At 70.5% G+C, this 55,468-nt stretch carries 54 protein-coding genes and 1 pseudogene (1 of these 55 running past the window's edge); 24 read left to right on the forward strand and 31 right to left on the reverse strand.

Annotated elements, in window-relative coordinates:
- Positions 1-34 precede the first annotated feature (34 nt).
- The 4 genes from ACBI99_RS18820 to ACBI99_RS18835 form a co-directional block, all read right to left on the reverse strand.
- Positions 35-1,684: a carboxylesterase/lipase family protein gene (locus tag ACBI99_RS18820; RefSeq protein ID WP_375072887.1), complete on the reverse strand. Its 1,650-nt coding sequence runs from the start codon at positions 1,682-1,684 to the stop codon at positions 35-37.
- A gap of 75 nt (positions 1,685-1,759) precedes the next feature.
- Positions 1,760-2,905, reverse strand: a complete 1,146-nt coding sequence (locus ACBI99_RS18825; RefSeq protein ID WP_375072888.1) for a methyltransferase — start codon at positions 2,903-2,905, stop codon at positions 1,760-1,762.
- A gap of 311 nt (positions 2,906-3,216) precedes the next feature.
- Positions 3,217-3,522, reverse strand: a complete 306-nt coding sequence (locus tag ACBI99_RS18830) for a hypothetical protein (RefSeq protein WP_375072889.1) — start codon at positions 3,520-3,522, stop codon at positions 3,217-3,219.
- Positions 3,523-3,774: 252 nt separating this feature from the next.
- Positions 3,775-4,509, reverse strand: a complete 735-nt coding sequence (locus ACBI99_RS18835; protein WP_219508602.1) for a TetR/AcrR family transcriptional regulator — start codon at positions 4,507-4,509, stop codon at positions 3,775-3,777.
- Positions 4,510-4,606: 97 nt separating this feature from the next.
- Between ACBI99_RS18835 and ACBI99_RS18840 the strand changes: the two genes are divergently transcribed.
- Entirely contained in the window at positions 4,607-5,299 is a 693-nt protein-coding gene (locus tag ACBI99_RS18840) for a GNAT family N-acetyltransferase (RefSeq protein WP_375072890.1), read from the forward strand.
- 40 nt (positions 5,300-5,339) lie between these two features.
- On the opposite strand, the gene ACBI99_RS18845 is transcribed toward ACBI99_RS18840, so the two are convergent.
- From ACBI99_RS18845 to ACBI99_RS18855, 3 genes are all read right to left on the reverse strand, one after another.
- Complete coding sequence (locus tag ACBI99_RS18845; RefSeq protein ID WP_375072891.1) at positions 5,340-9,548, reverse strand: caspase family protein; 4,209 nt, start codon at positions 9,546-9,548, stop codon at positions 5,340-5,342.
- Positions 9,541-9,963 carry a hypothetical protein gene (locus ACBI99_RS18850; protein WP_219508599.1) on the reverse strand — a complete coding sequence of 141 codons (423 nt, stop codon included), beginning with the start codon at positions 9,961-9,963 and terminating at the stop codon, positions 9,541-9,543. Before ACBI99_RS18850 ends, ACBI99_RS18845 begins: the two co-directional genes overlap by 8 nt.
- A 262-nt stretch (positions 9,964-10,225) precedes the next feature.
- Complete coding sequence (locus ACBI99_RS18855; protein WP_219508598.1) at positions 10,226-10,798, reverse strand: hypothetical protein; 573 nt, start codon at positions 10,796-10,798, stop codon at positions 10,226-10,228.
- Between the two features lie 203 nt (positions 10,799-11,001).
- Between ACBI99_RS18855 and ACBI99_RS18860 the strand changes: the two genes are divergently transcribed.
- Positions 11,002-11,238, forward strand: coding sequence for an SCO4226 family nickel-binding protein (locus ACBI99_RS18860; RefSeq protein ID WP_246645752.1), 237 nt, complete (start codon positions 11,002-11,004; stop codon positions 11,236-11,238).
- 167 nt (positions 11,239-11,405) lie between these two features.
- Here ACBI99_RS18860 and ACBI99_RS18865 read toward each other — a convergent pair whose 3' ends face one another.
- The 4 genes from ACBI99_RS18865 to ACBI99_RS18880 form a co-directional block, all read right to left on the reverse strand.
- Entirely contained in the window at positions 11,406-12,401 is a 996-nt protein-coding gene (locus tag ACBI99_RS18865; protein ID WP_375072892.1) for a sigma-70 family RNA polymerase sigma factor, read from the reverse strand.
- A 90-nt stretch (positions 12,402-12,491) separates the two neighbouring features.
- Positions 12,492-12,872 (reverse strand): nuclear transport factor 2 family protein, encoded by a 381-nt coding sequence (locus tag ACBI99_RS18870; protein WP_375072893.1) that lies wholly within the window; start codon positions 12,870-12,872, stop codon positions 12,492-12,494.
- A gap of 114 nt (positions 12,873-12,986) precedes the next feature.
- The gene (locus ACBI99_RS18875) at positions 12,987-13,301 is read right to left on the reverse strand and encodes a hypothetical protein (RefSeq protein ID WP_375072894.1); all 315 of its coding nucleotides are present in this window, start codon (positions 13,299-13,301) and stop codon (positions 12,987-12,989) included.
- Positions 13,302-13,582: 281 nt separating this feature from the next.
- A complete protein-coding gene (locus ACBI99_RS18880) occupies positions 13,583-15,856 on the reverse strand; it encodes a hypothetical protein (RefSeq protein WP_375072895.1) in 2,274 nt (757 codons plus the stop codon).
- Between the two features lie 197 nt (positions 15,857-16,053).
- Between ACBI99_RS18880 and ACBI99_RS18885 the strand changes: the two genes are divergently transcribed.
- A complete protein-coding gene (locus ACBI99_RS18885) occupies positions 16,054-17,277 on the forward strand; it encodes a cytochrome P450 (protein ID WP_375072896.1) in 1,224 nt (407 codons plus the stop codon).
- Here the strand turns inward: ACBI99_RS18885 and ACBI99_RS18890 are convergent.
- Both ACBI99_RS18890 and ACBI99_RS18895 read right to left on the reverse strand, forming a co-directional pair.
- Positions 17,258-17,473, reverse strand: coding sequence for a hypothetical protein (locus tag ACBI99_RS18890; protein ID WP_375072897.1), 216 nt, complete (start codon positions 17,471-17,473; stop codon positions 17,258-17,260). The two genes, ACBI99_RS18885 and ACBI99_RS18890, sit on opposite strands and share 20 nt — an antisense overlap.
- Positions 17,470-17,634 carry a nitroreductase/quinone reductase family protein gene (locus ACBI99_RS18895; RefSeq protein ID WP_372455386.1) on the reverse strand — a complete coding sequence of 55 codons (165 nt, stop codon included), beginning with the start codon at positions 17,632-17,634 and terminating at the stop codon, positions 17,470-17,472. Before ACBI99_RS18895 ends, ACBI99_RS18890 begins: the two co-directional genes overlap by 4 nt.
- Positions 17,635-18,668: 1,034 nt before the next feature.
- Here ACBI99_RS18895 and ACBI99_RS18900 point away from each other — a divergent pair.
- Positions 18,669-19,691: a Gfo/Idh/MocA family protein gene (locus ACBI99_RS18900; RefSeq protein WP_375072898.1), complete on the forward strand. Its 1,023-nt coding sequence runs from the start codon at positions 18,669-18,671 to the stop codon at positions 19,689-19,691.
- A 181-nt stretch (positions 19,692-19,872) separates the two neighbouring features.
- Positions 19,873-20,025 carry a hypothetical protein gene (locus ACBI99_RS18905; protein ID WP_375072899.1) on the forward strand — a complete coding sequence of 51 codons (153 nt, stop codon included), beginning with the start codon at positions 19,873-19,875 and terminating at the stop codon, positions 20,023-20,025.
- Between the two features lie 603 nt (positions 20,026-20,628).
- Here ACBI99_RS18905 and ACBI99_RS18910 read toward each other — a convergent pair.
- Positions 20,629-20,784: a hypothetical protein gene (locus ACBI99_RS18910; RefSeq protein WP_375072900.1), complete on the reverse strand. Its 156-nt coding sequence runs from the start codon at positions 20,782-20,784 to the stop codon at positions 20,629-20,631.
- A gap of 284 nt (positions 20,785-21,068) precedes the next feature.
- On the opposite strand from ACBI99_RS18910, the gene ACBI99_RS18915 reads away from it, so the two are divergent.
- From ACBI99_RS18915 to nuoH, 5 genes are all read left to right on the forward strand, one after another.
- Positions 21,069-21,800 (forward strand): hypothetical protein, encoded by a 732-nt coding sequence (locus ACBI99_RS18915; protein ID WP_219508584.1) that lies wholly within the window; start codon positions 21,069-21,071, stop codon positions 21,798-21,800.
- Positions 21,801-22,007: 207 nt separating this feature from the next.
- A complete protein-coding gene (locus ACBI99_RS18920) occupies positions 22,008-22,286 on the forward strand; it encodes a hypothetical protein (RefSeq protein WP_375072901.1) in 279 nt (92 codons plus the stop codon).
- Between the two features lie 178 nt (positions 22,287-22,464).
- Positions 22,465-23,115 carry a GNAT family N-acetyltransferase gene (locus ACBI99_RS18925; RefSeq protein WP_375072935.1) on the forward strand — a complete coding sequence of 217 codons (651 nt, stop codon included), beginning with the start codon at positions 22,465-22,467 and terminating at the stop codon, positions 23,113-23,115.
- Between the two features lie 51 nt (positions 23,116-23,166).
- Entirely contained in the window at positions 23,167-23,943 is a 777-nt protein-coding gene (locus ACBI99_RS18930; RefSeq protein WP_375072902.1) for a helix-turn-helix domain-containing protein, read from the forward strand.
- 55 nt (positions 23,944-23,998) lie between these two features.
- Positions 23,999-25,246 (forward strand): NADH-quinone oxidoreductase subunit NuoH, encoded by a 1,248-nt coding sequence (nuoH, locus tag ACBI99_RS18935; protein ID WP_375072903.1) that lies wholly within the window; start codon positions 23,999-24,001, stop codon positions 25,244-25,246.
- Here nuoH and ACBI99_RS18940 read toward each other — a convergent pair.
- Both ACBI99_RS18940 and ACBI99_RS18945 read right to left on the reverse strand, forming a co-directional pair.
- Complete coding sequence (locus ACBI99_RS18940; protein WP_375072904.1) at positions 25,234-25,482, reverse strand: hypothetical protein; 249 nt, start codon at positions 25,480-25,482, stop codon at positions 25,234-25,236. The genes nuoH and ACBI99_RS18940 overlap by 13 nt on opposite strands.
- A gap of 212 nt (positions 25,483-25,694) precedes the next feature.
- Positions 25,695-26,594, reverse strand: coding sequence for an Ig domain-containing protein (locus ACBI99_RS18945; protein WP_375072905.1), 900 nt, complete (start codon positions 26,592-26,594; stop codon positions 25,695-25,697).
- 38 nt (positions 26,595-26,632) lie between these two features.
- Here ACBI99_RS18945 and ACBI99_RS18950 point away from each other — a divergent pair, with 38 nt between their 5' ends.
- Together ACBI99_RS18950 and ACBI99_RS18955 are read left to right on the forward strand one after the other, a co-directional pair.
- Complete coding sequence (locus ACBI99_RS18950) at positions 26,633-26,839, forward strand: hypothetical protein (protein WP_375072906.1); 207 nt, start codon at positions 26,633-26,635, stop codon at positions 26,837-26,839.
- Positions 26,840-27,278: 439 nt separating this feature from the next.
- A complete protein-coding gene (locus ACBI99_RS18955) occupies positions 27,279-27,908 on the forward strand; it encodes an RICIN domain-containing protein (protein ID WP_375072907.1) in 630 nt (209 codons plus the stop codon).
- Between the two features lie 156 nt (positions 27,909-28,064).
- On the opposite strand, the gene ACBI99_RS18960 is transcribed toward ACBI99_RS18955, so the two are convergent.
- From ACBI99_RS18960 to ACBI99_RS18985, 6 genes are all read right to left on the reverse strand, one after another.
- Positions 28,065-28,475 carry a hypothetical protein gene (locus ACBI99_RS18960; protein WP_375072908.1) on the reverse strand — a complete coding sequence of 137 codons (411 nt, stop codon included), beginning with the start codon at positions 28,473-28,475 and terminating at the stop codon, positions 28,065-28,067.
- Between the two features lie 136 nt (positions 28,476-28,611).
- Positions 28,612-29,025 (reverse strand): hypothetical protein, encoded by a 414-nt coding sequence (locus ACBI99_RS18965; protein WP_375072909.1) that lies wholly within the window; start codon positions 29,023-29,025, stop codon positions 28,612-28,614.
- 193 nt (positions 29,026-29,218) lie between these two features.
- On the reverse strand, positions 29,219-29,365 hold the full coding sequence (locus ACBI99_RS18970) for an IPT/TIG domain-containing protein (protein WP_375072910.1): 147 nt from the start codon (positions 29,363-29,365) through the stop codon (positions 29,219-29,221).
- Positions 29,366-30,509: 1,144 nt separating this feature from the next.
- The gene (locus tag ACBI99_RS18975) at positions 30,510-33,524 is read right to left on the reverse strand and encodes a S8 family serine peptidase (RefSeq protein ID WP_375072911.1); all 3,015 of its coding nucleotides are present in this window, start codon (positions 33,522-33,524) and stop codon (positions 30,510-30,512) included.
- 734 nt (positions 33,525-34,258) lie between these two features.
- On the reverse strand, positions 34,259-35,710 hold the full coding sequence (locus tag ACBI99_RS18980) for an MFS transporter (RefSeq protein WP_375072912.1): 1,452 nt from the start codon (positions 35,708-35,710) through the stop codon (positions 34,259-34,261).
- Positions 35,711-36,002: 292 nt separating this feature from the next.
- Complete coding sequence (locus ACBI99_RS18985; RefSeq protein ID WP_219508571.1) at positions 36,003-36,392, reverse strand: RidA family protein; 390 nt, start codon at positions 36,390-36,392, stop codon at positions 36,003-36,005.
- 69 nt (positions 36,393-36,461) lie between these two features.
- Between ACBI99_RS18985 and ACBI99_RS18990 the strand changes: the two genes are divergently transcribed.
- Together ACBI99_RS18990 and ACBI99_RS18995 are read left to right on the forward strand one after the other, a co-directional pair.
- Entirely contained in the window at positions 36,462-37,064 is a 603-nt protein-coding gene (locus ACBI99_RS18990) for a CGNR zinc finger domain-containing protein (protein ID WP_375072913.1), read from the forward strand.
- 93 nt (positions 37,065-37,157) lie between these two features.
- Positions 37,158-37,319 (forward strand): annotated as a pseudogene (locus tag ACBI99_RS18995) (Tn3 family transposase); the annotation flags it as partial.
- Between the two features lie 36 nt (positions 37,320-37,355).
- Here the strand turns inward: ACBI99_RS18995 and ACBI99_RS19000 are convergent.
- On the reverse strand, positions 37,356-39,998 hold the full coding sequence (locus tag ACBI99_RS19000; protein WP_375072914.1) for a LuxR C-terminal-related transcriptional regulator: 2,643 nt from the start codon (positions 39,996-39,998) through the stop codon (positions 37,356-37,358).
- Between the two features lie 263 nt (positions 39,999-40,261).
- Here ACBI99_RS19000 and ACBI99_RS19005 point away from each other — a divergent pair, with 263 nt between their 5' ends.
- Together ACBI99_RS19005 and ACBI99_RS19010 are read left to right on the forward strand one after the other, a co-directional pair.
- Positions 40,262-40,768 (forward strand): pyridoxamine 5'-phosphate oxidase family protein, encoded by a 507-nt coding sequence (locus ACBI99_RS19005; protein ID WP_375072915.1) that lies wholly within the window; start codon positions 40,262-40,264, stop codon positions 40,766-40,768.
- A gap of 291 nt (positions 40,769-41,059) precedes the next feature.
- Positions 41,060-41,869: an MBL fold metallo-hydrolase gene (locus tag ACBI99_RS19010; RefSeq protein WP_375072916.1), complete on the forward strand. Its 810-nt coding sequence runs from the start codon at positions 41,060-41,062 to the stop codon at positions 41,867-41,869.
- A 329-nt stretch (positions 41,870-42,198) separates the two neighbouring features.
- Here ACBI99_RS19010 and ACBI99_RS19015 read toward each other — a convergent pair whose 3' ends face one another.
- Positions 42,199-43,383 carry an MFS transporter gene (locus tag ACBI99_RS19015; protein ID WP_375072917.1) on the reverse strand — a complete coding sequence of 395 codons (1,185 nt, stop codon included), beginning with the start codon at positions 43,381-43,383 and terminating at the stop codon, positions 42,199-42,201.
- A gap of 78 nt (positions 43,384-43,461) precedes the next feature.
- Here ACBI99_RS19015 and ACBI99_RS19020 point away from each other — a divergent pair, with 78 nt between their 5' ends.
- Positions 43,462-43,851, forward strand: coding sequence for a MerR family transcriptional regulator (locus ACBI99_RS19020; RefSeq protein ID WP_219508565.1), 390 nt, complete (start codon positions 43,462-43,464; stop codon positions 43,849-43,851).
- Positions 43,852-44,131: 280 nt separating this feature from the next.
- On the opposite strand, the gene ACBI99_RS19025 is transcribed toward ACBI99_RS19020, so the two are convergent.
- Entirely contained in the window at positions 44,132-45,166 is a 1,035-nt protein-coding gene (locus ACBI99_RS19025; protein ID WP_219508564.1) for a kelch repeat-containing protein, read from the reverse strand.
- Positions 45,167-45,325: 159 nt separating this feature from the next.
- On the opposite strand from ACBI99_RS19025, the gene ACBI99_RS19030 reads away from it, so the two are divergent.
- Both ACBI99_RS19030 and ACBI99_RS19035 read left to right on the forward strand, forming a co-directional pair.
- Complete coding sequence (locus ACBI99_RS19030; protein WP_375072918.1) at positions 45,326-45,649, forward strand: hypothetical protein; 324 nt, start codon at positions 45,326-45,328, stop codon at positions 45,647-45,649.
- Positions 45,649-46,566: an NADP-dependent oxidoreductase gene (locus tag ACBI99_RS19035; protein WP_375072919.1), complete on the forward strand. Its 918-nt coding sequence runs from the start codon at positions 45,649-45,651 to the stop codon at positions 46,564-46,566. Before ACBI99_RS19030 ends, ACBI99_RS19035 begins: the two co-directional genes overlap by 1 nt.
- On the opposite strand, the gene ACBI99_RS19040 is transcribed toward ACBI99_RS19035, so the two are convergent.
- The 3 genes from ACBI99_RS19040 to ACBI99_RS19050 are packed head-to-tail and all read right to left on the reverse strand — an operon-like array spanning position 46,553 to position 48,850.
- Positions 46,553-47,404: a helix-turn-helix transcriptional regulator gene (locus ACBI99_RS19040; protein WP_219508561.1), complete on the reverse strand. Its 852-nt coding sequence runs from the start codon at positions 47,402-47,404 to the stop codon at positions 46,553-46,555. The genes ACBI99_RS19035 and ACBI99_RS19040 overlap by 14 nt on opposite strands.
- Positions 47,391-48,410 (reverse strand): NAD(P)H-binding protein, encoded by a 1,020-nt coding sequence (locus ACBI99_RS19045; protein ID WP_375072920.1) that lies wholly within the window; start codon positions 48,408-48,410, stop codon positions 47,391-47,393. The genes ACBI99_RS19040 and ACBI99_RS19045 overlap by 14 nt, the downstream gene beginning before the upstream one ends.
- Positions 48,407-48,850 (reverse strand): nuclear transport factor 2 family protein, encoded by a 444-nt coding sequence (locus tag ACBI99_RS19050; protein WP_375072921.1) that lies wholly within the window; start codon positions 48,848-48,850, stop codon positions 48,407-48,409. The genes ACBI99_RS19045 and ACBI99_RS19050 overlap by 4 nt, the downstream gene beginning before the upstream one ends.
- A 133-nt stretch (positions 48,851-48,983) precedes the next feature.
- Between ACBI99_RS19050 and ACBI99_RS19055 the strand changes: the two genes are divergently transcribed.
- Positions 48,984-49,823 (forward strand): helix-turn-helix transcriptional regulator, encoded by an 840-nt coding sequence (locus tag ACBI99_RS19055; RefSeq protein ID WP_375072922.1) that lies wholly within the window; start codon positions 48,984-48,986, stop codon positions 49,821-49,823.
- A 268-nt stretch (positions 49,824-50,091) separates the two neighbouring features.
- On the opposite strand, the gene ACBI99_RS19060 is transcribed toward ACBI99_RS19055, so the two are convergent.
- Positions 50,092-50,748 carry a TetR/AcrR family transcriptional regulator gene (locus tag ACBI99_RS19060; protein WP_375072923.1) on the reverse strand — a complete coding sequence of 219 codons (657 nt, stop codon included), beginning with the start codon at positions 50,746-50,748 and terminating at the stop codon, positions 50,092-50,094.
- 116 nt (positions 50,749-50,864) lie between these two features.
- Between ACBI99_RS19060 and ACBI99_RS19065 the strand changes: the two genes are divergently transcribed.
- On the forward strand, positions 50,865-51,599 hold the full coding sequence (locus ACBI99_RS19065; RefSeq protein ID WP_364183269.1) for an SDR family oxidoreductase: 735 nt from the start codon (positions 50,865-50,867) through the stop codon (positions 51,597-51,599).
- A gap of 502 nt (positions 51,600-52,101) precedes the next feature.
- On the opposite strand, the gene erm is transcribed toward ACBI99_RS19065, so the two are convergent.
- Positions 52,102-52,923, reverse strand: a complete 822-nt coding sequence (erm, locus tag ACBI99_RS19070; protein WP_375072924.1) for an ErmE/ErmH/ErmO/ErmR family 23S rRNA (adenine(2058)-N(6))-methyltransferase — start codon at positions 52,921-52,923, stop codon at positions 52,102-52,104.
- A gap of 68 nt (positions 52,924-52,991) precedes the next feature.
- Positions 52,992-53,807, reverse strand: a complete 816-nt coding sequence (locus ACBI99_RS19075) for an SDR family NAD(P)-dependent oxidoreductase (protein WP_219508555.1) — start codon at positions 53,805-53,807, stop codon at positions 52,992-52,994.
- A gap of 115 nt (positions 53,808-53,922) precedes the next feature.
- On the opposite strand from ACBI99_RS19075, the gene ACBI99_RS19080 reads away from it, so the two are divergent.
- The 3 genes from ACBI99_RS19080 to ACBI99_RS19090 form a co-directional block, all read left to right on the forward strand.
- Positions 53,923-54,537 carry a TetR/AcrR family transcriptional regulator gene (locus tag ACBI99_RS19080; RefSeq protein WP_219508554.1) on the forward strand — a complete coding sequence of 205 codons (615 nt, stop codon included), beginning with the start codon at positions 53,923-53,925 and terminating at the stop codon, positions 54,535-54,537.
- Between the two features lie 223 nt (positions 54,538-54,760).
- A complete protein-coding gene (locus ACBI99_RS19085) occupies positions 54,761-55,243 on the forward strand; it encodes a class I SAM-dependent methyltransferase (RefSeq protein WP_375072925.1) in 483 nt (160 codons plus the stop codon).
- Positions 55,158-55,468 carry the 5' portion of a GNAT family N-acetyltransferase gene (locus ACBI99_RS19090; protein ID WP_219508552.1) on the forward strand. Its footprint extends 241 nt past the window's final position, so 311 of the gene's 552 nt are visible here — the first part of the coding sequence; the start codon lies at positions 55,158-55,160; the stop codon falls past the right edge of the window. Before ACBI99_RS19085 ends, ACBI99_RS19090 begins: the two co-directional genes overlap by 86 nt.

Here is a 55,468-nt window from a genome sequence, read left to right on the forward strand (position 1 = left end):
CGGGGGGGCCGGGCCCGGGCCCCCACGGCGGTGATCAGTCGGTAAGTCCGCGCCAGAAGGCGCACCGGTGCTCGTCGCCGAGGTCGACCGGGCCGATGCCGCCCTGGCTCGCGGGTTTCAGGCTGAGCACGGTCTGGCCGGACGGGGTGAAGGCGTGCCAGGCGGGTGCGCCGGCGGCCTGGGGCTTGCCGCTGTGGGCGAAGGACGTCCAGTAGCCGATCATCTGCTGCGCCAGCCGCCACTGCTCGGAGGTGAGCCCGTCCCAGGACTCGCCGTCCAGGTCGAACAGGTAGGGCAGGTCACTGGCGTGCTGAGCGCCCAGCGGGAAGCCGGAGGGAATGCCGGCGATGTTCGGGGCCTGGGCGTCGGCGAACTCATAGGCGTACACCGTGGTGCGGGCGGCCAGCGCCTGGTTGCCTTCCAGGGTCGGGCAGGCCCATGCGCGGTCGCTGCTCACCGTCGCCCAGGCCAGGCCGGGCGAGGAGAAGGCCGTCAGCGGGTATTCCCGCATCACCGTGCCGGCCTGATCGCCGAACGCGCTCTTCATCAGAGCGGGGTAGTTCTCGGCGGTCACCGGGATGCCGGCCTGTGCAGCGCCGGCGACGAAGCCGTTGCTCTCGCTCCTGGTGGCGCCGGAGATCACCGGCACGCGCAGGAACCTGCCCGTGCGCAGCGCCTGCGCCGGGTCCAGCGGCAGCAGCGGCGTGCCGTGGGCGAGGGCGCTGCCGAACCGTTCGTTGATCTTCATCAGCTCGGAGACCGGCTTGGAGCGCAGGCACTCCAGCTCCTTGCCCGCCGCGCAGCCGAGCTGCTTGGCCGCGGCCAGACCGATGTCCCGGCTGGTCTTCAGCGAAGCGTATGGCGTGAACGGCGGCATGTCCGGAACGGGGACGTAGGTGCCGGACGGCCAGTTGAGTGTGCACGTCCCCGACTGCATGACGGCCTTGTCGACCAGGCCGCGCGTGGCCGGGGAGGTCAGCAGCGCGCAGGTGCTCATCCCGCCGGCGGACTGGCCGATCAGCGTCACGTTGCCGGGGTCGCCGCCGAAGGCCGCAGCGTTGCGCTGCACCCATCGCAGGGCTTCGAGCTGGTCGGCCAGCCCGAAGGTGCCCGAGCCCGGCAGCCCCGGCAGCGCGAGGTAGCCGAACGCGCCGAGCCGGTAGTTCGGCGTCACCACGATCACCTCGCCCTGGCCGGCCATCCGCCGGGCGTCGTACATGCTGCCGGAGCCTTCGACGAAGCCGCCGCCGTGCAGCCACACCATCACCGGCAGCGGCTTTCGAGACGCCTTGGCCGGTGCGGTCACGTCGAGGAACAGGCAGTCCTCCTCGCCGAGCTGCTTACCCCTGTCCGCCTGCGGGCATGGCCGGCCGGGCTTGGTGGCGTCGGCCACCCCCCGCCACGGGGCAACCCGCACCGGCTCCTTCCACCGCAGCCTGCCCAGCGGCGGCTGCGCGAAGCGGATCCCCGAGTACGTCCTGACGGCACCGTCGTCCACTCCCCGTATCCGGCCCGAGTCCAGCTTCATGATCGACGGGCGTGGCTTGGGCGCCGTGGATGGCTGCGCCGCGGCCTGTGTGACGCACGCGGTCAGGGCAAGGCAGCCGCCGGTGACCAGAGCGAGTAGCCGCCGGATCGGCGGGCTCGCCATTGACGTGGCAAAACGCGATCTTTTTGCGCTCATGCGGGCCAGTCTCGCGCTGGGCCGGGGGTTGCCGTGAGGTGCGGACGTTGCGGCTTGGCGATCGGTTGTTGCGAATCAGCGCGACCAAGGACCCAGCGGCCGGGTGGCGGCGCCGGTGAGACGCCAGAGCGAGGTGACTTCCGCAGCGCGGGCGGCATGGAGGAAGTCAGCGGTGTCCCGCGCTCGTGGATGCTGCGGCCTGGTGTCGATTTTGTCCAGCACGTGCAGGCCGGCTGCCTTGATGTCGGCCAGCAGTTCACTCCGCGTCCTGAGCCCGAGGTGCTCGGCCAGGTCCGACAGGATGAGCCATCCTTCACCTCCCGGTTCGAGGTGTGCGGTCAGCCCGTACAGGAAGGCGCGGAGCATGCTGCTGCCCGGGTCGTAGACGCCTTGCTCGACAGCGGAGGTGGGCCGGGCTGGGATCCAGGGCGGGTTGCAGACCACGAGGTGCGCGTTTCCGTCCGGAAAGAGGCCGGGGCCCACGATGTCGACACGTCCGGTGAGGCGCAGCCGGCGGATGTTCTCGCGGGCGCAGGCCAGGGCGCGGGGGCTGATGTCGCTGGCCACGACGTGGTCGATTCCCCGTCGGGCCAGGACGATGGCGAGCACTCCCGTTCCCGTTCCGAGGTCGAACGCGGTGCGGCGCCCCGCGGGGAGCGGCGCATGTGCGACGAGGTCGACGTATTCGCCCCTGACCGGGGAGAACACGCCGTAGTGTGGGTGAATGCGGGCGTCGAGGGCCGGTACTTCCACGCCCTTCGTACGCCACTGGTGCGCTCCGATCACGCCCAGTAGTTCTGTGAGCGAGACGGCCATCGGCCCGGACGGCGGCCCGTACGCCTCGGTGCATGCCTGGCGCACGTCGGGGGCTCTGCGCAGGTTCAGGCTGTAGTCGTCTTCCAGCAGAACGAGGAGCCTGCCGAGCACGCGGGCCCGGTGGGCGCGGGCTCTGCGGTGCAGGTGGAAGGACTCTGCCGGGCTGCCGCCCTGCCGGGAAGGTTTCCGGTCGATGCGGCGGCCCATCGCCTGCAGGAGTTGACGTGCGTTGTGGAAGTCGCCCTGCCACAGCAAGGCGGTTCCTTCGCAGGCCAGACGGTGAGCAGTGTCGGCTTTCACACGGTCGTCCGCGCCGACGACCCGGCTGGGAGGCGGTGTCGCACTCTCGGAATGCCAGTGCGCGGAACGGAGGATGCCTGTCTCGGTCCAGTGAATGGTGGACACCACGTACTCCTCGTGAATCGAACGTGCAGGGGCACGAAGAGCACTTCGACGAGGAGCAGGGCGGACGGCCCGTGCTGCTGCAGCACGGGCGCGCGTGTCAGGGCAGGTAGGGCTACCGCTCCCGCGTCGAAGCGCGAGAGGAGAGATCGCCGAGAACCATGCCTAGCGTCACGACCAGCCCTTTCGGAGAGATGACACAAGAGGCTCGCACAGCCGCCCCTCCGCAGTCAAACCAGGAGAGCCGGTCGCGGCTCCGGTGACCGGGGCACAGCCGATGTTGCAGCAGTGCGCGGCCAGTAACGTGGAGTCCTTCAGCCCCTGTCGTTGCAGGTGCGCAGCTCATGGCGTGCCTGGTGGCGGCTCCGGCGCCGGTCCTCGCGGCGGATGTGACTCCACTCCCGGCCGCCGCCGAGAATGCCGCATTCGAACAGGTAGTGGTCAGTGGCGCCCCAGTAGCAGCCGCTTCTTCCGCGGCGGTTCATGAACGCGCTGTCGGCGGTGATCTCCTCCGGCAGCGTGCACGGCCCGAACCGATGATCGTGCACGGGACGGCAGTTCGCCATCGGCGCTTCAGCCATGCCCACCCACCAGGGCCGGGTCTTGTCGGTCTTGCTCATACGGTCACCTTTCGGCTCCGCGACGCCCCGGGATGGGGCTGTCACAAGACCGGATGCACCGTGATCACCTCCACGTTCGCCCGCCATGTCGGAGCCGGAAGCTTATCGCGTTGGACTTGTCCCACCCTGTGCGAGCCGTATCTCCGCACCGGTCGGCCAGGTCCCGCACCGCGCCCTGGACGGTCCGCTGGGGGATGGCCGACAGCGGACCGGCCCCGCCTGCCTGGTCGCGTTCGGAGCCGGCGGGGCCGGTTACCGGGCTGGGCGGGAGATCAGCGCTTCTATGCCGTCCAGCAGGAGGTTGAGGCCGAACTGGAAGTCGGCGTCCTCGGTCCAGCCGGTGGAGTCCCTGAGCAGGCCGGCGCGCATCATGGCCGACAGCGCCGGGTACGTCGCGGGGTCCAGGACCTCGGTGAGTATCTCGCCGTACTCGGTGGCGCCCTTGGCCCTGGCGGCGAGTTCGGTGCCCCCGGCGCCGAGCGAGTGGGTGAGGGTGGCGTCGGTGAGGGCGTAGCCGGTCAGCACCGTGGCGGCGTGGAATCGCTGGCCGTCGTCCAGCCCGGTATCGGACAGCGCGTCCAGGGCCCGGTCAAGCCAGAGCAGCCGCCGCGGGCCCATGGGCGGGGTGCTCGGGCGCAGCTCCAGCAGCCAGGGCCGCGACAGCAGGACGTCGCGGGTGAGCCGGGTCCACGTGGCCAGGTAGGGGCGCCAGGGCAGGTTCCCGCGTTCGGGTGGTGGGGGCACGGCGCTGTCGGCCATGACGGTCAGCAGTTCGTCCTTGCTGCCGACGTACCGGTAGAGCGCCATCGGGGCGACGCCCACCTGGGCGGCGACGTTGCTCATGGAGACGGCGGCCAGCCCTTCGGCGTCGGCGATCTCGATGGCGGCCGTCGTGATCGTGGCCAGGTCCAGGCGTGGCCGGGGGCCTCTGCGCGTGGTGGGTTCGCGGTCCCACATGCGCGCCACGACGGGTGGCAGCTCTGCCATCGAACATCCTCTCGTGCGATCGGGATCTGTGTATGTCATATAGGCTAATAATTGCGTATGACGTACAGAGTAGGCCGTACATGATGATGGAGGCGTGATGGAGATCCGTATGTTCGCACCGGGCGACCGTGCTGAGCTGCGCGAGCTGTTCGGGCGCGTGGGGGAGGGCGCTCCCACGGCGTCGCTGTGGGGGCACGTGGACTCGGAGGCGGCCGTCTACCTGGACCCCTACATGGAGTTGGAGCCGGACTCGCTCTTCGTCGCGGTCTCCGGGGGCGCCCTGGTGGGCTACCTGACGGGCTGCCTCGACAGCGCGAGGTTCCCCGGGGAGGGGGAGCGCATGGAGAAGGCCATGCGGACCTACAAGCTGATGTTCCGGGCCAGGCCGACGGCCTTCTTCGCGCGCAGCCTGGCCGACCTGGCGTGGGCCGCGGTCCGCAGGCAGCCCCGCGTCGGCGAGTTCGCCGACACCCGGTGGCCCGCGCACCTGCACATCAACGTGGCACCCGAGGCCCGGGGGACCGGCGCCGCCGACGGGCTGATGAGCCGGTGGTTCGACCGGCTCAGGACGGCCGGATCTCCCGGCTGCCACCTGCAGACCCTGGTCGAGAACACCCGGGCGGTGCGGTTCTTCGAACGCATGGGCTTCGCCGAGCACGGCCCGGCGCCCCTGGTGCCCGGCCTCCGGCACGACGGCCGGCGGGTCCACCAGCGGACGATGGTCTGGAGCGCCGGCCGCGCTGCCGGAGAGGCCGAGACCGCAGCGCGGACGTCCGCCTGGCGTCGATGACCGCGGCCGCACCGCCGGCCGAGCGCGGCGCACGGCTGCTTCACCGGCCGAGCACAGCGGAGCACGCCCGGCGATGCGGTGCCGGCAGGTTGAACTCCTGCCACTCCTGCGCCGTCATCGACCTGCCGGCCGCGACGCAGGCCGAGGCGAACAGGTCACGGTCGGCGGGAAGTCCGACGTCCCAGCGCCGCATGGCCGCCTCGACGCCACCTCCGGCGCTGACCAGCGTGCGCCCGTCGGCGCTGAACGCCATCGCCGCGACATACGCCTCATGGCCGGTGATCGCGGCGCCGATCGGCTGCTGGGTGGCCACGTCCCACAGGCGGATCCTCCTGTCGTTGCCGCCGCTGGCCAGGAACCGCCCGTCGGGGCTGAAGGTCAACGAGGTGACGCCCCCGTCGTGCCCGGTCATCGGCGTGCCGATCTGGCGGCGGGTCGCCACCTCCCACAACCTGATCGTCCTGTCCACGTCACTGCCGGCGCTGGCCAGGATGCGGCCGTCGGGGCTGAACGCCAGCGCCGTGATCGTCCCCGTATGACCGGTGAGGGCCGCGATGCGGCGCTGGGCGCCCGCGTCCCACAGGTCCACGACGTTGCCGTCGAACTGGGTCGTGGCGGCCAGGACCCGACCGTCGGGGCTCAACGCCGCCATCGGGTACGACGCCCCTTCCAGCCGCATCGGGACGCCGATCGGGCGGCGCGTCGCCACCTCCCACAGCCTCGTCCCCTCCCGGCCGAGCGTGAGCAGCGCCCGGCCGTCGCGGCTGAAGAGCAGGTCATCGACGTACGAGCGATCGGCGGTGAAGGGCTTGCCGAGACGCCTGCGTCCCTCCACGTCCCACAGTTGCACCGTGCCGTCCCCGGTGACCACGGCCAGCGTGCGGCCGTCCGGGGCCGGCGCCGCCAGGTGGCCGGTGAACGGGGCGCCGATCGGGCGGCCGGCGGCCACCTCCCACAGGCGCGCCTTGTCGTTCTCGTCCGTCGTGACCAGGGTGTGGCCGTCGGCGCTGAACCCCGCTGACATGAGATCGTCCGTCCCGGTGGTGAGCGGAGTCCCGAACTGGCGGAAGATGGACACGTTCCACAGCCGGACCGTCTTGTCGAGACCCGCGGTGGCCGCCGTCCGGCCGTCGCGGCTGAAGGCCATCGAGACGACCTCGTCCGTGTGGCCGCCGAGCGTGGCGCCGAGCTGGCGCCGGGTGGCCACGTCCCACAGCTTGGTCCCGTCACCCCCGGTGGTGGCCAGGACCCGGCCGTCGGGGGAGAAGGCCACATGGTGAGGGTCGTGCCCGCTGCTGATGGAGCCCTTGCTCCGGAGGGTGGCGACGTCCCACAACGCCACCTCCGTGCCGTTGCCCGCCCCGGCCAGCGTGCGGCCGTCCACGCTGAACGCCACCGATTTGATCTCGTCCTCGAAGCCGACGGCGCCGATCTTGCCGCCGGTCGCCGCGTCCCACAACGTCACGACCTTCTCGCTGGTGGTGGCGAGCCTGCGGCCGTCGGGACTGAACGCCACCGACCCGATCCCGTAGCCCTGTCCTGCGAGGAGGCGGATCTGGCGGCGCGTGGCCACGTCCCACAGCTGGGCGCCCTTCCCGGTGTGACCGGAGCCGGCCAGGGTGCGCCCGTCCGGGCTGAACACCAGTGTACTGAGGTCTTCCCGGCTCTTCAGCGGCCCGCCGAGCGGGCGGCGCGTGGCCACGTCCCACAGGCGTACGGTGGCGTCGGCGGCGGCGGCGGCGAGAATGCGGCCGTCCGGGCTGAACGCCACCGCGTCGATCTCCGTCTTCCCGCTGGTGAGCGGCGCGCCGAGCTGGCGCCGGGTGGTCACGTCCCACAGCCGGACGGTGCCGTCCTGACCGGAACTGGCCACGGTCCGGCCGTCCTGGCTGAACGCCACTCCTTCGACGGCCTCGGCGTGCCCGATGAGCGAGCCCTTGCCGGGTGTGCTCGACGCGCTGAGCAGGGCGCGGCGGGCATCGTCGGTGGGCGCGAAGTGCCAGGCGGTGGCGGCGAGCGCCTGCGCCTGGAGGGGGTCGCGGGTCAGGACGCGTTCGCTCTGCGTGGCGAGCTGACGTGACAGGGCCTGACGGCTCTGGGTCTCGGTCAGCCGCTGCTGCGCGTCGGCGTCGCGGGCCGCGAGGACGGCGGTCCCGGCGCCCGCCAGCGATGTGATCACGAGAGCCACCAGCGTGACGAACGTCGCCCGCCGCCGCCGCGCCAGCCGCCGCACGGCCTGGTCGCCGGCTCGCAGGAAGTCGCGGGCGACCTCCCCGAGCGCGGCGTGCTGGGCGGGGTCGGCCTCCCAGCGCCGCCGCGCGGGAGCGATGGCGGCCAGGCGGGCGCCGCTGTAGAGGTAGCCGGCCTGGCGGTGGTGGGCGTCCCAGCGGGCGGCGTCCTGCGCGAGCTGCTGCAGCGCCAGCAGGTCGGCGCGGTCGGCCTGGAGCCAGGCGCGCAGCCGGGGCCAGGCCCGGATCAGCGCCTCGTGGACGATCTCCGCCCGGTCGCTGTCGACCGTGACGAGGCGGGCGCGGGTGAAGGCGTCGAGCACCGTACGGGCCAGGTCGTGCTCCTCACGGGCCGGCAGCACGTCGGACAGCGGCGCGGTCCTGCGGGTGTCGCCGGTGTTCTCGCCCAGGTGCACCAGCCGCACCAGCATCCGGCGGGCGAGCCGCTGCCCGTCCTCGCCCAGCCCGTCCAGGATCTGATCGGCGGTACGGGCCAGAGCCTGGCCGATGCCGCCGGTGGCCCGGTACCCGCCCAGGGTGAGCACGCCGTTCTCGCGGCGTTGCCAGGTGGCCAGCAGCGCGTGCGAGAGCAACGGCAGCGGCGGGCCGCCCAGCCCGGCTCCCAGGTCCTCCAGCAGCAGCTCCACCAGCCCTTCTTCGAGGGCCAGGCCCGCCAGCCGGGCGGGCTGCTCGATCACCTCGCGCAGTTGCTCGCGGCTGAGCGGGCCGACCACGACCGGGTGCTCCAGCGCGTGGGTGAGCTCGGGGAAGGAGGTGCAGTGACCGAAGAAGTCGGCGCGCACGCCGATCACGACCGCGGCACGGCGCGCCGCCGCGGCCAGCGCCGCGATGAACGCCGCCCGCTGCGCCTGGTCGGTGCATTCGGTGAACAGCTCCTCGAACTGGTCCACCACGATCACCGCGTCGCCGGGCAGGGCCTCCACCAGCTCCGCCCATCCCGCTTGTTCCGCCGGTTCCGCCCGTTCCGGGACGTCGGCGACGGCCTCGATCGCCTCGCGCAGGCGCGCCGGCGGGGCCGCGCCCGGCGTGAGCAGCAGGCAGCGGCGCACGCCCAGAGCCGGGATCAGCCCGGCCCGCAGCACCGACGACTTCCCCGCCCCCGAAGGGCCGGCGACCAGCAGCGGCTCCCCGCCGCAGCGGCGCACGCGCTCCTCCAGCGTGCGCGTGAGCTCCGCGCGGCCGAAGAACAGCGCCGCGTCCTCCTCCCCGTAGGAGTGCAGTCCCAGGAACGGGCTGCGGCTGCCGTCCTGCGCCGCCGGGGCGGGCAGCGGGCGTCCCGAGGGGAGCCGGTAGGCGACGTTGACCGCGAAGGGACGGCGCCCGGCGGCGTCGGCGGCCTGCCTGCGCGGCAGAGGCAGGCCGCGCGCCCGCAGATCCCGGTTGAGCGCGGCGTGCACGTCGTCCAGGGACAGCAGCGGCGGCCCGGCGGGATCCCCCTCCGACAGCAGGCGGATCAGCGCCCCGGTGAACGCCGTGTGCCGCTCGCCGGGCAGCGACCAGGCGGCCTCGTCCATGCTGGTCGCGGTCAGCAGGTAGCTGTCCGGCCAGCCCGCGGCGCGGCCAGCCCAGCAGCAGTCCAGGATCACGATGCTGAGCCCGGCCCGGCTCCTGGTCAGCAGCTCGCGCGCCTCGGCGTACGGCAGCGCCTGGTTGCGCGGCGGCCCCCGTCCCAGGTCCACGCTCGCCCGCGTGGCCAGGTACAGCCGGTTGTCCGGCCCGATCAGCCCATGACCGGCGTACCAGAACAGCAGCACCTCGCCCGCCCGCCCGGCCAGGGCGTCGATCTCCGCCGCCAGGTGGGAGGGATCGGGCGGATCCAGCAGGCAGGTCACGTGCTCGCGGGCCAGCCCGGTGGCCTTGACCAGGGCGTCGGCGAGATCCCGCGCGCTCGTGGCCGCCGCGGGCACGTCGCCCGTCAGCGCTCCGGGAACATGCCGGCTCGACCCCACCAGCAGCGCCCGCACCCCAGGGCCGGACAGCAGCCCCGGCCGGTCAGTCACGCGGGCCCTCCGCGGGTGGCAGCCCGTCCTTGAGCGCGGCCTCGACCTGCGCGGCCAGCGCCCGGGTCTGCTCGGCGTTCAGCGTCCTGACGCGCTGGGCGCTGACCTCGACCTCGGTGTCGCCGTCCGTCCTGCGCACCTTGACCGTCACGTCGCTGGTGCGGTAGCGCAGCCAGGCGATCAGGACGCCGGCCACGGCCGCCACCACGCCGGCTGAGCCGGTCACCACCTGCACCGCCTCGGCCACCGGGCCCAGCGCCCCGGGAGGAGGCTCGCGCTCGACCAGGCGCACCCACCGGCGGACCAGGGGATCCTCGGACAGCCACGCGTGCAGCTCCCGCACCTGGCCCGGCCCGCCGTCCACCGCCAGCACGCCCTGGCCGGCACCCGAGGTCTCGTTCGAACCGCTTCCCATGCCACCCCTCCGCGAGCCGGTACGGCGATCGCCACCTGGGTATCGCTCCGGCCGGTCCCAGCGCTACCCGCCCGGACGCGGATCCTCCCGAGACGCCGACTTTGCGCCAGCGGGCGCTTGGCGTTCTGGAGCTGCCATCTCTGGCTGTCCCCGCCCCAGCACCGGGACGTGACGATCCGGTCGCCGTTACCCGGTTCGGCCCAGGTATGGCAGGTCGGCGAGGGGCCCCCGGATCCCCGGCTGGACGGCTAGGTCGGCCGGCTCAGAGCTGGATGCCCTTGATGATCTGCGCAAGCTCGGGTACGAGAGGCTGGCTGGCCATCACGGTGACGACGACACCCTTGCGCTCGACCCATCCCGCGTACTGGCCGTGGCCCAGCGCGCCGTCGCCCTGCTGGGTGAGCACCTGACGGTCACCGATCTTCACGGTCTTGGTCTTTCCGGAGAACGTCCCGATGTCGAACGGCCCGTTCTTGAGCTGCGCCAGCTTGCTCGCCTTCGGCCAGCACACCACCCTGACCCACAGCGACCGGCTCCGGCGATCCACCTCGCTGCGGTCGTCAGTCCACTGGTAGCCATACTCGGTGATGCCGTCGTGCTTGTTGACGACCACCGATCCGTTCTTGAACCCCTTCGGGATGTGGTTGACGCGGACTCCCTTGATAGCTGTGGCGCCCCTCGGCGGCTTGTCGATCTTGGAGTCGTACGACCGCTTCACCTCCGCCTTGGTCGGGACGGGGCAGTTGGGGCGCTCGGCGGCCTGGGCCGGGAGGGCCACCACAGCCGCGGCGACGGGCAGTACGGACAGCACGGCGATCTTCTGCAGCTTGTTCATACCGGGTTGGATGCGACGGATTCGCGAAAAGTTCAGTAGCACGCGGCCCTGCGGTCACCACGGCAACGCCGACACCACCGGACTGTGAGAACCCGCCGGCTGCTTCTCGCCGTGGACAGGCTTTGAACCAATACGGGGAAACCGGTGGCCCGGGTCGGATCTACGCTGGGATGGACATGGAATGGGAGGAAACCATGAAATTCATGGACGTCCACCATGGCATGACCGGCATCACCGCGGACCAGCTCAAGCAGGCCCACGACGCTGACCTGGCCATCCAGGAAGAAGAGCGGGTCACTTTCGAGACGGCGTGGGCCGATCCCGACTCCGGGCTCGTCTACTGCCTGTCCGAGGCGCCGGACGCCGACGCCGTGCAGAGGATCCACCAGCGTGCGGGGCACCCGGCCGACGAGATCCACCCCGTGCCGCTGACCGTCTAATTGCTCAGACACTCTTCCCGGCACCGGGAAAGGTGAAGGGCTGCGGCCGATGCGCACATGTGCGCGAGCAGCATGCCCAGGTTCCACGGGCGAGGCCGGCAGGGCCGACGGCGCGCGCTCCGTGACAGGCGTACCGGACGGCCGCCTCCAGCAACCCCACCCAGCCGTCATCGGCGTACCGCCTGGCCGATCGCCGGATCGACCTGCGGCAGGCCGAACAGGGAGAAGACACTGCTGTCCATGAACGCGACAATGCGCTCTATCCCGGCCGGGGAAACGGCGAGCACGTGGAGGGCGTGGGCGCGCCAGTAACCGTCCCGGGTCGCGAGGTAGATCGCGACGCCGGGTTGCCCGTTCGCGTCGACGCGGACGAACCGCGCCTGCCCGGCGGCCGGCAGACGGGGCGTCAGGAAGCGGGCGACGGCTTCCCGGCCCGCGAACCAGGTGGGGATCGGCGGCATCTCGAAGGCCGCCTCCTGCGCCAATGTCCGCGTCAGCGCGTCGATGTCGGCCCCTTCGAACGCGGTGACGTAGCGCCGCAGCAGCTCGCGCTGACGCTCTTCGGTGGGTTCGGCGAGCTGCAGATCAGGCCCGGGGAGGTTGCCGAGTTGTGTCCTGGCCCGCTGCAGCAGGCTGTTCACGGACGCGACGGTGGTGTCGAGCAGCTCGGCGACCTCGGCGGCGCGCCACATCAGCACATCGCGCAGGATCAGCACCGCACGCTGTCTGGGCGGGAGCACCTGGAGGGCGGCTATCAGCGCCAGGCGCAGCGTTCCTCGATCAGCTACCACCTCGGCCGGGTCTCGCGCCTCGTCGGGAACGCGGGCGGGGAAAGGCTGCAGCCACGGGATGTCCCAGCGCGGTTCGGCCGGTGCCGCAGGGTCGCCGGCGGGCCCGCCGAGGCCGGACGGCAGGGGGCGGCGGCCGGCCTGCTCCGCGGCGCGGAGGCAGGCGTTGGTCGCGATCCGGTACAGCCACGTCCGCAGCGAGGACCGGCCGGCGAACGTCCCGTAGGAGCGCCAGGCGCGCAGGTAGGTCTCCTGCACGATGTCCTCCGCGTCGTGCACGGAACCCACCATGCGGTAGCACATTTTGAGCAGTTCGTCGCGGTACGGGTCGGCCAGGCGAGCGAACTCCTCGCCGGGCCTCACTGGCTGTGTCACATCGACTCCCGTCCGCCTCCGCAGCGGCGGATCGTTGGGGCTGGTGTTCCGCGCCCCCGAGCTCGCGGCACGGAACACCCCGGAAGGAGGTCACCCGGCGGCTGCCGCCTGCGTTTCCTCCGCCTTGCGCATCGCGTACGTGTCGAACACCACCACATCAGAGATGATCTTGCCGTCCCGGACGACCAGGTGATCGACGGTGCGCAACGTACCGAACGGTCCGGTTCTCATGTCGTAGACCACCACCGCCTGCTCGGCGTCACCCAGCGCCGCGATGATGTCCACTCCCGTGACGACCTGAGCGAACCCCCCGATCGCGGCCGTCACCGCTTCGGCGCCCTCGAGGCGGACCCGGGGGCTCTGGAACACCACGTCCTCGGCCAGGCACTCCGTGACCGTGGCCATGTCACCGGTTCCGAATGCCTTGATGAACACCGTCGCGACGTCGACGGCTGCTCTGCGCTCTGCCATGAACACTCCTCCGTATTTCTCCACCGATCGATCACGCCGCGGGCGGCGCGTCCCGCCTTTACTGATCCGGCGACCGGCCGAAACTCATCGCCGGTTTCGACCGGAGCACGGATGTCAGGCGGCGCGCCGCGGGCGGGTCGCGGTTGAATAGTCAGAGATCGGCCGCGACGAGCGAACGGCCGGCACCAGCTCATCGCGGATGAAGTCCTCGATGCGGTATGCCGCCTGAGTCGCGGGCGGCGGTTCTTCCCACGGTGCCTCGCCCAGCGCGGTGGCCATCGCCCAGGTCTGGTTCAGCAGCGTCGCGAAGCTACGGCCGGTGCCCGCCGCCATGAGGTCCGCGATGTCGGCCTCGGCGGAGGTCTGCTCCACCCCTACGGGCCGGTCGAGGTGCTCGCTGAGCAGCGTGGCGATCTCCCGCATGGTCATGGGCCGGATGGGAACTCGTCGCCAGTGGCCGGGCGATCGCCGTCCTGCCGGTCGGCGATCGGCGCAGCTCACTACGTCCCGACCTCGTCACCGTCCCGATCGAGGGCGCTCCGCCCAGCCAGGTCGTCCTGGCCGGCCGCAGGGGCGACCCGAACCCCATGCTCAAGAGTCTCCGCCTGGCCGCCCGGGCAGTCCTAGGAACATCCTGAAGATCTTGGTGGGTGTGCCGGCTCACCCACTGGTCATGACGTGATCGGGTCGAGAGCCCACATGAGGACCAATCACCTCCGCTTCCGGTGAACGACCTCCTTGTCGCCCTTGCCCGGATACGCCATGATCAGCAGCCGTTGCCCGCTCTCCGCCTCGCCCTTCCAGGGGAACCAGGCGTGGTGCACGCGGATGCGGTAGTGACCCTTGCGCCCGTCGAGGGCGAGGTTGGGCAACTCGGTACCGCTGAGGCTGTCGTAGAGCACGATCTCGCCGCCCGGGCTGTAGTAGCCGACCTCGACCACCTTGTCCCAGCCCTTTGTCTCGACAGGCGGCCGGCGGGTGTAGGTCTCCAGGGTGACGCAGAGATCGAAGTCGGGGTGGGTCATGACGGCCAGGATGCCGCGAGAGGAGGAGACCAGCCCGTTGCCGGGGTCCGTGTCCGACGCCGCTTCCTCCTCTCCTTCTCCCTCGTACGTCTGCAGCACCCCGTAGTCGGTCCACTGCGGCTCCTTCATCCGGATCGCCCTGGCCGGCTTGATGCGCGGGCGGTGGCGCGGCGTGGCGTCGCACATGGCTTGGGCGTCGGCCTGCATCGCCGCGATCTCCTGGTCCTGCTTGGCCTTCGCGGCCTCGACGATGGCGGTGGCGCTGGGGCAGATGCCGGCCAGAGGATCGGTGAGGGAGGCGCGGCCGATCTTCAGCCGGGCCAGCTCCCGTGGGTCGTTGCGGGTGTGGACGCCGCACAGCCGGCGCCCGTAGGCGAGCACGACCTGGTCGGGCGTGGTGGCGGGGAACACGTGCAGGCCCCGCGCGCCGTCGTGGTTGCGCAGGGAGCACACGAACTTCTGCTCGGCCGTCAGCTCGCGCGGCGCCGCCTGGCCCGTGTCGACCTCCCACGGCGCGGACAGGTCGCAGTCCGTGGCGGGGCCGCGGGACTGGTCCGCTGCGGGCAGCAGGCACAGGGCCACCGCCGAGGCGAGCCCCGCCAGGAGGACATGGTGACGGATGCGATGGGCGGGCGGGGCGGCGTACAGGAGGAGCAGGATGAGGCCGGAGGCGGTGAGCGCGAGGGCGTACCAGAGCGGGGAGATGCCGGGGGAGAGGAGCTGGGCGCTCTCGTAGGGGACGGTGGCACCCGGCTCGACGTAGAGGCTTTCCGGGTAGAGCCACAGCTCCCCGAAGAAGGTGGAGTGCTCCGAGGTGAACGCGCTCACGGCGCCGACCCCGCCCAGCATGAACAGGCTCAGCGTCGTGCCGCGCAGTAACGTGCGCGTCCGCCGCCGCACGGCTGCCAGGATCAGCACCGCCGGCGCGCCGACGCCGACGAGGAGGTCGAGCGCGAACCAGTACGCGGTGGCCTCCGACCCGGTGAACTCGCGTACCACGTCGCCCAGCACGTTCTTCGGCCCGAGCCAGAACGGGATCCCCTGCGCGAGGTTGACGGCTGCGGGGACCAGCGGGAGAACGATCGCCACGGCCGGCAGCGGCCACCACCTGGCGCGTACCCGCACGGGCTCCGTCCGGGGAGAGGGAGGCTGGAGCGTGCCCAGGTCGTGCGCGGAACGCGCCCACCAGACCAGCGAGAAGACCGAAACCGCGCTCAGGAGCGAGGGCATCAGCAGCTCCCACGCCACCGATTCCGCGCCGCCGAACGCCACGATCGAGATCGAGCCGGACGAAAGGAGAGAGAAGAAGACCGCGATCACGCCGGCCCGTACCGTCGCGCCGTTCCAGCGCGGATCCCGCGCCTGCGCCACCAGCAGGGCCACCAGACATACCGACCACAGGGCGTCCAGCGCCCAGGTCCAGTTCTGCCCGGCGAAGAGGTAGTTGCCGCTCTGGTACGCGATGGTGATGACACCGTCGTACACCACGCTGAGCGTGCCGGTCACGAGCATGAGCACCCGTGGCCATCGGCGGGGGTTCCCCCGCAGCACGCGGAAGAACAGCCATATCGCCACGAGCTCGACCACATTGGCGACCAGGGACATCCACCACAGGTAGGGGATCGGCAGGTCCCAGGACAGGACGTATACGGACATGGCGTAGAGAGCGACCCGCAGCAGCCGTACCTCCCGGCCGTACCGCGCCGGTTCCCCGCGCAGCCGTCCGCGCAACACCTCCCGGTACGCCCACGCCTGCACCGCGGCGATCGGCACCAGCAGGGCGGCCAGCCACGGCCACGCCCGGATCTCGTCCGCCATGTACCCGTTCGGGTCCGCGACGACCCTCCACAGGGGGACGAGGTCGCCGGTGACCAGTCCGACGACGGCGAGGACGCTCACGGCGGCCACGTAGAGGGCCGCGAAGCCGGCTGCGAATCGGCCGAAACGATGGCGGCGCATGAGGCACTCCGGCATGGGGGATGTGGAGGAAAACGCCCAACCTTACTGATCCCCGGCCAAGTGGATCAAGCGTCGGCTGCAGTCGCCGGAGACACGGCGGGATGTCCCAAAGGGATGTGGCCGATGAGTCATTGACCGCACACGGGTTGTTTCGTACGTTCATGGGGCTCGTCGGACGGCATCGCCGGGAGGCGCTCATGACGGAACTGTCCAGCACCCCATGGCCATGGCCCGACCTTCCGCCCGGTCCGCTCGGCACCGCCTCCCCTGAACTGGCCCGCAGGCTCGCCGAGGCTCCGGCGGAGCCCGTCACGATGCCGAGCGGGGACCAGGTGCCGATGATCGTCGGCTATGAGGACGTCCGTACCGTTCTCGCCTCGCCGGCCAGCAGCCGCAACCTGCGCGAACCCGGGCTTCCCAGGATGGTCAGCGGCACCTCCCTCGAGGACGACCCCTCGGCACTGATCAACCAGGACCCGCCGGAGCACACGCGATACCGCCGCATCATGCAGGGCACCTTCACCCCCCGACACATCGAACGCTGGCGGCCACGCGCGGCCGCGATCGCCAGCGAGCTGATCGACGCGGCCGGCCAGGAGTTCGACCTGGTCACCGATTTCGCCCTGCCGCTGCCCGCGCGCGTGATCTGCGAGATGCTCGGCGTCCCGATGGACCGGTTCGACCAGTTCCGCGGCTGGACGGAGATGTTCCTGTCCACGTCCGAGGCGAGCGCCGAGGCCAGGGGAGAGGGATTCGCCGCGTTCATGGCGTACGCCGGCGAGCTGATCGCCGAGCACCGCGCCAAGCCGGGCGATGACCTCATCGACCTGCTCATCGAGGCGCGCGACGAGGGGGACAGGCTCAGCGAGCCGGAGCTGACCCACATGGTGTTCACCCTGATCATGGCAGGGCACGAGACCACCGCATCGATCATCATCCGAGGCGCGTTCCGCCTTCTGTGTCACCCTGACCAGTACGCGCAGCTGGCGGCCCGCCCCGAACTCCTGGAACCGGCGGTGGAGGAGATTCTGCGCTGCGAAGGTCCCGGAGGGAACGGCCTGCTCAGGCTGGTCACCGAGGACATCGAGCTGCCCGGCGGCGTGATCCCCGAAGGCACCGTCGTGCTACCCAACCCCACGGGCGCCAACCACGACCCGTCGGCGTTCGACGACCCGCTGCGGTTCGACATCCGGAGGTTCGCCGGAACGGCGCCGCCCAATCCGCACCTGACGTTCGGCCACGGCCCCCACTACTGCCTGGGGGCGAATCTGGCCAGGATGGAACTGCAGGAAGCCTTCCGCGCCCTGGTGACGCGGCTGCCCTCCCTCCGCGCCCAGGAGGACCTGTCGACGCTCCGCTGGACCAACGACGGACTGATCCATCGCCCGGTCCGGCTCCCGGTCAAGAAGAACGCGTCTTGACCGGCCTCTTGATCCGTGTAGGGGGAAGGGCGGCAGGACGAGCTGGCGCGGGCATGGCGTCGTCGTCGGGCCAGGGCCAGGCCGAATGGGCCAGGTTCTGTCGGGCGCGCTGACCCTCTCCGGAGACGATCACTGGAATCCGGCGGTCGAGCTTGCTCCGGCAGCCGTTGTACTGCGGCCACAATCGCGTCATCATCCGCCACAGGCGCCCTCGATCGGCCCCGATGGCCTCCGACGCCCGAGCGGGAAGCTCTCCGGGCCGACCTGCGGATCAGCGAGCAGATTGAGATACCAAGCCGGATGCGCGGCCAGACTTCCACCGGACCCCACCACTATGTATCTCCCCGGCCCGTACATGCCTTCGCCTGTACGGCGGAGTTCGCCGCCCGACTCCACGTACTCCCCGATATGCCGGGCGACCCATGCGGTCGGGCTGTCGGCGAGCCCGGGCCGGAGGCAGCCGACACGGTCGGTGTCGTGTTTGACTCCCCGGGCGGTGTCGCTTGACCGGCGGCTGCTCAGGCGCGGCGAGCCCGGCCCATTGCGGCTCCGGTAGGAGCGCGTAACGGTCTACGCACCTACGCCGGCGCGGTGTTCGACCTACGCCGCAAGCACGCTGACCTGTGGGCAACCCGCGTCGAGGGGTCATCCGATTCGCTCGCTCACAAGAAGGCGCAGGCTGCCAAGGCCACAAACGGCGCCCGGCGGGCAATCCGGTCACCATGAGCTCACTCGGCACGGCCAAGCTGTTGATGCTGGTCAACGGCGGGACCGGCACCCTAGGGCAGACCCCGGACGGCACCAGTATCAGCGCCGACGTCATTAGCGACGCCTCCCTCCGTTCTTCAGGAGCAGGCTGGCCGAGCAAGGCATGAACGTCGCCCGCTCCACCACCAACTGGTGCGGCGCCGGCCACCCCATCACGCCTCGCGGTGGATCGGCGCTGACGGCACCGTGACAATTCCCGGCCAGGGCATCTCGTACGGGCGCGAAGTGCGGCCGCGCAACCAGACGGCCGAGGTGACGTACGCCCACAAGAACGGCTGGGTGAACAACTCCGGCGCGGACGCGGGGATCGTGAGTGCCCTGCCCGGCAAGGGCGGCGGGCGCGGAGAACGTGGGGTTCGCCGAGCGGCCGGCGAAGCTCGGCAAGGTCATCGACGAGTACGAGAAGCGCCACTTCTCCTGAACTCCGCCGCCCCCTGACGGCAGTGCCGGACGGGTGCGGGCACGAGCGTTCCGCCGCTGTCGCGCCGTGCCGGGCGGCTGTGCGGTTCAGTTCCGGTTCACAACGCGTGCGTACGTTCGTGGACCAGGGTGGCGCCGAGCTCGATGAGACGGCTCTCCGGCAGGCGGGAGGTCGGCCCGGACACGGCGATCGACCCGATGCAGTGACCACACCCGTACGCTTCGGCGTCGTCGGCCTCGGCGAGATCTACCAGCTCGCCCACCATCTCGCCTTCCAGCGGGCGGCCGGCCTGGAGGCCGTGGTCGTCTGCGACCTCGACCAGGACGTCGCCACCCGGACGGCGCAGTCGCTCGGCGCCGAGGCCGGCACCGACTACCGACGGCTCCTCGATGACGAGCGGATCCAGGCCGTCGACCTCGTCCTGCCCCACCACCTGCACTACAAGATCGCGCGTGAGTTCCTGGAGGCGGGCAAGCACGTACTGATCGAGAAGCCCATGACCGTCGGCGCCGCGGACGCGCGCGAGCTCGTCGCCCTCGCAGCCGACAAGGGCCTCAAGTTCACCGTGAACGAGAACACCCGGTTCGTCCCCGCCTATCAGGCGACGCTCGACGCCGTCACCAGCGGCGAGGTGGGGGACGTGACCCTCGTCCGCACTCTGATCAGCGGCAACGAGTTCGGGCGGCTCGGCAACCCGAGCCTGTGGAAGGGACGCCAGGACGGCTCGGGCGGCGGCACCATCATCGACGCCGGCGCCCACTCCTTCTACCTGCTGAAGTGGATGTTCGGCGAGGTCGCATCGCTGCGCGCGCTGTCGGAGCGTCTCGTCGACGTCAGCCAGGTCGAGGACTGGTCGGTCGTGGCCGGCCGGATGCGGTCGGGCGCGCTCTTCTCCGTCGAATCCACCTTCACCTCCGGCGGGCCGTGGAACGAGCGCCTCGAAGTGCACGGGACCGAAGGGCTCATCGTCGTCGACCAGCACCAGAACCCGCCGGCCATGATCTTCCGCGGCAAGCGTGACCATGCCGGATCGCCGCTGCCCGGCACGACGTACGAGCCGGGCACCTGGAAGTACAACTCGATCGCGGCCGGGGTGGAGAGCTTCGCCCGTTCGATCGCGGACGACGAGCCGACCGCCGTCTCGCCCGAGGACGGCGCGTACGCGGTGCACGTCATCGAGCTCGCCTACCAGTCGGTGGCCTCGGGCTCGGCCGTCACGGCCTGAGGCTCCCCCCGACCCCTTGGACGACGGGCATGCCGGCCATCGAGGAGAACAACCAACGGCATGGATTAACGCACCCAGGGCGCGCACTCCCGTCCCGATTGGCACGAGCTGTGCGCGTTCCTGGGTGTGGAGCCTTCCGTGCCCGGCCGGGCGTGGTGAAGGCGCAGTCCCGCTGGTCGCGGTGAAGGGCACTCGGCCGCACGGCTCGCCTTCGGGGGAGGCCGAGGTGGTGCACACGGTGATGGGGGAGCTGCTGCCGCTCCGCCGCGACGTGGCCGAGCGGCTGGAGCCGGCGGATCTGGCCTGGCGGACCACTCCACCAAGGACTCCTTGACGCCTGCGCCCAGGGGCCGGGCGCCGCCGGCGCGCGACGCAACTGCCGGCGGTTGTGCCGCCTGTGCAGCGCCGTGACGACAAGGCGCAGCGTGCACACTCTCAAGCTCCACCCTGAACTCCAGAACATGGCGGTGGAGACGGTAACTCTCTCGACGGTGCGCGGAGCCAAGCCGGGAGCGATGGTCAGGGCCGCGAGCACGTCGGTCTCAGGTCTGGCGAGCGGCATCACCTCGAGGCCCCCAGGCTTGCGGCGGTGCACTGCTCGGGGAGTTCGCTTCTGCTGTCATGCGAGGTGCAGAGGTCGTGGTCTCGGACATAGGGAGGTTTTCAAGGATTTGGCGGTGTACCAGAGGCCCTGGGCGGTGAGCACCACGCCGCCGATGACGACCAGGCCGGTGGCGGCCTGAATCAGGGTGTGATGGGCGGCGTTGACAGCCTCTACGCGCTCGTTGGGGGTCAGCTGCCTGCGTTCAGCGGCCGTCAGTGAGGTGGTCTCGCCGGCCAGGCGGCGGGCCGCTGGGCCGATAAGGAACGATGATCAAGCTGGCCCCTCCTGCCAAGGCCAGTCCAGCCAGGATTCAGCGCGTCCAGTCCGGGCCACTCAGCAAGCAAGGATGCCGCCGAGCAGGCTGTCACGCCCGACAGTGTCGGCGCCCTTGACGCTCTGGGAGTCGATGATTCCCGCGGACGGCTCGCCGTCACGGCCGTCCTGGCGGCGAGCCTTGATGCGCAGCTCGCACAGAAGGGCCTCGGTCACGCCGGCCTGCTCCCACTGCTGGAAGTACCAGTACACGGTCTGCCAGGGAGGCAGGTCGGTAGGCAGGTACCACGTAAAGGATGGCGTTGACGATCTCCCGCCGCGGGTGCTTCTCCGGCCGCCCGCCGGTCCGAAACAACACCCCAGCGGTACGATGCAAACACCGAACCGGGCAGCTGGCCGTACCAGCAGCACCAGCGGGCAGGACTTCTCCGTCAGGGGGCGTGGCCGTACCGCGCCCACCAGCGGTTTTCCACGTACCTCACGTTGATGGAGAGCCCGTCATGACCTCTGCCGTCCCTCGCGCCTTCCACTGCGAGCACACCCGCGCCAAGAGCAGGGTGTACGCCCTCGTCGAGCGCTCCGGCCAGCCCGCGACCCTGCATGCCATACTGACCTGCACCGATCCCGCCCTCGCTCAGCACGCCGCCTACCTCCTCTCCTCGGTGCTGGAGAACGGCCTGGGCCCCGCCGCCCGCGCTGAGTCGGAGCGGATCGCAGCGGCTCTGCCCGACGCGCCCGCCGCCTCCTTCCGCCGTACGCTGGCCGATGTCGTGAACGGGACCTGGGCCGACGCCCCTGAGCTGGCCGGCACGTGGGAGTCCCTGCGGCGCGGCCGCGGCGACTCGGCCGGCCTCGGTGGCGACCTTGAGAGCCGCACGCCGCATGACGCCCGCCTCGACGCCTTCCCAGGGCCGGTCGTACGCACGATCAGCCTGCTGGAGGTGCACGTCCACGACCCCGCTCGCCTACTCGCGGCGGCCACCGCAACGGGCTGGAGGCCGCTCGACGCCGAGGCCCTCGACGAGGACGACAGCCACGACGTCGTCGGAGCCGTCATGCACTTCGTCAACGGCCCGGAGTTCCTACCTGGCGCCGACCAACTGATGGAAGCCACGCAGGCACGGCTGCTGCGCGTCGACAGGGGCGATGAGGTGAGCGACTGGAGCACCGCGCCCGTGACAGCGAGGTTCGACACGGGAACGAGGTCCGAGCACGACGACCAGGCCGACTGATCGCTACCCCATAGGCACGTCGGCGCGGCCGAGCACGAAATCGACTCGGCTGCGCCCATCCTGCCCACCGACATCGCCCCGATCGCCACCGGTGCCCGGAGCCGCGACATCGACGTCAAGGTCGCCCCTCTCACCCCGACCGAGGCCAGATTCCAGACGATCCAGGCACTCCCCAACCCGACCGGCATAGACGCGGCACTGCACACCGTGGCCGCCGCCAACCTGTTCCGTGACATGAGCGGCATGGCCGAGGTCAGCAAGGTCCTCACCAAGGGCATCGAGCTGGCGGCCGGCAACGACCAGGCCGCCGCCCAGCGCACCGGCGAGGCCATGAAGACGGCCGCCGAACACATGCAGAAGATGGCTCAGATCGCCCTCGAAGCGGTGTCGAAGGCCGTCCCCGCCGGCCAGGCCGCCCGTAGTCTCAGCGCGCTCGGCGGCATGCTCAACCAGTCCAAGAACGGGGCGGGCGGCGGCAAGGAGTAGTGCCCGCACCAAGGTGAGATGCCTCCGCCGCGCACCAGGCGGAGGCCTCAGTCCCACCCGTAACGATCAAAAGAGACGGCCACCCGTCCTGGCGGAAGTGACCGTACAGCAGGGGCTCTGGCCCGGGATGCGTGAGCAACTGCTTGCGCACCTGCGGGAAGAGCGAATCGAGCCGCCCATGCGCGACCAGGGTGAGGCGGATCGTCGGGTCGGCACCGCGGCAGGGTTGAGCCGCCGCCGTCGGACTCGAACCAGCTGCCGTTCGCCCACAGGTGCATCTCGGAGTCCAGGCGATCTCGTCCCATGCCCGCATCCGGACCTTCTGGAACGTAGGCCGGCATGCCCAACCTGCGGCGACACGCCATCCCCGCCGGCTCCCCAATCCTCTACAGCCGGGCCAAATGGCCACGTCGGCGGCAGCACCGCGCCTCCAGCTCGACGACGAGCCCCGCCGTGTTCGGGGCCTCCGCTTCCTGACCCGGACGTCTGGGGCAGCGGCATCGCGAGGGCCCTGCTGACGGCCGTGCTGGACGGGATGCGGGATGCCGGGTACGACGACGTGCATCTGTGGACCCTCCGCGACTCCACCCGGGCGCGCCGGTTCTACGCCAAGCACAGCTTCACCGAGACCAGCAGGACCCACTTTTACCCATCGAGGAAGGGCCCCGCTGGCCCCGATCGAGCTGGAGCGAGCGGTAGGCGAGGCTCGATCAAGGACATCCCTCGCCCGGGAGGTCCACGCGCGATGCCCCGTGGGCCCACCAGCTACCTTCGGGGCTGTTGGAGTGTCAGGCATGCTAGGCACATGAAGGATTCCGAACGTGTCTGACGCACGTCAGGCACGCGCCATGCTCCTGCCGGCCGCGGCATGATCCACTCGGTGCCCGCGCTGAGGCAGGCTGAGCCGTACGAGATGATCGTGCGGCGGTCGCCGCCGCACCTGCGCCCGTACGCGCTGGGGGCGGCGGGGTTCCGGACGCGGACGGCGGCAGACGCGCGGATGCTGCCGCTCAACGCGGCCACCTTGATCGTCGACTTCACCGGCATGAGCCCGATCGTCACCGGCCCGCGCGCCACCGCGACGTTCGCGGTTCACACGCCGTGGCGTCACGGGATGGCGGTCGGGCTCACCCCCGCCGGGATGTCCGCGCTGACGGGCGCGCCGGTCCGGGAAGTGGCCGGGGCGACCGTGCCGCTCGCTGACCTCCTCGGAGCCCGGGCCGAGGAGCTGGCGGGGCGGCTGGGCGAGTCAGCGAGCTGGGATGAGCGCTTCGCCCTGCTGTGGGAGCGCCTGACGGCGTGGCTGTGCCCCGGCCCGGGACGCGACCACCTGATCATGCGCGCCTGGTGGCGGCTGCAGGCCCCGGACTGTCCGCGCACGATCGCGGGCCTCGCCGCCGAGCTCGGCGTCAGCAGGCGGTACGTCGAGCTCGGATTCCGCAGAGTGGTGGGCCTGTCACCCAAGACCGTCGCCCGGATCGCCCGCTTCCAGCGGACCGTGGACAGCTGGCGCCGCCCGTCAGCCACCCTGGACGCGGCCCTGAGCTGCGGTTTCGCCGACCAGCCGCATCTCAGCCGGGAGGTCAGGGCGATGTCGCGGCTGACGCCCGCGCAGCTGTTCGCATTCGTTCAAGACACCGGGCGGCTCGCCGAATAGCGTGCCTTCCGCTCCCGGCCGAACGGCGTGCCGGGACGGGAAGGGGCAGCACGTCATGGGAGCCACGCTCGCCGACTTCGGCAGGGATCCGCTGGGGATCACCATCGTCAAGGCGGTGTTCCTGTTCCTCTTCCTGTCGCTGGGGGTCGTGTTCGGGGTCTGGTTCGAGCGCAAGCTCATCTCCAGGATGCAGAACCGCATCGGACCCAACCGGGCGGGGCCCCTCGGGATCCTGCAGTCGGTGGCGGACGCGATCAAGATGGGGTTGAAGGAGGATCTCCTCCCCAACACCGTGGACAGGGTGCTGTATCTGCTGGCTCCGGTCATCATGGTGGTTCCGGCGTTCGTGGCGTTCTCGATCGTGCCGTTCGGGCCGAAGGTGTGGATGTTCGGGCACCAGACGCCGTTGCAGCTGGTCGACCTGCCGGTGGCGGTGTTGTTCATGCTGGCGATGGGGGCCATCTCGCTGTACGGGGTGGTGCTGGCCGGGTGGTCGTCGCGCTCGCCGTACGCGCTGCTCGGTGGTTTGCGGTCGGCGGCGCAGGTCGTCTCGTACGAGATCGCGATGGGCCTGTCGTTCGTGGCCGTCTTCATCTTCGCCGGGACGCTGTCGACCTCGGAGATCGTGAACGCGCAGACGTCGCTGTGGTACGGCGTCATGCTGCTGCCGTCGTTCCTGGTGTATGTGGTCTGCATGTTCGGTGAGGCGGCGCGGATTCCGTTCGACCTGCCCGAGGGTGAGGGTGAGCTGGTCGGCGGGTTCCAGACGGAGTACTCCTCGTCGCTGAAGTTCGCTCTGATCATGATGGGCGAGTACCTGCACACGTTCACCGCCTCCGGCATCGCGGTCACCCTGTTCCTGGGTGGCTGGCGGGCGCCGTTCCCGATCTCGCTGTGGGCAGGCGCGAACGAGGGCTGGTGGCCGATGCTCTGGTTCTTCATCAAGTTCGCGCTGACGTTCTGCTTCGTCATCTGGGTCCGAGCCTCGCTGCCCCGCGTGCGCTACGACCAGCTCATGTCCTTGGGCTGGAAGGTCCTCATCCCGGTCAACCTGGGCTGGATCCTCCTCGTCGCCGCCGTCCGGACGATCACGCAGAGCCCGGGGATCGTCTCCATCGCGCTCGGGGGCGTCATCGTCGTCGGCGTACTGGCCATCTGGATGAGGTTCGACACCGTCGGCCAGCGGCGACGGGAAGCCAGGAAGGCACGGGTCGACGCCGAGTTCGAGGAGCTCGGCGAAGAGCCGACCGCAGGCGGCTTCCCGGTGCCGCCGCTCGATCTACCGCACTATCACGGCCGCTGATCCGCCACCCGGGCGCTGACCAGGGTGGCCCGCCGTTCGGCGAGCCGGGGCCACGGGTGGCACCAGGAGGCCGACGAGGGCGATCCAGCCGGGCGGCTCCAACCCGGGCACAGCGGGGTAACGACGGCCGGGCCGAGGAACTCCAACGCGCTCATGCCCATCCCGAACAGCCCCCGGTACTGGCCGATGGCGCGCGGCGGGGCGAGCGCGAAGGACAACTCGAAGCCGCCGGCCACCTACGGGCCCTCAGCGCAGAGTTCAGGACGAGTTCGCGGACCTCGCGCCGCTCGCCCCAGTGCCTTACATGCCTTACAAGATCGTTCACGGCGTGTGTCACGGGTTGCTCCTCTCCTACCCGCACCGAGCGGGATCGGAGAGGAGGACCGACCCGGGACCTCAGACGATACGCACCGTCGCTTTCCGGCGGATTTTCCGTGGGGGCACAAGATCAGCAGGTGGGGCAGGGGGCATCGCGCCGGATGCGCCAGGTGAAGGTGGTGCTTGCCTGGCCGCCGCCGACGGCCGTGACCGTGACGTTGTAGCTTCCTACACGGGGCGTGCCGCTGATCAAGCCAGTCGTCGTGTCGATGGTCAGCCCGGGCGGCAGACCGGTCGCCGACCAGGTGTAGGACCCGCTCCCGCCGGTGGCCTGCATCTGCAGCGACACGCGGTCCGGGAGGTACGTGTTCTGGGTGCCCGGGTTGACGACCGTCATCGCCGGCGAGGGCGTGGGGATATCCGGCGGCGGGCAGTCGAACAACACCGGACCAGACCCTGTCGATCGGGTGATGAACTCCGGAGACCCCGACAGGTATTGGACCGTGGCGGTCGCCCGGCCCGAGTAATAGCCGGACTCGCACACCTCGCCCGGGCTGGGGGCGCCGAGGCCGAACAGGGGGACCAGAGTGGTGTACTGCCAGACGTCGGTGCGGCCGGTCACGGTTACGCCGGGGCCGCCGATCAGCCCGTGGTAGAGCAGCTCCACGGTGAGGTCGATGCGGCGCACTGGACCGTCACACTGGACCGTCGCGGTGTAGTTGACGGTCTTGGCGTCGGTCTTGCTCGGTGGGCTGCCCGGCGAGACCCACCAGCAGACGTGGCCGTCGGGAAGGTCGGCGGATGCCGGGGCGGCGTCGATGCGGCGCGCTGGACCGTCGCACTGAACCGCCGCACTGCCGTTGACGGTCTTGCTCGGTGGGCTGCCCGGCGCGCCCGACCAGCAGTTGTCGCCGTCGGGAACGGTGGCGGATGCCGGGGTGGCCAGGCCCAGGAATGCGATGGAGAAGGCGGCTGTGACCAGGGCCAGGAGGATGCGGGATAAATGGCGATACCACAGATTCACACGCATCGCTGGATGGTCTCACGGGACATCAGCGTCGACAATGGGTGAGCCCGGGGCCGGGGCGTGCACTCGAAGACAACCTGCTCACGCACAACGAGGCCTTCCAGCACGACGTCGTCGACCGCCACCGGCTCGCTGGTGAGAAGCCCCGCTACGAGGACCCCGCCGCGGCGGGGATCGACCGCGCATGGCTGGCCCGGACCGTAGCCGTCCAGCACGTCACGGCCACCCGCGACAGCGACGACCAGTAGCCCCCGGCGTTCGCGTCGTCCAGCGCCGACGGCGGCATAGGCGTCCATGCGGTCGGCGAAGACGGCGTTGATGAGGTCTTCGCGGGTGGCGAAGCGGCGCGACAGGGTGGCCTTGCCGACGCACGGCCTCGCAGGCGATGCAGGACATGGAGACGCCGAGGCCGTAGCCGGCGTACAGGCGGCGGGCCGCGGCCAGGACGCGTTCGCGGTTACGCTCGGCGTCGGCAAGCGGCATTCGCACCCGGCGTCTTCCACGCTGACGTAGCGCACCGCAGACCCGACGGTCAGGTAGCGCCGGTAGAACACCACTGCCCTTCTTGCCGCGCACCAGCCCTGGGCTGAGAGGCGCCCGTTCTCTTGATCGACACGTTCGTACAAGCCACGCAGGTGATCTCGCCGCATTCTGAGGTCAGACAAACCCCCCAGAGAAAGGCGTGGCATGAGGTCCTTCTTATCCATCGTCATCGCGGTACTCATCGTCTGGTTCGGGGCGGCTCCCGCCTCGGCCGCGGAGCCTCCCACCATCTCAGCGGTCGAGGCGTACGAGCAGGTCAAGAAGAACGCCGCGGACGGTGTCGGCGGGCGGCGACTGGCGAGCGGAGTCACCGTCTACGACTCTGATCCGTTCTTCTTCCACGTACGCGCCTACGGAGACTCCTACTGCCTGGACAACTTCGCCAGCGGCAATGGGGCGAACAACTCGCCGGTCGGCTTCTGGATCTGCAACCGCGGCATCACCGAGCAGTGGCGGTGGCGGTACTACAGCTCCACCGCCTACTACGGATGGGAGCTCGTCAACCAGGCCTCAGGACGCTGCCTCGACTACCCCGAATCCGCCGACGGCCAGCTCGGCTGGCAGTTCAACGTCTACGACTGCAAGGAGGGCGCCGCCGGCGGCCAGACCTTCAGGCTCTACAGCAACGGCTCCAGTCTCGCTCTGGCCTCTCCGGTGAGCCAGTGGTACGCCTGCCTGGACGGGTACTCCTCGCGCTGGCAAGGCAGCGGCAGCCCGGTCGGACTGTGGCGATGCGACCTGAACAACCCGAACGACTACCAGCGCTGGTACTGACACACCATCGTCCTGCGGCTCAGGACTCAGGCCACGGCGGCAGAGCGCGCAACCTGTCAGTCGCTTCTACGAAAAGACGGGAAGCCGCCCGGACGGACGGCTTCCCACTGCCGGGCTGTGGCCGCCCACAGCCATACGAACGATCTGGGGCCACGGTCACCGGGTCACATAGACGCGGGCGTGGGTCCAGGTCGGCCAGACGTAGTCGAAGTTGGTGGTGCCGGCGTTGTACGCCTGGTAGCGGTAGCCCGGCTCATAGGGCACATACAGCTTGTCGGTCTGGCAGTATGTGGGTCCCCGGCCGGCCTTGGTACAGCCTTTGATTTTTTTGTAGATCTTGTTGCGGGCCCAGACAATGATCTCCGGCCGCATGATCGCCTGGGGCTTGTTGCACGTCATCATGCCGATCCCGAACATGCGCTCGCCCTCGCGGTCGAACACGACATAGTTGCTGCAGCCCTTGTACTCCCCTCCCCACGCCGAATCAGCATGGGCGGGAGCGACGGAGATGGCCACCATGGCCATCGCTGCGGCGCCGGCGCCGACTGCCTTGAGTGCGTTTCTCATGGACCACGCCTTTCCATGAAGAGTTCGAGTTTCTGCGTGCGCATGTCAATGGTGCGGCGCGATCGCGGTCAGAGCTTGTACGAACGTGTCGAATCCCCGACCTGCGAGGCGTCATCGCAGGGACCGGGCACGGACCTTAGTCGTCGCCTTCGGCCAGCGTGGCGGCGAGCGGTTGGAGCAGGCCGGCGAGCTGCGTCCGCTCATCCCCACTGAGCGCGGCGAGGTCGGGCGCTTCGGCCTCCCACTGAGTGGGCGCGGCCGGGTCCAGGGCGTGGCGGGCGGTGAACGCGTGCCAGCGCGGGTCGCTCGCCTTGCCCGGAGCTGCCGGCAGCCCGTACGCGAGCACGTGCTCGCGGGTGAGCGCGATCCGTTCCACGGCCAACCAGCAACCGCTGGTTCGGGCGAGCCAGTCGGTCAGGATCGCCTCGCCGCTGGCGTCGTCATCGCCGACGTAGGCCAGCACCGCCAGGCGCGGATCGCCGCAGTCGAAGGTCCAGCTGGTGATCTGGGTCCGCAGCGTGTCCTTTTCGGCGGCCAGGTGCAGTGCCACCGGCTGGTTCTCCGTCCGGTCGCGCCGGTACAAGTCGGGGACCTGGGCGAGGATTTCGCCGGGATCGGTGCAGGCCGACGGGGGGTCTCGCGCACCGCGTCGATCAAGTCGGGGAAGTCGCCGCACAGGCGCGCCTCGGCCAGCTGGGCGGAAAGCTTGCGGTAGGCCGCCGCGGTGTTCGGGATGATGCCGGTCACGGCGGCGCGGTCAGGGTGAAGTTTCGGCCCTTGATCGTGATCGTCGTGCCGCCGGCGACCGGGCCGGTCGCCGGGCTGACGGTGCTGATCTCCGCAGCCGGGGACATCGCGTCGAACTCCGACTGCCGGATCAGCGTCCCCACGGTCTTCCACAGCTTGCGCGCCTGCGGGGGAAAGATGGTGCCCTCCGGCCGGAAGCCCTCGATCAGGGTCCTCGGTGACCTCGACGATCGGGTCGGTGACCGGGACGGCGGCGGTGGTCTTGGTCAGTTGGGTGCCGTTGGCGGCGTACAGCGTCATGGGTTCCCCCGGTAGAAGCGGCCAGCAGGGGGCCGTCTGACGGTGCCGGCGCAACGATGGCGTTATCAGCCGCTAACGTCCCGCCGGCCACCGGACCCGCGTCTGAGGGGCAGCGCACCTGCCGGCAGAGGGCGGCAGGTGAACATACCGCCGGCATACCCAAGTTTGGTTGGCTTCTCGGCATCCATCCGTCCTCACCACTGAGGGGCCACCTATGAGGAAATTCGCCGCCGCCGCCATGGCCGTCGCCGCAGGCACAGCCGTTCTGATCACCCCTGTCGCGGCGCACGCGGAGACCCGCATCTGCAAAGCCGGGATCAATCGCTACATGCCCGGCGCCCCCGATAAGGGAAGCGCCTCGTGCACATCTGGAGACGGGCTCTACCGCGTCTTCATGACGTGCTCGGCCAAGGCCACCGGCGGCGACACCAGAAACTTCTCTGGTCCGTATCGGGTGCCTGGCACCCGGTCGTCAGCGGCGACGTGCGGATCGACACGTCCTTGGGCCATCAGCGTGAGGGTGGACTGGGACTAAGGGCGAGCCGGACGCAGGCCGGACCAGCCCTCGGGCCCAGACGTGAAGATCCTTAGTAGACGACGCCGGGCCGGTGGGCGTGGCCGACAACTCCTCGCCGGCGTTCATCTCCAGCAGCGCGAGCGCGCGCGGGCTGCCCGCGATCGGGCGGGGAGCCTGCGGGTCGTGGACGAGCTGGTAGGCGACCGGCCGACGCAACACCGTGCCGCGCTGCAAGAGCGGCAACCAATCCGCGTGCCTGCTGTACCGGAATGACGGGACATCCCCTCACCCTGGCCGACAAGCGCTACCGAAGATCCCGGCGTGAGACCGCACGGACCCGCCGGCCGCAAGCGCTCTTCCCGGCGATCCACGTAAGCGGGTCGCGGATGAAGGACAGGTAGCGGTTGCCGGAGCGGCGGGGACACGAGGTCTCCGCCGCTCCGATGTTCAGCCGACAGGTCGGTCGGTGCTCATGGGGTGATGGTCACGGGGATCTCGATGACGGGGTTCCGGCCGCTGGTGGACCTGATGGTGATCTTGCCCGTGCGTTCGGTTTCGCCGCCGGCGGCGGTGACGGTGAGGGTCGCCGCCTGGTTCTTCACCAGTCCGCCCTCGGCGGGGGTAACGGTCAGCCAGGCCGAATCGCTGGTGGCTTCGAAGGAAGTGGGGACGCCATGGTTGGTGAGGGTGACCGTTGCCGTGGTGGTGCCGCCGGGTGGGGCGATCAGGTCGAGTTCGCCTGGTGCGGCGGTGATCTTGCCGGTGACGAGTTCGATGTCCATGGCGGTGATCGCGCCGTGGGTGACGGTCACGTTCCTGTAGGTGGTGCCGTAGTTCGGCGCGTAGACCTTGGCGTTGTGGCTACCGGCGCGGATCTGGCCGGTGAAGGTGCCATCTGCGCCGGTGGTGAAGGTCGCGACGTCAGGGAACTCCACGGTCGCGTTCGCGATGGGCTGATGGTCGTTGGCGTCGGTGACAGTGCCGCGCACCACGCCGTAGTCGGCGGCGGTGAAGGTCAGGCTCTGACCGTTCTTGATCGACAGGGTGTTGTGGGAGTACTGCAACGCATCGGTGCCATCGGCGTTCTCGATGCCGATGGTCGCGCTCGCGCCTCGTTCGAGCGGGCTGTCGTCGATGTCCTTGTAGCGGTAGCTGATCGTGCCGTTCTCGCCCAGCAGCACCGAGAAGGAGACGCGGGCGGTCAGTGACCTGTTGTTCCTGACGTTGCGCCATTCGATGACGAACGACCGGTGCGGGGCGGTGCCGACGGTGGCGGTGTAGACCCCTCCGGCCGGCTCCACGACGAGATCCTCCCAGTAGGGAAAGACGGCGAGAACGTTGAACGGAGAAGGCAGAGGGGTGTTGCCGGCGTCGACGGCGGTTTTCCCGAAGGAGGCGAAGCCGCCGGGCGTCACCCAGATGTCGGAATACGCCTTGCCGTAGAAGGGCACCGGGAACGGCGCTGTCACGCGCACGGTCTCGACGTTGCCCTCCAGGGGGAGACGGTCGGTGCCCGCCACGTACGGTTCGGAGCCGATCGCGCAGGTATAGCCGAAGTCGTCGTGTCTGTTCGCCAGGGTGGCGTTCCTGGTCGTGTTCCCGGTCACGGTGATCTGCTGGGCGACAGGGGCGACACAGCGGGAGGCCGAGGTGATCTCCAGCCGGTAGGTGTCGTGCGGGAGTGTGAGCTCATACCGGCCGGAGGAATCGGTCACGGCCTTCACCGGCCTGGTGGAGAACGCCACGACCGTGGCTCCTTGCTCGGGGACGCCCGCGGTGGTGATCGTCCCGGTGAGCACGGCGTCCGGTCTGCGGGTAAGGGTGACATCGGCCGTGGAGCTCTGGCCGTCCACGACGGTGGCGGTGGTGGTGACCGGGCTGTATCCGAACTTGGACACGGTCACCTGGTAGCTGCCCGGGGGGACGCGGAGCAGGGAGTAGGTGCCGTCCTGGCCGGTGCCGCCCGTGCGGCCGACCGGCCCGGTGACGGTCACGTCGGCTCCGGACAGGGGCCGGCCGTTCGCGGTGATGGTGCCGTTCAGGGTGCCGAGTGGATCATCGGGTGCGGCCTGGACGGCGGCGTAGGCGTCGAGACGGCCCTCGCCGTAGACGTTGTTGTCGGCGGCCGTACCGCCGCACGTCGTGTCCGGCGTGTCGATGGCGGTGCCGTCCAGCAGCGCCCGGGTGGCGGCCACGTTTCGCCGCAGCGAAGGCGCGGCCGACCAGATCAGCGCCACAGCCCCCGCCACCTGCGGAGAGGCCATCGAAGTGCCGCTCCAGACGGCGTATCGGCCCTTGGTGATCGACGAGCGGATGTCGACGCCGGGAGCGGAGATGTTCGGCTTGATCTCACCGTTCTCGCCGGCGCCTCTGGAGGAGGACCCGGGGGCCGTGCCATCCGCGCCGAACGCACCCACGCTGTAGCTCTGAACGTATTCTCCAGGGCTTTGACTGGTTCCACAGTTCGGGCCGGCGTTGCCGTTGGCGAACATCGGGAAGATGCCGGCGGTGACCCATGTGTTGATGAGACTTTCGAACGCCGGGTCGTTCGTTCCGATCGTCCAGGACGAATTGACGATGTCAGGGGATAGATCGGTGCGCGGGTTCTGGCCGTTCAGATCGGTCGGTGCGACCATCCACTCGCCGGCCGCCCAGAGCGCGCTCTCGTCGCAGTGACTCCCGTCGCAGGCCCTGGCGGCGATCCACTTGACCCCGGGAGCGACCCCGATGCCGTTCTTGCCGGCGATGGTCCCGGTCACGTGGGTACCGTGGCTGACCTCGTCGCTGTCACATGGAGCCGGGGAGAAGCACCCCTCCAGGAACGTGCCCCAGTTGTAGTTGTGGTCCACATAGCCATCGGGCCGCAGTCCACGGTAGCTTTCGGCGATCTCCGGATGCTCGAAGTCCGCTCCGCTGTCGATGATTCCGACGACGATGCCTTCGCCCCGGTTGTTGTCTTCGTTCCAGACACGGGGGGCGTTGATCCGGTCGATGTTCCACTCGACGGCGTTGGCCTTGGCTTCGGCCTTGCCGGGGACCGGCTTCGGCAGCTTGGCGCGGCCGACCGGGTTGACGGAGGCGACCTCGGGGAGCGCCGCGATCTCGGCGGCGAGCTTGGTGTCGGCGGTCACTTGCACCCTGTTCACGATCCAGAACGGGGTGTACTTCGCTTTCCGGTCTGTCAGTAGCTTGCGCAGTCTCGCCTGTGTTCTCTTCGCGTACGCGGTCTTGGCGTCGTAGACAGCCTTGCCCTTGGCGGCCTTGGGGGTGGCGGCGCGGGCGGCTCGCAGGTCGGCCTCGCCGTTGAGGCGGACCATGAAGGTGGCTTCGCCGTCCTTCAAATCGGCCAGGACTGCTTTGTCGATCTTTGCTGGTTCGGGGGCGGCACTTGCGGGGCTCTGGGGGAGTAACAAGCTGAACCCGGCGACCAGGGCGACGAGCGTCCGGGTGAGGATCGATCGCCGGAGTGGCGGGGGGAGGGACACGAGGTCTCCTTCGGGTCGAATCACTTGCGATTTCAGAGGCCAGGTGCCGAGACGGTGGTGAGCGCCGTACGGGCCGAGGGACTGGTCAAGACATTCGGCACCTGTCGAGCCGTTGACGGGACCGGGGTGGCGCGGCCGTCACCCTGCCGGGGAGCATGCCGCGCGGGCCGTAGCGCGGTCGATCCCACCGGCTGCCGGTGTGCGGTACAGCCTGCGCTACCTCGTGGCAGCCGGGTTCCGGACGGCGAAGACCGGGAACCGCAAGTGGGCGGACTGGCCCATTGCCAGCGGCGGGCCAATGTTCAAGGTCGCGTAATTCGCCCGCCGGTTGCTCGGTGGTTGCTCTTCGGTCACCGGTCGGGGGGCGATGCGCTCTCACAGATGATGGCCGAGCACCCGGCCATGCCGTTCCGGCTTCGCCGCAGGCCTTCTTCAAGGCCCGCTCACTCCACAACCTCGCTCTGGCCTGACGCACTGACGTCGCGACGTACTGTGCGCGGCGTGACTTCGAGCCGGTCGGCGAGCTTGGGCCGGTCCAGATCTGGCGCTGCTGCAGCAGCCCGAGCAGGGTGCGCACCCGCTCCGTCGTACGCCGCTCGTCAGCGCTTGCCACGTCCATGTCACCCGCTCGGCCAGGAATGGCGGACCGGGTCTGTCCGCGGAGGATCACGGAGTTCTCCAGCAGAGAGCTCCCAGGAACCTGCCGCCTTACCAGCTGGCTGGCAAGATCGCGGCTATGCCGCCTTCACTTCGTCGATGACGACCGCGCGCGTCAGGTCACGTCTCTTCGGGGTCTTCGGAAGTACGAGCACCGCCACCGCCCCGGCGGCCACGACGCCGGCGCAGGCTCCGAACGCGAGGGAGTATCCGGAGGTCTGCGCGCTGGCGTGGGAAGCGGCCAGGGTGGTCAGCGCGGCCAGGCCGAGCGAGCCGCCGATCTGGCGGGAGGAGTTGAGGACGCCGGAGACCAGTCCCGCCTCGCCGGGGCCGATCCCCGCTGTGGCGGCCATGGCGATCGGCGCGGAAGTGAGGCCCATTCCGCCGGTGATGAGCACGCCCGGCAGCACGATGCCGGTGAGCAGGCCACTGTCCGGCGTGATCGTCGCCTGCCAGGCGAAACCCGCCGCCGAGATCAGCGCGCCTGTGGCCAGCAGCGGACGCAGGCCGACCCGGCCGGCCAGCCACGGCGTGGCCTTGGAGGCGACGATGATGGCGAGGGTGTGCGGCAGGAACGCCAGGCCCGCCTGAAGCGCGCTGTAGTACAGGACCTGCTGCATGTAGAGAGACAGGAAGTACCAGACCGCGAAGCCCGCAGCGCCCAGCAGAAACTGTACGAGGAGCGCGCCGGACACTGAGCGGGCCCTGAAGACCCGTAACGGCATCAGCGGCGCCCGCGCGAACCTGGCCTGCACCAGGACGAACACGGCCAGGGCCAGCACGCCCACCCCCATGGGGATCAGTGCGCGCGCCGCACCCCAGCCGTACGCGGGGGTTTGCAGCACGCCGAACTCCAGCGCCGACAGCCCCACCGTCACCGTGATCGCCCCGGTCAGGTCGAGCCCGCGGGTGCCGAGGTCGCGGCTTTCGGCAAGCAGGCGGAGCGCGGCGATGATCGCCACCGTTCCGATCGGTGCGTTGATCAGCAGGATCCAGCGCCACGACAGGTAGTCCGTGAGCAGTCCGCCGACGAGCGACCCGGCCGCCCCGCCGGCCGCCCCGACCGCACCCCAGGTGGCGATGGCCTTGGCCCGCGCCGGCCCGGCGGGGATCGCGGTGGTGAGGATCGTCAGCGTGGCCGGGGCGACCACCGCCGCGCCGAGCCCCTGGATCGCCCGCGCGGCGATCAGCAGCCACGGCGTGGTGGCGAGCCCGCCCGCCAGGCTGGCAATCGCGAATACAGCCAGGCCCGCGACGAAGGTACGCCTGCGTCCGTAGAGATCGGCCGCCCGGCCTCCCAGCAGCAGGAACCCGGCGAAGGTGAGGATGTAGCCGTTGACCACCCATTGCAATCCCTCGGCACCCAGGCGGAGGTCGGATTCCATGGCGGGCAGCGCGACGTTCACGATCGACACGTCGAGAACCATCATGAACTGCGCCAGGCAGACCAGGCCGACGATCGACCAGGCGGGGGCGGGCGATTTAGTGGAGCCTCGCCCGGCAGGGGGTGCATCAGCTACGTTCGTCATGCTCGGAACCTGTCCTGAACCCGTCAGTATCGGGATAGTCGCTGGCTCGCCGGCTTGAGTGCGGATCAAGGCTCAGCGGGCAGTGGTTTCGTGAGTGTTGCGGCGGTGGCCGGGCCCGCGGCCCGTACCAAGCGGATGGGGGCGGGGCAGGCCGCCCCCACGGCATCTGCCACCTCTGGGCTCGCAGCGGGCACGTTGACGGGTGATCTCCACCTGGTCGTCGCCGTTAGATCGCCTCAGCGTCAGAACCGGGCCATTCGACGACCGGTGGATTGTCCTGCCCCCGAGGGCGCTACACGACGGCGACGGCGTCGATCTCGACGAGGAACCCGGGACCCAGGCCGGCAACGACGTGGACGGTGATGGCCGGCGGCGGGTCGGCCCGGTTCCACACCTCCTGGAAGGCGGCCACGCCCTCGTCGAACGTGTTGCCTTCCACCACGGCGATGCGCCAGTGCACGATGTTCGCCAGGCTTGCCCCCTCGCTCTCCAAAATGGTCGTGAGGTTGCGGAACGCCTGCCTGGACTGCTCCCCGACCGTGGGCCCGACGACTTTCCCGTCGGCGCCGACGCCGTTCTGCCCGCCGATGTAGATCGTCTTCGCCGGCTGCTCGACCACGACCGCCTGGCTGAAAGCCGGGCTGCTGTGCATCCCGGCGGGGTTGATGTGTCGTACGCCCATGTGTGGACCTCCTCCGTTGAGGACACCAGTTATACTGGTGTCGCTGTCGACACCAGTTATAGTGGTGTCATGCGAGCGAGTGCAACCGGGCGAACGTTGCACGACCCCAAGGGAGGGTCGTTCTGGTTCGATGCCGGCGCCGTCTGCCTGGACTTCGCCCACACCGGCGGCGAGGGTCCGTACGCGGTGTTCGAATCCCTCCACGAGCCTGCCGACCTGGCCGAATGGCTGGCCCACCCGTCGATCGCCGCGGTCATGACGGCCCCCCTGACGGTCCACGAACTGACCGCGGCCAAGGCCCTGCGCCAGGCCATCTGGGACGCGGCGCACGCCCGGGCGGCGCATCGGCCCCTCCCCGCCGAAGCGATCGAGACCATCAACCGGGCCGCAGCCGCGGCACCACTGGTCCCCGAGCTGGCCGCCGACGGCACGACCGCGGGATGGGCGCCGCCGGTACGGGCCGCGCAAGCGCTGTCGACACTGGCCCGGGAGATGATCGAGCTGTTGTCCGGGCCACTCTCCGGGCGCATCCGCGAGTGCGCGAGCGACAACTGCCCGCTGGTGTTCGTCGACACGTCCCGCCCCGGCGCCCGGCGATGGTGCGCGATGGAGCGCTGCGGCAACCGCCACAAACTCCGGGCTCGCCGCGCCCGGCAGGCCACGGACCCGTGACGCACCCTCAAGCGCGGACAACGCCCTATCATCTGCGGGGGAGGACGCCGTGCCCGCCGTGACGCCTTCCTTGACACCCTGCCCACCCCGACCGTGCGTGCCTGTACGCCGGCGTCGGCAGGATCACGCTGTGGGGCGGCGCACCGGAGTGTCGGCCGCAGCGTACGGACCGCCGCCCTGCTCCGGTACCTGGCCGATCCGGCGCTGCGGGCGCGTGTACCCGCGACGACCAACAAGGCCGAGTCCTGCAACGGCTTCTCCAAGTGGCCAGGTTCGGCGGGTCACCGCCGATCAGCCGTGCCCCTCATCGGCCCGGTCGGGCAGCAGCGCCAGCGTGGCTGCCCGCTCGAAGCGCGCACCGAGCCGGTACCACCGCTCCGCAGCGTCCGCCAAGGCGGCGTGGTCGCCGAGCCGGCCGCGCACCCGGGCAAGGCACGCGGCCGCCCAGTCGCTCTCGCCCGCGTACGGCTCGGCGGCAAGGATCCGGTCGCCGGCGTCGGGAAGGCCGGCCATGACGGCAAGCTCGGCCCCGACGACGCGCGCGTAGCCGACCCACCGCTGATCGGAGAACGGCGCAAAGGCCCGTTCGACCTGGTCGGCCGCATCGTCATACTGTCCGCAGTGGAGGGCGACCCGGGTGTCGGCGAACGCCCGGCAGGCCGCTACGACGGGCGAGCCGGCCGCCACCGTCAGCGCCCGTTCACGCCATTGCTGCTGGCTCGCCGGGTTGCCGCGCAAGCCCTGGATCATCCCGGCGAGGGCGAGCGCCGAGTTCATCCACGGCATCGACGGGCTACCGTCGCGCCACCACGCCACCCACAACGTCTCGGCTCGGCTGATCGCCTCGTCGAAGTCGCCGGTGAGGGCCAGCACGCGCACGAGTCGCGGGGCCTGCAGGTACGGATGCCCGCCGATCGGATCGTCGGCGTGGGCCTGCCGGGCCAGCGCCAGCGCGGCGGGTAGGTCGCCTGCGCCCAGCGCGGCCCTCGGCGCGACGTGGAACGCGTCAACGATCTCGGCGGCAGCGGCCGGGTCGTGGCGCGGCAGGGTGGCCGCGATGCGCAGTCGTTCGCCGGCCAGCCGGTGGGCTTCCCGGGTGGCCCCCGCGCGGTCGAGGGCATTGCAGAGGGCGTCCATCGCCGCGAGTAGCACCAGCCGATCGCCGGCCGCACGGGCGAGTTCCACGGCCTCGCGGGCCCGGCCCAGGTCGGGCATCCAGCCGTGACCCTCGTGCCAGGCCGTCGCTATGGCGACCAGCGCGGCCAGCCGCTGATCGCTCGGGTTCGCGTCGGCTGTCTTCCTCGCCTCGGCCAGCAAGCGTGCCTGGTCATCGGTCGCAGACTCGATCGGCCCGAAGTTGTAGCGCACGCCGACCACCACGGCCTCGGCACGCAGGTCGGCGGTGTCCGCGGCCTCGACGGCCTGCCGCATGAGTTCGGTGGCGGTGCGGTTGTTGGCGACGGCCAGCGCGGCGTAGGCGCCGGCTCGCAGATCCTGGCCCTGTTCGATGCCGGCAGCGCACCGGGCTGCGGCTTGATAGAGCGTTCGCGCTTCGACGAACCGGCCCGCGGCGAAGGTCAGGTGGGCGAGCGTGCGCAGGAAGCCGTGGGCCGCGGGGTCCGATCCGACCGCGATGGCCGCCGCCCGGAGGTCATCGGCGACAACGTCGAACGCCGATCGCCAATCGGCGTCGAGCCGGGTCTCCACCTCGGCGGCGGTCGCGAACGCCCAGAGCAGGTACCGCTCGCGAATCGCGTCCTGCTCTCCCACGGCGCTCGCCTGCGAGAGGCCGAACGCGCGGATCGTGTCGAGCAGCCGCCATCCGGGGCCGGTGCGCACGACCAGGTTCTGATCGACCAGCCGGCCCAGCAGGTCGGCCACCTCCGCCGGGGTCGCCTGCGGACTCAGCGCCGCCGCGGCGGCCAGGTCGAACACCCCGACGAAGGCCGACAGCCGGCGGAACAAGGTTCGCTCGTCGGCGTCGAGCAGGTCGTAGCTCCACCCGATCAGCTCGCGCAGCGAGTGATGGCGGACGTGTGCCCCTCTGCCACCGGCCAGCAGCCGCAGCTGATCGCCGAGGCCGGTCAGCAGCCCGTCGGCGCCGAGCGCGGCCACCCGGGCGGCGGCCAGCTCGACCGCGAGCGGCAGACCGTCCAGCCGGGCGCAGACATCGGCCACGACTGCCGGTCGCGCGGCGAACCCGGGATCCGCGGCGCTGGCCCGATCCCGGAACAGCTGCTCGACCTCGGTGCCGGCGAGTGGGCGCACGTGTACGAGCCGCTCGCCGGTGACACCGAGTCGCTGTCGGCTGGTGGCCAGCACGGTGGCCTGCGGGCAAGCGGTCAGCAGCTGTTCGGTCAGCATGCTGACCTCGTCGATCACGTGCTCGCAGTTGTCCAGCACCAGCAGCGGCCGGCCCGAGCGCAGCCGCTCGAACACCGCCCGCTCGACGGACTGCGTCGGGCCCACGGTCACGTCCAACGCGTCGGCGACGGCCTGCACCACCGAGCCGGCCACGGCCGCGGTCCGGACCGGCACGAGGTCGACGAAGGCGCCACCGGCGGGAAACCGTGACTGCGCCCGCTCTGCGACAGCGGCTGCCAGCCGGGTCTTGCCCACCCCGCCCGGGCCGACCACGGTCACCAGCCGGGACTCCTCCAGCGCCGATCCGACGGCGGCCACCTCCGCCACGCGGCCCACGAAGGTCGTCCGGCTGACCGGCAGGCCGACGAACCGCCCGGTCCTGGCCTGCTCGGCCAACGCGGCCAGGGCTTGTCGATCGGACGCGTCAAGCTTGCGCAGCAGCGCGGCGACGTGACTCTCGACCGTCCTGACCGAGATGTGCAGCCGGCCGGCGATCTGCGCGTTCGACAGGTGCCGGCCCACGGCGGCCAGCACATCGGCCTCCCGGGTCGAGATCTTCGTCAAGTCCACGCTTATCAGGATGGCGTACGTCGGTGACCGATCCGTACCGGCTCAGTGCTCAGCACGGATGTCCGGATGCGTGCCGCCCACCAGCCTGGATGCACACCGTCGAACAAGGAGGTCACGATGCCCACCCGATCACGTCAGGGACGAGCTCTCGATCCACCGGCCGCCGTCGCTGCCCAACAGCGGCACCCACCCGCGTACAGGCGCGATACCACCGAACCCGCCGCGGAGACCCTGATCCACCGGACCCAGCGGAGGGCGGCGTCATGACCGACATCGATCTGGACGCCCACGCCCGTGACCTGATGGACGCCAACCTGTACGTGATTCTCGGCACCGCCGACGCCGAGGGCATTCCGTGGACGTCGCCGGTCTACTTCGCGACCGCCGACTACACCGAGATCTTCTGGGTGTCCAGCCCCGACACGCGGCATTCCCGTAACCTCGCCGCGCGTCCCCGGCTGAGCATGGTGATCTTCGACTCGACGGTGCCGGCCTACCACGGCCGGGCGGTGTACCTGTCCGGCACCGCCGCCGAGCTGACCGGCCGCGACCTGGACCGCGGTATCGAGATCTACCCCGGAGACCCCGGCCGGGGCGGCTCCGCCCTGTCACTCGAGGACGTCACCGCCCCGGCCGGGTGGCGCCTGTATCGCGCGACGATCAGCGAGGCGTTCGTGCTGTGCCCCCGCCGGCCGCGCCAGCCGTGCCCCACGCACGGCCTCGCCATCGACCATCGCGCGCCGGTGATCCCCTGGCGGCATCCTGCCTAGAACTCGACGGCGACAGGCGTCCCGGTGCGCTGCTCGATCGCATGGACGGCACTGACAACAGAGCGCGGCCTGTCGTTGAGGAAGCCGCCGCCACGTGCGCCCGAGCGGAGCTGACCCAGATAGAGGGGCGCTCGAGCGCTCACCCGAGTGACCGCTTGACCTGCAGGACTACACAGCGACGAAAGGAAACATCATGGGTTGCGCGCCGGTGGCGGCCGACGGCCATATCACTTACGACGAGGGCGTCACGATGCATCGTCATGCCATCCAGTATGCAAAGGAGGCGAGCTCGTGCTGAGGCAGGTCGCGGAGGGTGTGCTGGTCCACGAGAGCGAGTTCGTGCAGACCAACACCGTTGTGGTGCAGGGCCGGGCCGGTGTGCTGCTCATCGACCCCGGGATCACGGGCGACGAAATGGTCGCCATCGCGGACGACCTGGGCAAGGCGGGCCAGCCCGTTGTGGCAGGTTTCTCGACGCATCCTGATTGGGATCACGTGCTCTGGCACGCCCAGCTCGGCGACGCGCCCCGCTACGGTACAGCCCGCTGCGCGGCTCATATGCGAGAAGTGCTGTCGGACGCGGAGGCGAAGGCCCGCATCGCCGCTCACCTGCTCGAGACGGAGATCGCCGGGCAGGTTCCCCTGGAGGTGCTCGGCCTCATCACCGGCCTGCCCGCCGGAACCGCGCGGATCCCTTGGGATGGCCCCCAGGTCCGGATCATCGAGCATCAGGCGCATGCACCGGGCCACGCGGCGCTGTTCATCGAGGAACCCGGAGTTCTCGTCGCCGGCGACATGCTGTCCGATGTCCTGGTGCCGATGCTCGACGTCGGAGACCCCGCCACCGCGATCGAGGAGTACCTCACCGCGCTGCAACTGCTGGAGGACGTGGCGGGTGACGTCGACGTCATCGTCCCAGGCCACGGTTCCGTCGGCGGATCCGACCAGATGCGGGCACGGATCGAGCGGGATCGGGCGTACGTACTCGCGTTGCGGCACGGCCAAGTCCACGCCGACCCGCGGGTCGGCCCATCGGCCAAGCCCGGCTGGGAGTGGGTGAGCGACATCCACGAAGCCCAACTCCGGCGCCTCAACCACTGAAGCGAGCGCGACCGGGACACCTCGCCGACGAAGTCTCCACGCGCGGCGTGCAGGCGGCAGCAGTACGACGAACCGCCCGGAGTATTGGATGGCAGAAGGTCGGACGTGACGGGCCAGCGCAGTGCTCAGGGGCCCCGACCGTGGACGCGCTGCCGCAAGTGAAGGTGGACAAAGGTCCGGAAGAGAAAGTGTTGTGACGGGTCTCGGCCGCCGGGGAAGCTGGGGGAGCGGCGGGGGGGGCTACGCCTCGACCGTACGGCGCGCTCAGCAGCCTGGCCCGGCGATCGCCCCAGCTTGCGGCGACCGCCGCGGCCGCGGCCGGTGGCGAGTCAGATGGTGGCTGGGACGTCGTTTTCGGCCGCCTGCGTTGTCGCGCGAGTTCGGGGCAGGACGAGGTAAGTCAGGGCCAGGCCCGCCAGACTCAGCACCGCACCGACCAGACCGGTCCAGCGCAAGGCGCCTGCCGAGACGATGACGCCGCCCAGGGCCGAACCGGCGGCCGCGCCGAGGTTGAAGGCGCCCACGTTGGCGGCGACGGCCAGCGTGGGGGCATCGCCGGCGTGGCGCAGGATCAGCCCCTGCAGCGGCGCGATTGTGGCGGTGGAGAGCAGACCGAGCACCAAGACCGCCGCCACTGCGGAAGGTTGCCAGACGGCGGCGAACGGAATGAGCACGAGCACACCGGCCAGCCCGCCGAAGACGCCGCGCACGGTGGCGCTCATGGACTTGTCGGTGAGCCGGCCGGCAAGGAGGTTGCCGACGAAGCTGCCCGCTCCGTAGGCGAGCAGCAGCCCAGAGACCGCTGTGGAAGAGAATCCAGACACGCGCGTCATCAGCGGGGCGATGTAGGTGAACACCGTAGCGACGCCGGAGAATCCGACCGCGGTGGTGGCGATGGCCAGCAGGACTGGCCGGCGGGTCACCACGCGGACCTCGTCTCGCAGCCGCGTAGCCGGGGCCGGCTGCTTGGGCAGGACGGCTGCGAGCAGCACGACGCCCGCCAGCGACAGGGCGGTCAGGACGGCGAACGGGGTGCGCCATCCGGCGCTCTCACCCAGCAGCGCGCCCAAAGGCACACCGAGCAGGGTCGCCACGGTGAAGCCGGAGGCGACCGTGGCGATCGCCGTCCCCGTCTTGTCCGGCGGCACCACGCTGGTCGCCATCACCAGGGCCAGGGCGAGGAAGGCGGCGTGGCTGAAGGAAGAGACCAGGCGTCCTGCCAGCAGCAGTTCGTAGGAGGGGGCCAGAGCGCTGATTGCGCTGCCCGCCGCGAACAGCAGCATCAGACCGAGCGCCAGTCCTTTACGGGGCATCTTGGCAGTCAGCGCGGCCACAAGGGGCCCACCGACCACGACACCCAGCGCGTAGACGGTGACGGCTTGACCTGCCATGCCTACGGATATGCGCAGGTCCGCTCCCACCTGAGGTAGCAGCCCGGCGATCAGGTATTCCGACGTTCCGACGACGAAGACGCTCACGCACAGGGCAGCGAGTGTCGCGAATGTCTTTCTCATGGCGAGGACGCTAGAGTCTCACATGGATGTGAGAGTCAAGTCGTGCGACGATTTCCCGCGGCACACGAAGGAGGCGCCATGCGCATCGGTGACCTGTCACGACGGACCGGCGTTCACGAGCGCCTGCTGCGCTACTACGAAGAACAGGGCCTGCTCCACCCCGCGCGGCGCCCCAGCGGCTACCGGGAATACAGCGACGAAGACATCGACACCGTCCGTCGCATCCGTAGCCTCCTGGCCGCCGGTTTGAACACCTCCGCCATCGCCACGATCCTCCCTTGCCTACGCGACGACGGCGACCGGCTGATCCCCACGTGCTCCGACCTTCTCGCCGATCTTCACCGGGAGCGGGAAAGGATCACACAGTCGATCACAGACCTGCAGACGTCCCTGGGCGCACTCGACAGGGTCATCGCGGCAGCCCCGCCCGATGTCGCACGGCGTGCACTCGCCACGCTCGATCATTGAACGACGTGCCGGACGAGGATGCCACCACCGTCACGGTGTTACGCGGCATCGCGGCTGGCCCGTCCTTGCGCGATGCCTTGTTCAACCGGTCGAGGGTTGCGGTGTGGCGGCGTTGCAGGTCGGCGATGAACACCGCCGGATCACGAGGTTTCTCAGCGCCAAGGCGTCCATCACCACCAGCGAGCTCGTCGCGCGACCCTTCGGTCTGGGGGAGTGACACGGCGGCTTCCGAGCTTGGCCGAGCGCGCAGGTGGTCAGCGCGCCCGGCCTCGTACGGTGCCTAGCGAGCAGGCCGGTAGGCGTCATTGACGGCCACCGGGGCGCCACCGCCCGCCGTGCCGCCTCCCGGGATGTAGATCGTGCCGCCCACCGCGACGGCGGCGGTGCCGTGGCGGGGCACCGGCATCGGGGCGAGCCGTTGCCAGCGGTCGTGGACAGCGTCGTAGGCCTCGACATCGGGGAAGACGGTGTTCGGGTTGCCGCCGTGGTGCCTGCCTTCGCCGCCGAAGGTATAGATTCTCGTGCCCACGACGGCGGTCGCGATCCCGCCACGGGCGGTGGGCATGGGCGCACGCTCCGACCAGCGGCGCGTTCGCAGGTCGAAGGCGTAAACGGTGTCCCGGACGTTCACCTGGCCGCGGTCGCGGCCGCCCACCACGTAGAACGTCGAGCCGATGACGGCCCCGCCGACGTGGTCGCGCGCCTCGGGCAGGTCGGGCAGCTTCTCCCAGCGGCCGCTCACCACGTCGTACGACGTCACGGTCGCCACGGTGTCCTGGAGGCCGCCGGGTCCCGGTGTCAGCGTGAGCATGCCGCCCGCGAGGTAGATCTTCGTTCCGCGCACGCCTATCGCGGCGCTGCCGCGCGCCATGGTCGCAGGGACCGACGGGAGCCGGGTCCAGTGGCCGGTGCGGGGGTCGTAGACGAAGGCGTCGCGCAGCGCCTGCCACGACGTGCCGCCGGACAGCCCGCCCAGAACGTAGATCTTGCCGCCGACCGTCACCGCGTTGGGGTGGTTCATCGCCACCGGCAGCGGTGCCGCGGTCGACCAGGTGTCGCGCCGCGTGTCATAGACCTCCATGCGGGCCGTGGTGGGGAAGGCCGGTTCGTCGAGCACACCGCCGATCACGTAGAGCTTCTCGCCGACGACGGCGACGCTGTGCTCCTGGCGAGGGCCGCCGGCGATCGGGGCGAGCGTCCGCCACCCCTGACCGTGGACCGGCTCGGTCTGTACGGCCGGCCGCTCTGCCGGCACCGGGTGCGTCTGGGCGCTGGTGAGAACGACAGCGGCCAGCACGCCTGTCCAAAGCTTCATGACATCTCCTTCGGTTGCCCCCAAACGCTGGCCGAGCGGACAGCCGGGCACCAGGCGCCGGTTAAGCCGGTGACGTCATCACCAGTGTGAGCGCCGCCTTCTCGCCGGGAGCGGAACCGACGACCGTGGGATCTCGAAAGTCGAAGGAGGAATCGCCTGATGTCCGAGAATCTGGTTGTTCTTGTGACCGGGGCCGGCAGCGGGATCGGCCGCGCTGCAGCCGTGGAACTCGCCCGTGCGGGCCGTTCCTGCACATCCGACACCAGCGCGGTGTCCCGGCTGCGGGCGAACCGGGCCGTGCTCCCGGTCGTGCGAGTTCCTCAGGAGCATGAGCTGTTCGGCGTCGCACCGACGGGCCGCGAGACCCAGGTCCGCATTCACGAATTCCACGAAACCTCCGGCGGACGCATCGTCCGCACCTGGCACCTGGAGGACTGGCTCAGCCGGCTCGGCCAGGTCGACGCAGTGAAAGGCACGAACTGATGAAGGCATTGCACTACACCGCCTACGGCGAGCGCCCGGTCGTCGCCGGGCTCCCCGACCCGGTCCTCTCCGCCGGCCAAGTGCTGGTCAAGGTCGCCGGCGCGGCGCTCAACCCGCTGGACGTCAAGATCGGCGCCGGCCATGTGCGGGACTTCTTCCCGATCCCCTTCCCCTCGGTCGTGGGCACCGACCTCGCCGGAACCATCGAACACGTCGGGCCCGAAGTCACCGGCTGGAGCGTCGGTGACGCGGTGATCGCCCGTACCGACCCCGGCTCGGGCGGGGCCGTCGCCTCGCATGCCGCCGTCGCGGCGACGAGGCTGGTGGCCGCCCCGGCCTCGGTCCCGCTCGGCCTCGCCGCGAGTCTGGTGACAGCCGCCGGCACGGCTTGGCAGGTGGTGTTCGAAGTCGCGGAGCTGAAGCCCGGCCAGACGGTGCTGGTCCATGGCGGTGCCGGGGGTGTCGGCGGGTTCGTCATCCAGTTCGCGCGCCAGGCGGGCGCGCACGTCGTCACCACCGTGTCCCCGCCCGGTGCCGAGATCGCCAGTAAGCTCGGCGCGCACGAGGTGATCGACTACACCGCGACCGACTTCCGCACCGTGGTCTCCCACGCCGACGTGGTCATCGACCCGATCGCGGGCGACACCGAGGCGGCCTCCCTCGACGTGCTCCGGCCGGGCGGACTGCTCGTCGGCCTCAACGTCCCGCCGGACGCCGAACGAGCCGCCGGCCGGAACGTTCGCGCCGAGTTCGTCTTCCACGGCTCCGACACGGAGCGGCTCGCGAAGGTCGTCGCCGCCGCCGACGCGGGGCTGCAGATCATGATTGACCGCACGGTTCCCCTGGCACGGGCCTCCGAGGCGTTCGACCACCTCGCCCAGGGCCACGCCAAGGGCAAGGTCATCATCCAGCCGTAGAAGCGCTGAGGTCGTGGCTGCCCAGAACGTCGAGCAGCGCGAGCTTCTCGGCCGAGTCGCCGCCGACCGGCGCGGTGAACCAGAGCAGCCGCTGCGTTCCGTCCTCACTGAGCAGGCTGAGGCAGTCGAGCTCGAGTTCGCCCAGCTCCGGGTGCAGGAGGCGCTTGCGGTCGGCCCGCCGTACCGCGACCTCCTGGTGTGCCCACAGCTCGGCGAACTCGTGGCTGGCCGACAGCAACGCGCCGATGAGGCCGGCCACCTGCTCGTCCCGGCCGCGCCGTGCCGCCACGGCGCGCAGATCCGCCACGAAGACGCGCGACTGATGACCATGCTCGTCCGGGTGGTAGCGCGAGCGTGCCTGCGGATCGGTGAACCAGCGGTAGACGAAGCTCGCCTCGCGCCCCTTGGCCTTGCTGATCGGCCCGAGGAGCGCGGTGGCGAGGCGGTTCTGGACGAGGACGGCGTGCAGATCGGTGATCACTGCCGCTGGGGTCGTGGGCAGCCGCTGCAGGAGGTCGAGCATGCCGGGGTGCACGTGCGCGGCGAGACTGTGCTTCGGCGGAATGGGGCGGCCTGCCAGGAAGTACAGGTGAGCTCGCTCGTCCTCGCTCAACCGGAGCGCGCGGGCGAGCGCCGCCACCATCTGCTCCGACGGCTGCGCGCCGCGCCCCTGCTCAAGCTGGTTGTAGTAGTCGATTGAGGCACCGGCCAGGGCGGCCACCTCATCCCGGCGCAGCCCAGGTACGCGGCGGCGCGCCTGCACCGGCAGGCCCACCTCGCCGGGCCGGATGCGATCCCGCCGCGACCTCAAGAACTCGCCGAACTCACGCAGATCCATACCCGCCATTGTGAACCGGGCACCGTACAGGAAGGCAGGCGACGTCATCGCCACCAGCCCACCCCAGGTCCTGATCCCCGACCTCCCGCGACACCGGCTGCCGGAGTGCTGAACGTCGATCCCACCCGGCCACGCCGTTCGCCCACTCGGACGCGTGGTCCTGGACGAACTCGTCGAACGAGCGGGGCGGGCGGCCGGTCAGGTCCAGCACCGCGGTGCTGACCATATCGTCCCGGCCGGCGCTGAGGCCGGCGTCCACGACGGCAAGGGCGGCGGCGAATTCGGCCGGCATGCCGGCGGCCCGGTAACCGGCCGCCAGCTCGTCGGCTTCGACCGCCAGCACCTTGATCGGCCTGCCGGTGCGGGCGGTGATGATCGCCGCCGCGTCCTGGTAGCTCAACGCTTTCGGCCCGGTGAGCAGGTAGTCACGCCGGTCGCCCTGCCCTTCACCGGGCCTCCCGCTGGGCTCGTCATCGGGGTTGGTCAGCAGGGCGGAGGCGGCGGCCGCGATGTCGCGCGCGTCGATCCAGCCCAGCCGCCCGTCACCGGCGGCGGTGTGAATCTCGCCGTGCTGCCGGAGCCGCTCGCCCAGCGGATGCGGGCGCAGGAAGTTCTGCATGAACCCGGACGCGCGCAGCACGACCCACCCGGGCCGAGTCCGTACCCGTGCGGCCAGCTCAAGCGCGCCGGGGGCGTTCGGCAGCACGACGGCGGAGCCGAGAAGCACCACGCGGCGCACGCCGAGCCGCTCCGCCTCGTCCAGGAACGGCTCGACCAGCGGCATCGGATTCACGGCGTTCACCGGAGGCACCAGATAGACGCGGTCCATCGCGTGCAGCGCGGCCCGATGCGTGCCCGGGTCGTTCCAGTCGAACCGGACGGCGTCAGGATCCCCGGCGGACGGGTTGCGAGCGGCGACCCGGACCGGCACGCCGTTGCCCCGCAGCAGCTCCGCCAGGACGCTACCGGTCTTCCCGGTGCCGCCGGTGACCAGCACGCCGCTCATCGGGAGGCCCCCGAGCGCAGCGAGCCGAGCAGTTCGGGCAGCGTCCCGGTCGCCGAGGCGGCGGCCAGCGGGCTCCAATAGTCCCTGTAGTGCGTGATCAGGCCATCATGGGCCGTGATCACGGAGATGTAGTCCATGCGGTAGGGCTCGCCGGTGCGCACCGTGTACCCGTGCGCGGTGAACTCCACCACGATGGTGTCCGGCCGTTGCGTGTGATGCACGGTGACTACAGGTATCTCCCGTACGTCCATCCGTTCCGGATATCCGGCCAGATAGTCACGGACGGCATCCCGCCCCGCCAGCCGCCGCGGCGCGTCCCCCGCAGCGAACGGGAACTCGGCGGTGCCCTGCTCCGCCCACAGATCGGCGAGGGCATCCATGTCCTTGGCCAGCAGCAGATCCAGCAGTCGGCGGATCGTCTCCTCAGGAGTGCGTGGCATGTTCGTCCTCCGGTGTCCCGTGGAATGTGGTCATGCCAGCCTGGCCGCGGACCCGGGCGCCGCGGAACGGACGGGTAAGCCCCGGACCCCTGGTCCGTGGCTAAGGCGGCCGCCACTGTGGCAGCCTGGACGGGTGAGCAGAGCTGAACTGGCCGACTTTCTCCGTCGCCGGCGGGAGGCGCTGCGCCCGGACCAGCTCCCGGCCACGGCCGTCCACCCGCCAGGCCGCCGCGCCCGCCGTACTCCCGGCCTGCGCCGCGAAGAGGTGGCCACGCTGGCCGGGGTCTCCACCAGCTACTACGAACGGCTTGAGCAGGCCCGCGCTCCGCATCCGTCCCCGCAGGTCATAGCCGCGCTGGGCACGGCGCTGCGGCTCACCGACGCCGAGCGCGAGCACCTGGCGCGGCTGGCCGGGCAGGCCCCGCCCGCCCCGGAGACCGGCCGGGCACCGGTGCCCGCCTTCGCCCGCGAGCTGCTGGACCGGCTCGGGCCGGTGCCCGCCTACCTCACCGACGAACGCCAGGACATTGTGGCCTGGAACGAAGCGGCAGCCGACCTGATCACCGACTTCGGGTCGCTGCCCGCTGAGGAACGCAACGCCGTGCGGCTGTCCATCCGGCTGAACGGCACCCTCTGCTCGGCCGCCGACGGCTCGCAGGGCGAATACGCCCGGCAGACCGCCGCCCAGCTGCGCGCGGCCAGCGCCCGTCACCCGGCCGAACGCGTACTTGGCGAGCTGGTCAACGAGTTCGCCGCGCACAGCCCCGACTGCGCCGCCAGCTGGCGCAACCACGAGGTACGCCCCATACCGACGCTGCGCAAGCACCTGCACCACCCCGAGCTGGGCTTGCTGGAGCTGGATTGCCAGACTCTGCTGCTGCCCGGCACCGATCTGCGGATGGTGATCTACACCGCGCGTCCGGGCAGCCCCAGCGCCGCCGCGCTCGCCCGGCTCGCCGCACGCGGCACGTAGATCGAAGCCACCGTGTGAGCTGAGCCCGGTGTCCCATTCGGGCGGTAGGCGTACCTACGGCCGGCGGTCGACCGTGATCAGTTTGAGTCGCCCACCGTATGGGTTCAGCGGTGAATCGATGGGGGAGCGCCGGTGGACCACCGCCGTGTAGGAGTTTTACGGGCCGCATGACGACGCTGTCGGTCTTGTCCGTCTCACGCAGGCGTTCGCGCGCTCCACCCGAGCACGGCTAGAAGGAAGACCAGCGGAACTGCGATCACAAGCCTCGTCATGGCTGCCACGATGGCCCGGTGGCGATCGCGCGGCAGAGCCGGTCCGCGTCCCACGCGGGTTCTCCCAGGTCGAGCCGGTCCGGCGCTCGGAACCCGTCCAGCGCCAGGTGAACGTGGCGCCGCCACAGGGACGGGGCGGCGTGCCGGGTGGCCTCGGCTACCGTGCTGCTCGCCCACAACAGCAGGAAGAGGTCCGCGCCGGTGACGTCCGGGCGGACGACGCCGGCCGCCTGCGCCCGCGCCAGCACCCGTTGCGCGAGCGCACAGATTTCGCTGTGCGCCGTCTCGGTGCGGTCGTCGCCGGGGAAGCGCCGTGCCAGGAAGTCGGCGAACGCCCGGTCCCCGGCCTGGGCCGTACACAGGACTTCGAGCAGGCCGTGGAAGGCCTGCCACGGATCCTCCAGGCCGAGCGCGGCCTCCACCTCCTCGATCACGTGGCGCAGCTTCGGCTCGAGCACCGCGCACAGCAGGTCCAGGCGCGTCGGGAAGTGCCGGTAGAGGGTGCCGACCACCAGGCCCGCCTCGCGTGCGATGCCGTCGAGGGCGGCCTGTGCGCCCTGCCCGGCGAACGCGCTTCGGGCGCACTCGAGCAGCCGCTCACGGTTGCGGCGGGCATCCCGGCGAGCGGGCAGCGGGTTCCCTGCGGCAGACATGAAGTCACCGTAGCAAGGTGCGATACGTCTCAAATTTGAGGGTGCTCTCATTTTCGCTACAGTGAGCAGCACCCAAAATGAGAGCATGCTCATTTTTCAAGACAGGGGAGAGCGACATGGCGAAGCTCGGCGGGAAGGTCGCGGTGATCACCGGCGCAACCTCTGGGCTGGCACTGGCGACGGCGAAGCTGTTCGTCCAGGAAGGCGCCCACGTGTTCATCACCGGCCGCCGCCAGGACCGGCTGGACGCGGCGGTGGCCGCCATCGGCCACGGCGTGACCGGCGTGCTCGGCGACGTCGGCCAGATCTCCGACGTGACCCGACTGGCCGAGGTCGTGGCCGTCGAAGCGGGCCGGGTGGACGTGCTCATCGCCAGCGCCGGCGTCTGGACGTGGAACGAGCACATCGGCGACGTGACCGAGCAGTCGTTCGACGCCGTGTTCGGGGTGAACGTGCGGGGGACGTTCTTCACCGTGCAGAAACTGCTGCCATTGCTGTCCGACGGCGCCTCGATCGTGCTCATCGGGTCGGGCGCCGCGGACAAGGGCGATCCGGGAACGACCGTCTACGCGGCGAGCAAGGCGGCGCTGCGGTCGTTCGCCCGGACCTGGACCACCGACTTGAAGCAGCGCGGAATCCGGGTCAACGTCCTCAGCCCCGCCGCGATCGACACCGCCGCGTTCGCGGACCTCCCCCCGGGGTTCAAGGAGCAGATCGCCTCGCGGGTGCCTGTCGGCCGCCTCGGTGACGAGCATGAGATCGCCACCGCGGCGCTCTTCCTGGCCTCCGCGGACTCGAGCTTCGTCACCGGCATCGACCTGCCCGTCGACGGCGGGATCGGCCAGGTCTGACCACTGGCAAGGCGCCGAAGGCGACGTCGATGCCGGCGTCGGGGCATGACGAGCATCCGAACGAAAAGTCCCGTTAGCGGAGCGGCGTTGTGCGGCTTGCCGTGGCTTTCCGTTCATATGGCGGGCGTCGGGATCTCGCCGACCTCCTCGCGACGCGCGCCTCGTACCGGGGGAACTGGGCCGTGATGTAGGCGATCTCCGGGGCCATTCCAGTCGGCCTGTTTAAGCAGGGTCATCGTGTCCCCCTGCCCAGGGGCGGCAGAGTGTGGCTGGTGGGTGTCTGCGATTGGACCTGGTCGTGGGGGCGTAATCGACCGGTTGTGCCCCCACAGGGTTTCGGATTGACGTTGTGGATCAGGCTCTCATCGCGCTGCCGTGGCCGCGATCATGTTCAGGCGGAGACTCGCCCGGCGGAAGACTTCTCGGGCACGCACCGGCATCGGCGGATATGTCGACGACAGGTGACAGTGTTTGCCGGTCTGCTGCCACAGCGCAGGGCGGGTCACCAGTACAGGCGCTGCCACAGCGCGATCCACTGGTCTGGGTGAACGTGTCCGACGACGGCGTCACGAGGCACGCCGGCCGCCGCCAGGGCGGCGTCCACTCCTCGGTGACGCGTCCTCAGCGAGGCGCGCACCGAGCCGCCGAGCCCGCTGAAGCCCAGCTCGACCAGTTCCTGGTAGGTGCGGCGGCCGCGTACCAAAGGTTCGGGCCTACGCTCGATCCGCAGGATCGCCGAGTCGACCGACGGTACCGGCCGGAAGGACCTCCGGTTCACCGTGGGGCCGAGCCGCCAGTGAAACCATGGCCACGACCGCACGGTCACACGGCTCCAGCGGCCGTAGCCGCCCGCGCGTTTGCGGGCGTACTCGCGCTGGGTGAGCAGCGTGGCCGAGGTCAGGGACGGCGCCCCCAAGCACCAGTTCACGACCTTCGACGTCGCCGAGTACGGTATGTTCCCCACGACCGCGAACGGCCGTCCCGGCACCGGCGCGGTGGTGAAGTCGCCGTGCACCACCGCGACCCGGGGATCGTCGCGTGTGCGTGCGGTCAGCCGCCGGGCCAGGCGCGGATCGATCTCGTAGCCGATCACTCGCGCGCCCGCACCGGCCAGCGCCAGGGTCAGCGCTCCAGCGCCCGCCCCCGGCTCCAGCACCAGCCCCGCCGGGTCTGCTGCCCTGATCACGAGATCGATGGCCTGGCGGTCGACCAGGAAGTTCTGTGAGAGCGTGCGCCGCGCCCGGTCCGCGGTGGTGCGGGCGCCGCCGGCCCTGCTCGTGGTCCGGGTGGATGGCCGGTCACCGAAGGCGGGATCACGCGTCACCGTCCCGCCCTGCCGGGGTGTTCCGTCGGGAGCGCCCCGGCAGGCGTGCTCTGTTCGTCCTGCGCGGGTCATCCCGGCGCTCTGCGGCTGAGGTGCTCCCAGGCACGGTACTCCGCGACCCGGTCCTGGAGGTCCTGCTGGACCATGTCGTAGGACGCGGCGCCGACGATGAGACGCCGCGGCGGCTCCGGCAGGTCCACCAGCTCCATGATCACCGGAGCGGCGGTCTCCGGGGCGGGACCGGCCTCATCGCCCCACATCTCGATCAGCTTGTCGCGCAGCTCCTGATAGTGCGGGGCGGATGCGGTCATCGTGGTGCCCGTGGTGAACAGGCCGGTGTCGTAGCCGCCCATCTGCACGATGGTCAGCTTGATGCCGAACTGCTCGACCTCTCCCGCCACGGCCTCGGAGACCGAGTCGAGCGCCGACTTGCCGGCCGCGTACAGGCCGACCATGGGGAAGCCGCCGCCGGTGCCCATCGTGGTGACCTGCAGAATGCGGCCGGAGCCCTGGGAGCGCAGGTGGGGGAGCACGGCCTGGGTGACCCAGATCGCGCCGAACAGGTTGACGTCGAAGTGGGATCTGATCTGCTCTTCCGTCGCCTCCTCCAGCATGCCCAGGAGCATGACGCCGGCGTTGTTGACCACGATGTCGAGCTTGCCGAAGGCCGCTGCCGCCCGATCCACGCCCGCGAACACGGCCGCGCGGTCGGTGACGTCGAGCGGCAGCGGTACCAGGTCGCCGGGATGGCGCCGGGCCAGATCGGCGAGCGGCTCGACGTTGCGCGCGGCCCCGACCACCCGGTCGCCCGCTTGCAGCGCCGCCTCCGTGAACGCCCGGCCCAGTCCTCGTGACGCGCCCGTGATGAACCACACCCGGGTCATGGGCTCCACCTCCTCGTGTTCGGGTCCAGCTCCAACGAAGCAAGACGGTACGTCTCGCCTCGCCATAGTGTCAAGACGGTACGTCTCGCCTCGCAAGGGTGTTATGATCCGGCACATGGCCAAGCAGCCCAACCCCGCGCGCCGCAGCCAGCGCTCCCGGCAGGCCATCCTGACCGCCGCCCGCGAGCTGGTCTCCGAGGTGGGATATGCCAAGCTGACCATCGAGGCCATCGCGACCCGGGCCGGCGTAGGCAAGCAGACGATCTACCGCTGGTGGCCATCCAAGGGCGCGGTGGTCCTGGACGCCTTCCTGGCGCTCAGCGAGAGCGGGCCGGAGCAGGACATGGCGCTGCCCGACACCGGCGACCTGAAGGCCGACCTCAGGGTGGTCATGCGGGCTACGGTGGCCGAGTTCGCCGATCCCGCGTTCGAGGGGCCGATCCGCGCGCTCAACACCGAGATCATCAACGATCCGGCACTCGCCGCCCAATACCGCGAGAAACTGGCCGGGCCGGTCGACGAGGCCAAGAAGGCCCGGCTGCGCAGCGCCCAGCGAGCCGGCCAACTCGCCCCCGACGCCGACCTCGACCTGGCTCTGGAGCTGCTGTACGGCCCTGTCTACCAGCGCTGGCTACTCCGCTCCGGCCCGCTCACCCCGCAGTACGCCGACGCCCTCGTCGACGCCTTCCTCAAAGCCATGCGACCGGGCATCGGCGGTTCTGCCCACTGATCAATGCGGCCCGCCTTGAGGTCACGGCCGCCGAATCGACCATCCGCCGGTGCGGCACCTCCAGCCCCACTCCGAGGATTTCTGCGGCGAGCCCCAGCGCATTCCTGCCCGAGGCGCCGCCGGCTCCTGCGCCGGCGTTCCAGATCCGAGGAGCGCCGGCCTTCGGGCACCTCCAGCAGCATCTCCAGGACAGCATGCGCGCAGCGTGTCGGGGGCCAGAGAGATGCGGAACGGATCCGGCGTTAACGACCATCAGCACGCCGCGCAGACGCTTGGGCATCCGGGTGAGCGCGTACGCCATGCAGTAGGCCTCGCCATCGCCGAGCTCGCCCGCCTGGCCACCCGGGGCCACGTCTACGGTGTCGACCACTCACAGGTCATGGTCAGCCAGGCCCGCCGGCGCAACGCCGCCGCCGTCCGGGCTCACCGCGTCCACCTCACGCAAGCGTCCGTGGACCAGCTGCCGGGCTTCGACCGTCCGCTCGACGCCATCCTCGCCGTCAACTCCAGCTCCAGGACCTGCTCACAGAGGCCGGCTTCGCCCACCCCCGGGTCGAGGTCCTCGACATCGACCCGCCCGCGGCCTGTCTTCTCGCCGACAACCCGACCAGGATGCCGTCATGAGCGCCGACGACATCCCAGCCGCCCTGCCCGCCGACATCCGCCTCACCGGTCTCGGACTCGTCCTGCGGGAGTGGACCGATGACGACCTGCCCGTGATGGTCGAGCTGTTCAACGACCCTCAGGTCGACCTCTGGACCCCGCTGCGCTTCCCCTTCGACCAAGAAGCCGCCCGCGCGTACCTGGCCCAGGCCCGGCAGCGCCGCTCCGACGGCCTGTACGTCCAACTGGCCATCACCGCCGACGGTGACGCACCGATGGGCGAGATCCTGCTCTTCCGGACCGGGAGCCCCGGCGAGGCCGAACTCGC

Source organism: Nonomuraea sp. ATR24 (assembly GCF_041950485.1).
Lineage (GTDB): Bacteria > Actinomycetota > Actinomycetes > Streptosporangiales > Streptosporangiaceae > Nonomuraea > Nonomuraea ceibae.

What these genes read in the sequence shown, in the direction of transcription:
- ACBI99_RS18840 (WP_375072890.1), top strand. Translation starts at nt 4,607, where the DNA reads ATGGAGATCCGTATGTTCGCACCGGGCGACCGTGCTGAGCTGCGCGAG.
- ACBI99_RS18985 (WP_219508571.1), bottom strand. Translation starts at nt 36,392, where the DNA reads ATGGGCGTACGACACATCAACCCCGCCGGGATGCACAGCAGCCCGGCT.
- ACBI99_RS18915 (WP_219508584.1), top strand. Translation starts at nt 21,069, where the DNA reads ATGACCTCTGCCGTCCCTCGCGCCTTCCACTGCGAGCACACCCGCGCC.
- ACBI99_RS19080 (WP_219508554.1), top strand. Translation starts at nt 53,923, where the DNA reads ATGGCCAAGCAGCCCAACCCCGCGCGCCGCAGCCAGCGCTCCCGGCAG.
- ACBI99_RS18960 (WP_375072908.1), bottom strand. Translation starts at nt 28,475, where the DNA reads ATGAGAAACGCACTCAAGGCAGTCGGCGCCGGCGCCGCAGCGATGGCC.
- ACBI99_RS18990 (WP_375072913.1), top strand. Translation starts at nt 36,462, where the DNA reads ATGCGAGCGAGTGCAACCGGGCGAACGTTGCACGACCCCAAGGGAGGG.
- ACBI99_RS19050 (WP_375072921.1), bottom strand. Translation starts at nt 48,850, where the DNA reads ATGCCACGCACTCCTGAGGAGACGATCCGCCGACTGCTGGATCTGCTG.
- ACBI99_RS18835 (WP_219508602.1), bottom strand. Translation starts at nt 4,509, where the DNA reads ATGGCAGAGCTGCCACCCGTCGTGGCGCGCATGTGGGACCGCGAACCC.
- ACBI99_RS19040 (WP_219508561.1), bottom strand. Translation starts at nt 47,404, where the DNA reads ATGGATCTGCGTGAGTTCGGCGAGTTCTTGAGGTCGCGGCGGGATCGC.
- ACBI99_RS19085 (WP_375072925.1), top strand. Translation starts at nt 54,761, where the DNA reads ATGCGGAACGGATCCGGCGTTAACGACCATCAGCACGCCGCGCAGACG.
- ACBI99_RS18860 (WP_246645752.1), top strand. Translation starts at nt 11,002, where the DNA reads ATGGACGTCCACCATGGCATGACCGGCATCACCGCGGACCAGCTCAAG.
- ACBI99_RS18850 (WP_219508599.1), bottom strand. Translation starts at nt 9,963, where the DNA reads ATGGGAAGCGGTTCGAACGAGACCTCGGGTGCCGGCCAGGGCGTGCTG.
- ACBI99_RS18895 (WP_372455386.1), bottom strand. Translation starts at nt 17,634, where the DNA reads ATGTACGGGCCGGGGAGATACATAGTGGTGGGGTCCGGTGGAAGTCTG.
- ACBI99_RS19065 (WP_364183269.1), top strand. Translation starts at nt 50,865, where the DNA reads ATGGCGAAGCTCGGCGGGAAGGTCGCGGTGATCACCGGCGCAACCTCT.
- ACBI99_RS19045 (WP_375072920.1), bottom strand. Translation starts at nt 48,410, where the DNA reads ATGAGCGGCGTGCTGGTCACCGGCGGCACCGGGAAGACCGGTAGCGTC.
- ACBI99_RS18890 (WP_375072897.1), bottom strand. Translation starts at nt 17,473, where the DNA reads ATGATGACGCGATTGTGGCCGCAGTACAACGGCTGCCGGAGCAAGCTC.
- ACBI99_RS19030 (WP_375072918.1), top strand. Translation starts at nt 45,326, where the DNA reads ATGTCCGAGAATCTGGTTGTTCTTGTGACCGGGGCCGGCAGCGGGATC.
- ACBI99_RS18855 (WP_219508598.1), bottom strand. Translation starts at nt 10,798, where the DNA reads ATGAACAAGCTGCAGAAGATCGCCGTGCTGTCCGTACTGCCCGTCGCC.
- ACBI99_RS18980 (WP_375072912.1), bottom strand. Translation starts at nt 35,710, where the DNA reads ATGACGAACGTAGCTGATGCACCCCCTGCCGGGCGAGGCTCCACTAAA.
- ACBI99_RS19015 (WP_375072917.1), bottom strand. Translation starts at nt 43,383, where the DNA reads ATGAGAAAGACATTCGCGACACTCGCTGCCCTGTGCGTGAGCGTCTTC.
- ACBI99_RS19020 (WP_219508565.1), top strand. Translation starts at nt 43,462, where the DNA reads ATGCGCATCGGTGACCTGTCACGACGGACCGGCGTTCACGAGCGCCTG.
- ACBI99_RS18885 (WP_375072896.1), top strand. Translation starts at nt 16,054, where the DNA reads ATGACGGAACTGTCCAGCACCCCATGGCCATGGCCCGACCTTCCGCCC.
- ACBI99_RS19025 (WP_219508564.1), bottom strand. Translation starts at nt 45,166, where the DNA reads ATGAAGCTTTGGACAGGCGTGCTGGCCGCTGTCGTTCTCACCAGCGCC.
- ACBI99_RS18820 (WP_375072887.1), bottom strand. Translation starts at nt 1,684, where the DNA reads ATGAGCGCAAAAAGATCGCGTTTTGCCACGTCAATGGCGAGCCCGCCG.
- ACBI99_RS19060 (WP_375072923.1), bottom strand. Translation starts at nt 50,748, where the DNA reads ATGTCTGCCGCAGGGAACCCGCTGCCCGCTCGCCGGGATGCCCGCCGC.
- ACBI99_RS18945 (WP_375072905.1), bottom strand. Translation starts at nt 26,594, where the DNA reads ATGCGTGTGAATCTGTGGTATCGCCATTTATCCCGCATCCTCCTGGCC.
- ACBI99_RS18870 (WP_375072893.1), bottom strand. Translation starts at nt 12,872, where the DNA reads ATGGCAGAGCGCAGAGCAGCCGTCGACGTCGCGACGGTGTTCATCAAG.
- ACBI99_RS18880 (WP_375072895.1), bottom strand. Translation starts at nt 15,856, where the DNA reads ATGCGCCGCCATCGTTTCGGCCGATTCGCAGCCGGCTTCGCGGCCCTC.
- ACBI99_RS19005 (WP_375072915.1), top strand. Translation starts at nt 40,262, where the DNA reads ATGACCGACATCGATCTGGACGCCCACGCCCGTGACCTGATGGACGCC.
- ACBI99_RS19075 (WP_219508555.1), bottom strand. Translation starts at nt 53,807, where the DNA reads ATGACCCGGGTGTGGTTCATCACGGGCGCGTCACGAGGACTGGGCCGG.
- ACBI99_RS18830 (WP_375072889.1), bottom strand. Translation starts at nt 3,522, where the DNA reads ATGAGCAAGACCGACAAGACCCGGCCCTGGTGGGTGGGCATGGCTGAA.
- ACBI99_RS18925 (WP_375072935.1), top strand. Translation starts at nt 22,465, where the DNA reads ATGCGCGACCAGGGTGAGGCGGATCGTCGGGTCGGCACCGCGGCAGGG.
- nuoH (WP_375072903.1), top strand. Translation starts at nt 23,999, where the DNA reads ATGGGAGCCACGCTCGCCGACTTCGGCAGGGATCCGCTGGGGATCACC.
- ACBI99_RS18875 (WP_375072894.1), bottom strand. Translation starts at nt 13,301, where the DNA reads ATGACCATGCGGGAGATCGCCACGCTGCTCAGCGAGCACCTCGACCGG.
- ACBI99_RS18955 (WP_375072907.1), top strand. Translation starts at nt 27,279, where the DNA reads ATGAGGTCCTTCTTATCCATCGTCATCGCGGTACTCATCGTCTGGTTC.
- ACBI99_RS19035 (WP_375072919.1), top strand. Translation starts at nt 45,649, where the DNA reads ATGAAGGCATTGCACTACACCGCCTACGGCGAGCGCCCGGTCGTCGCC.